This is a genomic window from Collinsella sp. HCP28S3_G2, from assembly GCF_052065125.1.
Taxonomy (GTDB): Bacteria; Actinomycetota; Coriobacteriia; order Coriobacteriales; family Coriobacteriaceae; genus Collinsella.
On sequence record NZ_JBQHUO010000001.1, the window covers coordinates 1 to 55,460 of the forward strand.

General features: G+C 58.9%; 58 protein-coding genes (1 of these 58 running past the window's edge). 39 read left to right on the forward strand and 19 right to left on the reverse strand.

The window, feature by feature from the left end:
* Positions 1–388 precede the first annotated feature (388 nt).
* The 4 genes from nrdG (at position 389) to folB (ending at position 2,708) form a co-directional block, all read left to right on the forward strand.
* Positions 389–970, forward strand: a complete 582-nt coding sequence (gene nrdG, locus ACTNB2_RS00005; protein WP_427727760.1) for an anaerobic ribonucleoside-triphosphate reductase activating protein — start codon at positions 389–391, stop codon at positions 968–970.
* Positions 971–1,037: 67 nt separating this feature from the next.
* Positions 1,038–1,595: a GTP cyclohydrolase I FolE gene (gene folE / locus ACTNB2_RS00010; RefSeq protein ID WP_427718613.1), complete on the forward strand. Its 558-nt coding sequence runs from the start codon at positions 1,038–1,040 to the stop codon at positions 1,593–1,595.
* 2 nt (positions 1,596–1,597) lie between these two features.
* The gene (locus ACTNB2_RS00015) at positions 1,598–2,179 is read left to right on the forward strand and encodes an HD domain-containing protein (protein ID WP_195838586.1); all 582 of its coding nucleotides are present in this window, start codon (positions 1,598–1,600) and stop codon (positions 2,177–2,179) included.
* Positions 2,180–2,222: 43 nt separating this feature from the next.
* Positions 2,223–2,708, forward strand: a complete 486-nt coding sequence (gene folB, locus ACTNB2_RS00020) for a dihydroneopterin aldolase (protein WP_441044771.1) — start codon at positions 2,223–2,225, stop codon at positions 2,706–2,708.
* A 6-nt stretch (positions 2,709–2,714) separates the two neighbouring features.
* On the opposite strand, the gene ACTNB2_RS00025 is transcribed toward folB, so the two are convergent.
* Together ACTNB2_RS00025 and ACTNB2_RS00030 are read right to left on the reverse strand one after the other, a co-directional pair.
* Entirely contained in the window at positions 2,715–3,449 is a 735-nt protein-coding gene (locus ACTNB2_RS00025; protein WP_154517555.1) for a M48 family metallopeptidase, read from the reverse strand.
* A gap of 116 nt (positions 3,450–3,565) precedes the next feature.
* Complete coding sequence (locus tag ACTNB2_RS00030) at positions 3,566–4,579, reverse strand: dipeptidase (RefSeq protein ID WP_427727766.1); 1,014 nt, start codon at positions 4,577–4,579, stop codon at positions 3,566–3,568.
* Positions 4,580–4,699: 120 nt separating this feature from the next.
* Between ACTNB2_RS00030 and ACTNB2_RS00035 the strand changes: the two genes are divergently transcribed.
* The 3 genes from ACTNB2_RS00035 to ACTNB2_RS00045 all read left to right on the forward strand — a co-directional run bounded on the left by ACTNB2_RS00035 (position 4,700) and on the right by ACTNB2_RS00045 (position 6,591).
* Positions 4,700–5,128 carry an FKBP-type peptidyl-prolyl cis-trans isomerase gene (locus ACTNB2_RS00035; protein ID WP_117640821.1) on the forward strand — a complete coding sequence of 143 codons (429 nt, stop codon included), beginning with the start codon at positions 4,700–4,702 and terminating at the stop codon, positions 5,126–5,128.
* Between the two features lie 3 nt (positions 5,129–5,131).
* Positions 5,132–5,710: an urease accessory protein UreE gene (locus tag ACTNB2_RS00040; RefSeq protein WP_441041021.1), complete on the forward strand. Its 579-nt coding sequence runs from the start codon at positions 5,132–5,134 to the stop codon at positions 5,708–5,710.
* 83 nt (positions 5,711–5,793) lie between these two features.
* On the forward strand, positions 5,794–6,591 hold the full coding sequence (locus ACTNB2_RS00045; RefSeq protein ID WP_441041019.1) for an HAD-IIB family hydrolase: 798 nt from the start codon (positions 5,794–5,796) through the stop codon (positions 6,589–6,591).
* Between the two features lie 75 nt (positions 6,592–6,666).
* Here ACTNB2_RS00045 and ACTNB2_RS00050 read toward each other — a convergent pair whose 3' ends face one another.
* From ACTNB2_RS00050 to ACTNB2_RS00070, 5 genes are all read right to left on the reverse strand, one after another.
* The gene (locus ACTNB2_RS00050) at positions 6,667–7,047 is read right to left on the reverse strand and encodes a Fur family transcriptional regulator (RefSeq protein WP_154517406.1); all 381 of its coding nucleotides are present in this window, start codon (positions 7,045–7,047) and stop codon (positions 6,667–6,669) included.
* A 61-nt stretch (positions 7,048–7,108) separates the two neighbouring features.
* Positions 7,109–7,519: an acylphosphatase gene (locus ACTNB2_RS00055; protein ID WP_427718594.1), complete on the reverse strand. Its 411-nt coding sequence runs from the start codon at positions 7,517–7,519 to the stop codon at positions 7,109–7,111.
* Between the two features lie 2 nt (positions 7,520–7,521).
* A complete protein-coding gene (locus ACTNB2_RS00060) occupies positions 7,522–8,628 on the reverse strand; it encodes a Gfo/Idh/MocA family protein (RefSeq protein ID WP_441041018.1) in 1,107 nt (368 codons plus the stop codon).
* Between the two features lie 74 nt (positions 8,629–8,702).
* Positions 8,703–9,188 carry a ribonuclease HI gene (rnhA, locus tag ACTNB2_RS00065; RefSeq protein ID WP_441041016.1) on the reverse strand — a complete coding sequence of 162 codons (486 nt, stop codon included), beginning with the start codon at positions 9,186–9,188 and terminating at the stop codon, positions 8,703–8,705.
* A gap of 141 nt (positions 9,189–9,329) precedes the next feature.
* On the reverse strand, positions 9,330–10,277 hold the full coding sequence (locus tag ACTNB2_RS00070) for a LysR family transcriptional regulator (protein ID WP_441041014.1): 948 nt from the start codon (positions 10,275–10,277) through the stop codon (positions 9,330–9,332).
* 274 nt (positions 10,278–10,551) lie between these two features.
* Between ACTNB2_RS00070 and ACTNB2_RS00075 the strand changes: the two genes are divergently transcribed.
* From ACTNB2_RS00075 to ACTNB2_RS00085, 3 genes are all read left to right on the forward strand, one after another.
* Positions 10,552–11,862 carry an O-acetylhomoserine aminocarboxypropyltransferase/cysteine synthase family protein gene (locus ACTNB2_RS00075; protein WP_441041012.1) on the forward strand — a complete coding sequence of 437 codons (1,311 nt, stop codon included), beginning with the start codon at positions 10,552–10,554 and terminating at the stop codon, positions 11,860–11,862.
* Positions 11,863–12,174: 312 nt separating this feature from the next.
* Positions 12,175–12,951 (forward strand): hypothetical protein, encoded by a 777-nt coding sequence (locus ACTNB2_RS00080; RefSeq protein WP_441041010.1) that lies wholly within the window; start codon positions 12,175–12,177, stop codon positions 12,949–12,951.
* A gap of 185 nt (positions 12,952–13,136) precedes the next feature.
* The gene (locus ACTNB2_RS00085; protein WP_154517389.1) at positions 13,137–13,355 is read left to right on the forward strand and encodes a hypothetical protein; all 219 of its coding nucleotides are present in this window, start codon (positions 13,137–13,139) and stop codon (positions 13,353–13,355) included.
* A 91-nt stretch (positions 13,356–13,446) separates the two neighbouring features.
* Here the strand turns inward: ACTNB2_RS00085 and ACTNB2_RS00090 are convergent, their stop codons facing one another.
* Both ACTNB2_RS00090 and ACTNB2_RS00095 read right to left on the reverse strand, forming a co-directional pair.
* Positions 13,447–14,361 carry a ketopantoate reductase family protein gene (locus ACTNB2_RS00090; RefSeq protein ID WP_441031659.1) on the reverse strand — a complete coding sequence of 305 codons (915 nt, stop codon included), beginning with the start codon at positions 14,359–14,361 and terminating at the stop codon, positions 13,447–13,449.
* Between the two features lie 117 nt (positions 14,362–14,478).
* Positions 14,479–15,249, reverse strand: a complete 771-nt coding sequence (locus tag ACTNB2_RS00095) for a cyclase family protein (protein ID WP_441031657.1) — start codon at positions 15,247–15,249, stop codon at positions 14,479–14,481.
* Positions 15,250–15,295: 46 nt separating this feature from the next.
* Here ACTNB2_RS00095 and ACTNB2_RS00100 point away from each other — a divergent pair, with 46 nt between their 5' ends.
* The 5 genes from ACTNB2_RS00100 (at position 15,296) to ACTNB2_RS00120 (ending at position 20,816) form a co-directional block, all read left to right on the forward strand.
* A complete protein-coding gene (locus tag ACTNB2_RS00100) occupies positions 15,296–16,603 on the forward strand; it encodes an aldo/keto reductase (protein ID WP_441044769.1) in 1,308 nt (435 codons plus the stop codon).
* A gap of 95 nt (positions 16,604–16,698) precedes the next feature.
* Positions 16,699–17,565: a deoxyribonuclease IV gene (locus tag ACTNB2_RS00105; RefSeq protein WP_441041008.1), complete on the forward strand. Its 867-nt coding sequence runs from the start codon at positions 16,699–16,701 to the stop codon at positions 17,563–17,565.
* 147 nt (positions 17,566–17,712) lie between these two features.
* Positions 17,713–18,573: an ABC transporter substrate-binding protein gene (locus tag ACTNB2_RS00110; protein ID WP_441041007.1), complete on the forward strand. Its 861-nt coding sequence runs from the start codon at positions 17,713–17,715 to the stop codon at positions 18,571–18,573.
* 167 nt (positions 18,574–18,740) lie between these two features.
* Complete coding sequence (locus ACTNB2_RS00115) at positions 18,741–20,051, forward strand: ABC transporter permease subunit (RefSeq protein WP_441044768.1); 1,311 nt, start codon at positions 18,741–18,743, stop codon at positions 20,049–20,051.
* Between the two features lie 12 nt (positions 20,052–20,063).
* On the forward strand, positions 20,064–20,816 hold the full coding sequence (locus ACTNB2_RS00120; protein WP_441041004.1) for an amino acid ABC transporter ATP-binding protein: 753 nt from the start codon (positions 20,064–20,066) through the stop codon (positions 20,814–20,816).
* 116 nt (positions 20,817–20,932) lie between these two features.
* Here the strand turns inward: ACTNB2_RS00120 and ACTNB2_RS00125 are convergent, their stop codons facing one another.
* On the reverse strand, positions 20,933–21,178 hold the full coding sequence (locus ACTNB2_RS00125) for a hypothetical protein (protein WP_441041003.1): 246 nt from the start codon (positions 21,176–21,178) through the stop codon (positions 20,933–20,935).
* A 147-nt stretch (positions 21,179–21,325) separates the two neighbouring features.
* Here ACTNB2_RS00125 and ACTNB2_RS00130 point away from each other — a divergent pair, with 147 nt between their 5' ends.
* Positions 21,326–21,544, forward strand: coding sequence for a heavy-metal-associated domain-containing protein (locus ACTNB2_RS00130; RefSeq protein WP_441041001.1), 219 nt, complete (start codon positions 21,326–21,328; stop codon positions 21,542–21,544).
* A gap of 20 nt (positions 21,545–21,564) precedes the next feature.
* On the opposite strand, the gene ACTNB2_RS00135 is transcribed toward ACTNB2_RS00130, so the two are convergent.
* Both ACTNB2_RS00135 and ACTNB2_RS00140 read right to left on the reverse strand, forming a co-directional pair.
* Complete coding sequence (locus tag ACTNB2_RS00135) at positions 21,565–21,990, reverse strand: hypothetical protein (protein ID WP_441041000.1); 426 nt, start codon at positions 21,988–21,990, stop codon at positions 21,565–21,567.
* Positions 21,983–23,500, reverse strand: coding sequence for a Y-family DNA polymerase (locus tag ACTNB2_RS00140; protein WP_441040998.1), 1,518 nt, complete (start codon positions 23,498–23,500; stop codon positions 21,983–21,985). The genes ACTNB2_RS00135 and ACTNB2_RS00140 overlap by 8 nt, the downstream gene beginning before the upstream one ends.
* Positions 23,501–23,789: 289 nt before the next feature.
* On the opposite strand from ACTNB2_RS00140, the gene ACTNB2_RS00145 reads away from it, so the two are divergent.
* From ACTNB2_RS00145 to ACTNB2_RS00220, 16 genes are all read left to right on the forward strand, one after another.
* Positions 23,790–24,293 (forward strand): iron-containing alcohol dehydrogenase, encoded by a 504-nt coding sequence (locus ACTNB2_RS00145; RefSeq protein WP_427718555.1) that lies wholly within the window; start codon positions 23,790–23,792, stop codon positions 24,291–24,293.
* Positions 24,294–24,492: 199 nt separating this feature from the next.
* Positions 24,493–26,187: a glucose-6-phosphate isomerase gene (pgi, locus tag ACTNB2_RS00150; RefSeq protein WP_441040996.1), complete on the forward strand. Its 1,695-nt coding sequence runs from the start codon at positions 24,493–24,495 to the stop codon at positions 26,185–26,187.
* Positions 26,188–26,467: 280 nt separating this feature from the next.
* On the forward strand, positions 26,468–27,142 hold the full coding sequence (gene deoC / locus ACTNB2_RS00155; protein ID WP_441015806.1) for a deoxyribose-phosphate aldolase: 675 nt from the start codon (positions 26,468–26,470) through the stop codon (positions 27,140–27,142).
* A 149-nt stretch (positions 27,143–27,291) separates the two neighbouring features.
* Complete coding sequence (locus ACTNB2_RS00160) at positions 27,292–28,134, forward strand: Cof-type HAD-IIB family hydrolase (protein ID WP_427747959.1); 843 nt, start codon at positions 27,292–27,294, stop codon at positions 28,132–28,134.
* Between the two features lie 64 nt (positions 28,135–28,198).
* Positions 28,199–28,858, forward strand: coding sequence for an HAD family hydrolase (locus tag ACTNB2_RS00165; RefSeq protein ID WP_328291069.1), 660 nt, complete (start codon positions 28,199–28,201; stop codon positions 28,856–28,858).
* 150 nt (positions 28,859–29,008) lie between these two features.
* Positions 29,009–29,752 carry a GntR family transcriptional regulator gene (locus ACTNB2_RS00170; protein ID WP_441040994.1) on the forward strand — a complete coding sequence of 248 codons (744 nt, stop codon included), beginning with the start codon at positions 29,009–29,011 and terminating at the stop codon, positions 29,750–29,752.
* Positions 29,753–29,970: 218 nt separating this feature from the next.
* Positions 29,971–31,434, forward strand: coding sequence for a YfcC family protein (locus tag ACTNB2_RS00175; protein WP_271729363.1), 1,464 nt, complete (start codon positions 29,971–29,973; stop codon positions 31,432–31,434).
* 9 nt (positions 31,435–31,443) lie between these two features.
* Positions 31,444–33,027 carry an amidohydrolase gene (locus ACTNB2_RS00180; protein ID WP_441040991.1) on the forward strand — a complete coding sequence of 528 codons (1,584 nt, stop codon included), beginning with the start codon at positions 31,444–31,446 and terminating at the stop codon, positions 33,025–33,027.
* Between the two features lies 1 nt (position 33,028).
* A complete protein-coding gene (locus ACTNB2_RS00185; protein ID WP_427718532.1) occupies positions 33,029–33,880 on the forward strand; it encodes a sugar phosphate isomerase/epimerase family protein in 852 nt (283 codons plus the stop codon).
* Positions 33,881–33,942: 62 nt separating this feature from the next.
* Positions 33,943–34,911, forward strand: a complete 969-nt coding sequence (locus ACTNB2_RS00190; protein ID WP_427718530.1) for an SIS domain-containing protein — start codon at positions 33,943–33,945, stop codon at positions 34,909–34,911.
* Positions 34,912–34,925: 14 nt separating this feature from the next.
* A complete protein-coding gene (locus ACTNB2_RS00195) occupies positions 34,926–35,789 on the forward strand; it encodes a PfkB family carbohydrate kinase (protein ID WP_035138847.1) in 864 nt (287 codons plus the stop codon).
* Positions 35,790–35,910: 121 nt separating this feature from the next.
* The gene (gene frlD, locus ACTNB2_RS00200) at positions 35,911–36,711 is read left to right on the forward strand and encodes a fructoselysine 6-kinase (protein WP_441040989.1); all 801 of its coding nucleotides are present in this window, start codon (positions 35,911–35,913) and stop codon (positions 36,709–36,711) included.
* Positions 36,712–36,717: 6 nt separating this feature from the next.
* Positions 36,718–37,599, forward strand: a complete 882-nt coding sequence (locus ACTNB2_RS00205; protein ID WP_441045685.1) for an amidohydrolase family protein — start codon at positions 36,718–36,720, stop codon at positions 37,597–37,599.
* A gap of 2 nt (positions 37,600–37,601) precedes the next feature.
* Positions 37,602–38,030, forward strand: a complete 429-nt coding sequence (locus tag ACTNB2_RS00210; RefSeq protein WP_117735290.1) for a secondary thiamine-phosphate synthase enzyme YjbQ — start codon at positions 37,602–37,604, stop codon at positions 38,028–38,030.
* Positions 38,031–38,063: 33 nt separating this feature from the next.
* A complete protein-coding gene (locus tag ACTNB2_RS00215; RefSeq protein WP_441040987.1) occupies positions 38,064–38,873 on the forward strand; it encodes a BtpA/SgcQ family protein in 810 nt (269 codons plus the stop codon).
* A gap of 6 nt (positions 38,874–38,879) precedes the next feature.
* Positions 38,880–40,397: an FGGY-family carbohydrate kinase gene (locus ACTNB2_RS00220; protein WP_441040985.1), complete on the forward strand. Its 1,518-nt coding sequence runs from the start codon at positions 38,880–38,882 to the stop codon at positions 40,395–40,397.
* Between the two features lie 81 nt (positions 40,398–40,478).
* Here ACTNB2_RS00220 and ACTNB2_RS00225 read toward each other — a convergent pair whose 3' ends face one another.
* Both ACTNB2_RS00225 and ACTNB2_RS00230 read right to left on the reverse strand, forming a co-directional pair.
* Positions 40,479–41,261, reverse strand: coding sequence for a TatD family hydrolase (locus ACTNB2_RS00225; protein ID WP_441040983.1), 783 nt, complete (start codon positions 41,259–41,261; stop codon positions 40,479–40,481).
* A 14-nt stretch (positions 41,262–41,275) separates the two neighbouring features.
* Positions 41,276–42,073, reverse strand: coding sequence for a tRNA threonylcarbamoyladenosine dehydratase (locus tag ACTNB2_RS00230; RefSeq protein ID WP_441040981.1), 798 nt, complete (start codon positions 42,071–42,073; stop codon positions 41,276–41,278).
* Between the two features lie 461 nt (positions 42,074–42,534).
* On the opposite strand from ACTNB2_RS00230, the gene ACTNB2_RS00235 reads away from it, so the two are divergent.
* The 3 genes from ACTNB2_RS00235 to ettA all read left to right on the forward strand — a co-directional run bounded on the left by ACTNB2_RS00235 (position 42,535) and on the right by ettA (position 45,370).
* Complete coding sequence (locus ACTNB2_RS00235; RefSeq protein WP_427727824.1) at positions 42,535–42,813, forward strand: autorepressor SdpR family transcription factor; 279 nt, start codon at positions 42,535–42,537, stop codon at positions 42,811–42,813.
* Positions 42,814–42,918: 105 nt separating this feature from the next.
* On the forward strand, positions 42,919–43,506 hold the full coding sequence (locus ACTNB2_RS00240; RefSeq protein WP_441045687.1) for an SdpI family protein: 588 nt from the start codon (positions 42,919–42,921) through the stop codon (positions 43,504–43,506).
* Positions 43,507–43,690: 184 nt separating this feature from the next.
* The gene (ettA, locus tag ACTNB2_RS00245; protein ID WP_441040978.1) at positions 43,691–45,370 is read left to right on the forward strand and encodes an energy-dependent translational throttle protein EttA; all 1,680 of its coding nucleotides are present in this window, start codon (positions 43,691–43,693) and stop codon (positions 45,368–45,370) included.
* A 59-nt stretch (positions 45,371–45,429) separates the two neighbouring features.
* On the opposite strand, the gene ACTNB2_RS00250 is transcribed toward ettA, so the two are convergent.
* Positions 45,430–46,737, reverse strand: coding sequence for a hypothetical protein (locus ACTNB2_RS00250; protein ID WP_441040976.1), 1,308 nt, complete (start codon positions 46,735–46,737; stop codon positions 45,430–45,432).
* Positions 46,738–46,875: 138 nt separating this feature from the next.
* The gene (locus tag ACTNB2_RS00255) at positions 46,876–47,838 is read right to left on the reverse strand and encodes a hypothetical protein (protein ID WP_441040975.1); all 963 of its coding nucleotides are present in this window, start codon (positions 47,836–47,838) and stop codon (positions 46,876–46,878) included.
* Between the two features lie 203 nt (positions 47,839–48,041).
* On the opposite strand from ACTNB2_RS00255, the gene ACTNB2_RS00260 reads away from it, so the two are divergent.
* The 4 genes from ACTNB2_RS00260 to ACTNB2_RS00275 all read left to right on the forward strand — a co-directional run bounded on the left by ACTNB2_RS00260 (position 48,042) and on the right by ACTNB2_RS00275 (position 53,632).
* Positions 48,042–50,021 carry an NAD(+) synthase gene (locus tag ACTNB2_RS00260; protein ID WP_441040973.1) on the forward strand — a complete coding sequence of 660 codons (1,980 nt, stop codon included), beginning with the start codon at positions 48,042–48,044 and terminating at the stop codon, positions 50,019–50,021.
* A gap of 118 nt (positions 50,022–50,139) precedes the next feature.
* On the forward strand, positions 50,140–51,303 hold the full coding sequence (locus tag ACTNB2_RS00265) for a pyridoxal phosphate-dependent aminotransferase (RefSeq protein ID WP_441040971.1): 1,164 nt from the start codon (positions 50,140–50,142) through the stop codon (positions 51,301–51,303).
* Positions 51,304–51,504: 201 nt separating this feature from the next.
* The gene (locus tag ACTNB2_RS00270) at positions 51,505–52,455 is read left to right on the forward strand and encodes an L-lactate dehydrogenase (protein ID WP_089573042.1); all 951 of its coding nucleotides are present in this window, start codon (positions 51,505–51,507) and stop codon (positions 52,453–52,455) included.
* Between the two features lie 172 nt (positions 52,456–52,627).
* Positions 52,628–53,632 carry a nucleoid-associated protein gene (locus tag ACTNB2_RS00275; RefSeq protein ID WP_441040969.1) on the forward strand — a complete coding sequence of 335 codons (1,005 nt, stop codon included), beginning with the start codon at positions 52,628–52,630 and terminating at the stop codon, positions 53,630–53,632.
* 247 nt (positions 53,633–53,879) lie between these two features.
* Here ACTNB2_RS00275 and dapD read toward each other — a convergent pair whose 3' ends face one another.
* The 3 genes in view from dapD to dapA are tightly spaced (at most 39 nt apart) and all read right to left on the reverse strand, a layout consistent with a single transcriptional unit that may run on beyond the window.
* Positions 53,880–54,599 carry a 2,3,4,5-tetrahydropyridine-2,6-dicarboxylate N-acetyltransferase gene (gene dapD / locus ACTNB2_RS00280; RefSeq protein ID WP_441040967.1) on the reverse strand — a complete coding sequence of 240 codons (720 nt, stop codon included), beginning with the start codon at positions 54,597–54,599 and terminating at the stop codon, positions 53,880–53,882.
* Positions 54,600–54,638: 39 nt separating this feature from the next.
* Positions 54,639–55,379 carry a 4-hydroxy-tetrahydrodipicolinate reductase gene (gene dapB, locus ACTNB2_RS00285; RefSeq protein WP_441040966.1) on the reverse strand — a complete coding sequence of 247 codons (741 nt, stop codon included), beginning with the start codon at positions 55,377–55,379 and terminating at the stop codon, positions 54,639–54,641.
* On the reverse strand, positions 55,372–55,460 hold the end of the coding sequence (dapA, locus tag ACTNB2_RS00290; RefSeq protein ID WP_441040964.1) for a 4-hydroxy-tetrahydrodipicolinate synthase. Its footprint extends 2,221 nt past the window's final position; only the last 89 of its 2,310 coding nucleotides appear in the window; its start codon lies off the right edge, out of view — the gene reads right to left on this strand; it ends in the stop codon at positions 55,372–55,374. The genes dapB and dapA overlap by 8 nt, the downstream gene beginning before the upstream one ends.

The window sequence follows — 55,460 nt, forward strand, 5'->3', positions numbered from 1 at the left end:
TTTGCTCGATATGAGCTCCGCACGAACAGGAGGCGCCAGTGGCGCCTCCGTCGTGAGCCAGGACTGTCCGAAATAGCGATTAAAGGTCCGGGGCCTCGCTACGGGGCAGCCAAGTTGATGTAGCTGAGATGCAGCATGCGGTCTGCCCACTCCTCGAAGTTCTTGGCGGAAATAATTCGAGCTGCAGCTGCGATTTACTTGCGATGGCGGTTGAGCCGCAACCCAGTTTTTATTGGACCTCGAACCCCATACTCGATGTTCGCTTTGTTCACCGAGTGTCGCTCGCGAGGGATCTGGAGCATATCGTCCCGCCCGCAGTTTCGCAGGCCGAAGGCCGAGAATGTTTGAGGACGGGATGATATGCTCCAGACCCCCAGGAAGGTTACCTATGAACTACGCGAACATTAAGTATTTCGACATTGCTGATGGAGAAGGCGTTCGTACTTCTCTGTTTGTGAGTGGGTGCCGTCGTGGGTGCAAGAATTGTTTTAACTCCGTCGCGTGGGACTTTGCCGCGGGTGAACCGTTCGATCGTGCCGTCGAGGACAAAATCATCGAGAGTCTTGATCATCCCTTTATTGATGGCCTGACGATTCTGGGCGGGGAGCCTATGGAACCCGAGAACCAGGCGGGGCTCGTTGATTTTATCGAACGCGTGCGTGCGACCTATCCTGTGGAGTCTGGGAAGACCATTTGGTGCTTTACCGGTGATGTGCTCGAGGAACTAATGCCGGGCGGCCGTCACCATACCGACGTGACGGACCGTATCCTTGCTTGCCTCGACATGCTGGTAGACGGTCCGTTCGTTCAAGATCTGTACGATATCTCGTTGCGCTTTAGGGGTTCGAGCAATCAGCGCGTGATCGACATGAACGCCACGCGCGCTCGTGCTGCGCGCGAGGGCGTTGCGCTTTGCGACGCTGTGGAGCTTTGGCGGGACGATCCGGTCTATTCGACCCATACTATGTAGCTGGAAGAGGTTGCGTGCCAGCGTGGTACCATAGCGCGAACGCGAAATCGAAAAAAGTGAGGCCCAGATGGTCGATCAGGAAAAAGTCGAGACTGCTATTAAGCTGCTGCTTGAAGGTATAGGCGAGGACCCAACTCGTGAGGGCCTGCTGGAGACCCCGGCACGCGTCGCCCGTATGTATGGCGAGATAGCCGGCGGTATGGGCCGGAGTGCCGAGGAGCACCTGTCCAAAACCTTTGCCGTCGCTTCGAACGATTTGGTTATCGAGCGCGATATTACGTTTTACTCGCTGTGCGAGCACCATCTGCTGCCGTTTTATGGCAAGGCTGCGATCGGCTATATCCCTAACGGTCGCGTGGCGGGTCTGTCTAAGCTTGCTCGCACGGTTGAGGTCTATGCCCGTCGTCTGCAGCTGCAGGAGCAGCTGTGCGCGCAGGTTGCCGATGCCCTCATGGAATATCTTGCTCCCCAAGGGGCGATCGTGCTGATGGAAGCCGAGCATATGTGCATGACCATGCGCGGCGTGCAAAAGCCCGGTACCAAGACCGTAACGCTTGCTCGTCGCGGTGTCTTTGAGACCGATCCCGCGCTCGAGGAGCGATTCTTTAGGATGCTGGGCCGCTAACCATGAGAGTCGTCAACGACTTTACATCGAAGACCGATGAGGGGACGCCGCGTCGCGGCTTTATGGCTTCGGGCCTGACTCCCTTTGGCGCCATGCCTCGCATTGATTACATTTGTGCCAACGGGCTGTTCCGGCGGCACCTGGGCAACATTGCACAGCTGGAATCGGGGCGCATCTTCTGCCGCCACGGTATTGACCATCTGCTGGATGTCGCGCGCATTATGTGGATTAAGAATCTTGAGGAACAGCTCGAATTTGACCGCGAGGTCATCTACGCCACGGCACTTCTTCACGATATCGGCAAAGATGAACAGTATGAATCGGGTATATCCCATGATGTTGCAAGCGAGCGCGTCGCTGATGCGATTCTTGGCGGCATGCCCGATGACGTGGCATTTGATCCGGCCGATGCCGCAGCCATTAAGACGGCCATTTTAGGCCATAGAAAGCTGCGCGTGAACAGCCAACCGCTTGAGCGTCTGCTCTATGCAGCCGACAAAGCGTCGCGCGCCTGCTTTGCATGCCCCGCGCGCAATGCCTGCAACTGGAGCGATGATAAAAAGAACCTGTCGATTCGCGTGTAGTTGGTTTGCGCGGTCGGGGTTCTAAACGAAGGAGACGATCGCGATGACCAACAAGAAACTGCCCGAGAATGCAACCAAGACTGAAGGCGCCGAGCTCGCCCGCCGTGGAAGGGGCGAAATATCCACCGCAACGGCGGTGCCCCACGTGAGCTATGACGATCTGTGCCATGCCGATCGCATCACCGTTGAAGGTCTTGAGGTCTTTGCCAACCACGGCGTGTATCCCGAGGAGAACGCCCTGGGTCAGAAGTTCATCGTGTCCTTGGTGCTCTATGCCGACCTGCGTGCAGCAGGGGAGCACGATAACCTGGATGCCTCGATTGACTACGGCTCGGTGTGCCACGATGTCGATGGCTATCTGCGCGAGCATACGTTTAAGCTCATCGAGGCCGCAGCCGAGGGCGTGGCCCAGATGCTGCTACGTCGTTATCCCCTGCTGCTCGGCGTTCGTGTTAAGCTCGATAAGCCTTGGGCGCCCGTCGGTCTTCCCCTGGCAAGCTGCGGTGTCGAGATCGAGCGCGTGCGCTAACCGGTTCTAATACGTCTCTATGGGTGGCTGCTTGAGCCGCTGCGACAGAGCTCTATTGTTGGGGCAGTACGTGTCGAGCAGGGCGTGAAACCGCTGATTGTGGCTTGGCTCGAGCAAGTGGACGAGCTCGTGGGCGACAACCATGTCAAGGCACTCGACGGGGTAGGCGGCAAGCTCGCGTGCGATGCGAATGGCACCGGTTTTGGGCGTACACGAGCCCCAGCGCGTTTTCATGCTGCGCACGGAAACGCGGGAAGCGGCGACACCCATTGCGATTTCGTATGTGCGCACCATATCGCGCAGCGCCGTGGTGACCTCGGATGTATAGAGCTGGTCGATGCGGGCTTGGAGCTCATCGGGCGTTAGGCCGTCGAGGATTGCGTGCCGCTTGGCCTGTGGGTGTTCGTCTGGCTCGTCGGTACCCATAAAACTTGCGAAGGTGGCCTGTTTGGGTCGCGGTGCGGGTGATGCAAAGTTGTGATCGAGCGCATCTTGTACCGTGATGGGCTTGCCCCAAAGCGCAATGATGGACGAGGGGCTGAGCGGCTCTCGCTCCGTCGCCTGACGTTGCTCGCGCTGGGCAAGTCGGCTGATAATCCAGGCGCTGTTGCGCTTCACAAATGCTTCGATACGCTCGCGGGTGGCACCGAGCGGTGCGCTTGCGTGGACCTCACCGCTCGATGTGACGCGTAGGTTGAAGTTCTTGACACGCTTTTTGGTAACGACGACGGGGATGGGCATCCCATCCGGTCGGGATACGGAAATCGTAAACTGCTGCGTCAAAAGCGGTCCTTCAGATTGGGGACGGGCCGGCATGTCGACCGTTCGGCATGCCGGCCCGCTCAAGGGATGTGAAATTAATAACGCTCAAAGAAGGCAAGCGCGTTGTCGCTGCAGAGCTTTTGCATCACGGTCTTGCCAAAATGCTTGGAGAGCATGTTCTGGAACTCGGGCATCTTGCTGGCATCGGAGAGGAAAGCGGGCACCGTGGCGCCGTCCCAGTCGCCGCCGAGCGCGATGACGTCCTCGCCGCCCAGGTCGAGCCAGTGCTCGATATGTGCCGCCAGCTGATCGAAGGTGACGTCTGCGGCGGTCTTGTCGGTTGCGTCGTTGGAAAGGAACTCGCTGCAGTAGTTGAGGCCGACGATGCCACCCATGTCGCGAATGGTGCGGAACTGGTCGTCGGTAAGATTGCGTTTGGCGCCGCAAACCGCACGGGAGTTGGAGTGGCTGGCGACGAAGGGACGCGTGGCGCGGACGGCGACCTCGTCAAAGCACTCATCGTTGAGATGTGAGACGTCAAGCACCATGCCGGCGTGCTCCATCTGCGTAAGTGCCTCGATGCCGGCGGCGGTGAGGCCGGCGTGGGTATCGTGTCCGCTCGCGAGTGGCCCCTGCGCGTTCCAGCTGAGTGACGACATGAGTACGCCCAAGCTCTTGAGCACCTCGATCAGCGCGGGGTCCTCGGCAAAGAACGTGGCGTTTTCGATGGTGTGGATGCAGGCGACCTTGCCGTCCTTGAGCGCGGGGCGAATGTCCGCGGCGCTGCGCACGTTGACCATGCGGTCGTGGTTGAGCATTGCCTGGCCGCTCATATGCGCCATGATCTGCGCCTGGAAGCGCGCGGCGTGGGCGGAGGGAATCTCGTCGGGGACAAACGTGGCGAAGCACTGTGCCCACGGTGTGTTGCCGATCTTTGCGAGCGAGATGGCGCAGGCGTTGCCCTCGATGAGGTCGAAATCTTGCGGATGCGTCTCGTCGCCGGGGAAATAACCGTCGGTGCCGGCGGTAAAGCGCAGGTCGAGATCGAGCGTGGCCCAGCCGATGCGGTCGGCGGTGTCACAGTGTAGGTCAAATACGGGATATGCCATGGTTCCTCCGGTTGCAGCGTTTCTTTGCAAACTGTCTTCGAATTGTATGACTAGGGTATAGTTAGCGCCATACGTTCATGGCGGCCCGCGTTGTGTGCCGCCCTTATCACGGAGGTTTCCATGTCCAACCAGGGCAAGAAGGTCAAGACCCATTATCGCGGCACGCTCGACGACGGCACGCAGTTCGATAGCTCCTACGATCGCGGCGAGCCGCTGGAGTTCACCTGCGGTGCCGGTCAGATGATCAAGGGCTTCGATGCCGCCGTTGTCGACATGCAGGTGGGTGAGAAGAAGACCGTGCACATTCCTGCTGCCGATGCCTACGGCGAGCACAATCCCGAGATGGTTATCACCTTCCCGGCCGAGCAGGTTCCCAACATCGAGCAGATCGAGAAGGGCATGAAGCTCTTCCTGTCCACGCCGAGCGGCATGCCTGTCCCTGCCGTTGTCATCGATGTGACGCCCGAGGCCGTGACGCTCGATGCTAACCACGAGCTGGCCGGCAAGGATCTCAACTTTGATATCGAGCTCGTCGAGGTCGAGGATTAGGGTATGTCTGAACGCTTGGTTTCGACGACATGCTTGGGAAATCTCAACGATCCGTCCTATGAACTCCTGCTTCGTCGGGAGCTGGGTGGCATCTTTGAAGTTGACGAGCTGCTGCTCGATTGGGACCAGGCTGATGTTTGCGCGTTTGCGGGCGTGACGGAGCTGGGGCGCACGGTCGATGTCCGGCTAGATGCTGCCGACGGTAGTCGTCTTGCCGACGGCGACGTGCTCGCCATCGACCGTTCGGGCATGGTGCCCATGGCGGTTGTCGTGCGCCTGCGCAGCGCCGAGGTCTATTTGGTCGAAGTCGACCGCATGGATCCGATTGCGCTCGCGCATGCGTGCTGGGAGATCGGCAATATGCACGCGCCGCTTTTCCGAGGCGATTCGGACGAGCATACCGTGCGCATGTATACGCCGGTGCAGCCTGTTTTGGGCCGCATGCTCCGGGGCGTCGAGGGTGTTCGGCTCTCGGTGGTTACCCGTGAACTCGATACGGACCGGCGCTTTGCGTCGAGTGCGGCGGAGGTCGTCGTGAGTATGGCTCCCGACTTTACGATCGTAAAAAAGGCGCGCGGTTAACGTGCGTATAAGCAAGACGGACTTTGAGAGACAGCTATTCAAAGTCCGTCTTGCTGTTGATGAGGTGCTGTGGGGGAAAGCATATGGGTCTTGAGGGAATCAAGCTGATTGCATGCGATTTGGACGGCACGTTGCTGCATCCGGGGGAGTGCGAGCCGCGTTCCGAGGCCTTTGAGCTTATCGATGAGCTGCATCGTCGTGGCATCGTGTTTATGCCGGCGAGCGGCCGTCAATATGCGAGCTTGCGCTATCTGTTTGCCCCGGTGGCCGATGAGCTCGCCTATGTATGCGAAAACGGAGCCCTCGTGATGAGCGAGGGGCGTGCCGTTGTCAAGCGTTCCATGGAGCGTAACCTTGCTATGGATATCGCGAATGCCGTGGTTGCGTATCCCCATGCCGACGTGACCCTTTCCTGCGAGGGGCACCTCTACACCATAAGCGGCAACGATGCATTCGTCGACCATTTGCGCTACGAGGTCCATTGCGATGTGGCGGTGGTCGAACGTCCCGAGGACATCGACGAGGACGTCATTAAGATCGCGTTTCAAACGCCCGAGACAGAGCAGCCGGCGGCGCTGGAGTATTTCGTCCGTCGCTTTGGCGACCGGGTCGATGTGATGACGTCGGGAACCGAATGGACCGACTTTATCGGCTTTGATTCGGGCAAGGGGTCCGCGCTTGCCGATTATGGTCGTGCGCTGGGGATCTCACCTAACGAAATGATGGCGTTTGGCGATAATGAAAACGACCGCGACATGCTCAACGTGGTGGGCCATCCCTATCTGATGGAGAGCTGCAATCCCAGTATGCGCGGTATCAACGACCGCGTCCGTTACGTGCGCACGGTCGAAGAAGAGCTGTGTCGCCTACTTGCTGAGTAGACATTTGGGACATGCCTGGAAATCTTTCTTTTGCCGCAATCGGTGAAAAGTTGATTTTAAGGCATGCCCCAAAATCTACCTACAGTTGGGGCAGAGGCCCTCGAAGATGGTGTAGTGCGAGCTGACGCTCCATCCGATTTGTTCGGATGCCCTGGCGTCGAGCTGGGTATTGAAGGGGAGCGGCACATCGATGACGCGGCCACACGAGGTGCAGATGATATGCGCATGCGGTTCGATGGCACGATCGAAGCGGCTGCCGCCCGGCGTTTTAATCGAGAGAATCTCCCCGGCATCGGCCAAGAGATTGAGGTTGCGGTAGACCGTACCGCGGCTGATTTTGTCATCCTGCGCGCGCACAGCGTTGTAGATCTCTTCGGCGGTGGGATGGTTGTAGCTTTGGCGCACGGCATCAAGAACTAGCTTTCGCTGCCTGGTATTCCTTCTTTGCACCGCCATGCGCCTCGCCTCTTTTCTATTAACGGTCGTAGGTAAATGATACCGTATTTAGCACACAATACTAATAATGAGGAGTGAAACCGTCTTCATTGGCAAGTGGGGCTCGAACCTGGGCGTCTACGAGGCGAAAACGCGTTCCCATGCGCTCGTAGGAGGCATGAAGCGCCTCGAGATGAGATAGGATGTTTGCCGGAGCTCCCTGTATCTCCATCTCGACTGAGCCGTCTTCCATGTTACGCACCCAGCCGGTGAGTGCGCGTGCCTGCGTGAGGTTGGTGTTGGTAAAGCGAAAACCAACGCCTTGGACTTGCCCCTCCCAGCGCAGGAAATAGCGCAGGGGAGTGTCTTGAGTGGCCTCGTCGCTTGCGAGCACGGTAAGCCTGCGGCGCAGCTCGAGCTCGACGTTTGATGGTTTTTGAGGCTCTCGACTGCCGCCGGTGACGCTGGAGAAGAACGTATCGAAGAAGCCCATCGCTAGGCCTGCTTGACAGAATCGGCGGGGAAGGTAATGCCGGCCTGTTGGCGCACGGCATCCATGATGCGCAGCGAGACAAGCGTGACATCGCGATAGTGGCCAAGCTCGTGACGTCCCGCCGGGGTCTCCCAAATCTCTTCCTTGACGTTATCGATGCCGCCGATGGCGGTGATAAAGTCTGCGAGTTCGTATTCCATGGTGTTGCTCGATTTGGGCAGGTCGAGCACGCGGCCGTTGTCGCTCTGTTCGCGCGGCGCCTCGGTCGCCGAGCCGCGTACGACATCGCCGCGATAGTCGATGCGGACGTTGCGGGGCGTGGACAGATGGTCAATCTGGATAGTGCCACGCTCGCCTTCGATCTGCGAGGGCAGTAGGTCATTCGTAATTTTGGAGTGCGCGAGCTCGACGGAGATACGGCCACCGCCGTAGCTGGCGAGGATGGAACCGCAGCCATCGATGGGGCCATGGGTGAGCTCTTGCGTGGTGGGGTCGAGCAGAGTAGCCATGCTCGTAAGGCCGGAGGGCATGCCGAAGATCTCGACCATGGGCTCGACGGTGTAGACGCCAATATCCATGAGGGAGCCCGATGCCATATTGCAGTCGAAGATATTGGTGGCGCGCCCCGCGAGAACTTCGTTGTAGCGCGAAGAATACTTGCCAAAGCGCAATGAGGCGCGGCGGATGGGGGCGATCTCGCCCAGGGCGTCCTCGATGGCGTGGAAGGCGGGATCGTGGAGGGGACGCATGGCCTCGAGGGCCACGACACCTGCTGTCTCGGCGGCGCGGAAGACTTCCAGTGCCTGTGCTTCGGTGGCGCAGAAGGGCTTCTCGACGATGACGTGCTTGCCGCTGGCGATGCAGGCAAGGGCCTGCTCGTAGTGAAGTGCGTTTGGGCTGCCGATATAGACGGCGTCGACGTCGGCGGCTGCTGCAAGCTCATCAAGTGAAGTAAAGTTTCGCTCGCCGCCGTGCTCGGCAGTAAAGGCGGCTCCGCGCTCGGCGTTGCGCGAGAGCGTGCCTACGAATACAGCCTGGTCGTTGGCATTGACGACCTGGATAAAGTCGTCGGTGATCATGGATGTGCCGATGGTCGCGATGCGCAGCATACGTCCCCCTTGCGTTGTTTTGGTCTACAGGATGAGTGTAGCGCGTGGGGATATAAAGCTGCGCGAAAACGCTATTACAGGTCGCTCTCGTTAAAGCCGGTGTCGATATCGAGGTTGGCTCCATCGGCCGCGGTGGTGGCGAGCTCGTCGCAGCGCTCGTTGAGCTCGTGGCCGGCATGCCCCTTAACCCAGATGAACTCCACCTTATGCTTGCTCTTTGCGGCAAGCAGGCGCTCCCACAGATCGCGGTTCTTAACGGGCTGCTTGTTGGCGGTTTTCCACCCGCGCTTTTTCCAGCCGTCGATCCAGTGCTTGTTAAAGGCGTTGACGACGTACTGCGAGTCGGAGTGGACCTCGACCTCGCAGGGACGGTTGAGCGCCTCGAGCGCCACGATGACCGCCATGAGCTCCATGCGGTTGTTGGTGGTCTTGGCGTAGCCACGCGAAAGCTCGGAGGTGAAGGTCTTGCCGGCGGGGTTGGTGTATTTGAGCACGGCGCCGTAGCCACCGCGTCCCGGATTGGATCGAGCCGAGCCGTCGGTATAGATGATGACCTTCACAGACTTCCTTTCGTCGAGTTCCTCTCTTGCGGCTGTCTATTGTAGCGCCCGGTCCATCCTGTTTTATGCGAGGCGCGCCGCTCCACAAGGATGGTGGAGACGTTGTCGCCAAGAAAGATGGGCGACCTGAATTGTCAAGAGCTAGAGGGCTTTTAAATCTGCCATTTCTATCCCGTCCCCAAATGGTTGGTTTTCGTGGATGATGCGTTCGAGTTCGTCGAGGTATTGCCGCAGCAGGGGAGAGGGCTTGCGCTCATCGTGCATGATGTAGCCCACGCGCATCGTTGGGGCGTCTGCCAACGGGATCGATGCCATGCCCCATTGCATTTCATTGGAGAGGACACCGGTCGACAAAGTGTAACCGTTCGACGTGATGAGCAGATTGGTGAGCGTGCCACGGTCGGAAACGCGGATGTTGCGGTCGCAGGGGATATAGCTAAACGGCTCCTCGGCGTAATAGAAGGAGTTCGAGGTCCCCTGCTCAAAGCTGTAGCGCGTATAGGGCGTAAGGTCGGCAAGCGATAGCTGGGGGCGGCGTGCGAGCGGATGGCGCTCGCTAACGAAGACGTGGACCGTTGCATCGAAGAGGGGATGGAAGCTTGCGCGGGCGTCGGCGAAGGCCTTCTGCAGGACGCGGGCGTTAAAGTCATCCAGATACAGAATGCCGATATCGCTGCGAAATGCGCGGACGTCGTCGATGATCTGTGACGTGGTGGTCTCGCGCATGATGAACTCGAACTTACTGTCGCGGCAGCGCTCGACGACGTTGACAAAGGCCTCGACCGAAAAAGCGTAGTGCTGGGCCGAGACGGCAAGGCGTGCCTGGGGTGTGCCGCCGTCCTCGTAGCGGGCCTCGAGCATATCGGCCTGCTCTACGACCTGGCGCGCATAGCCTAAAAGCTCGGTGCCGTCGTTGGTGAGTGTGACGCCGCGGCTGGAGCGCGTAAAGATTTCCAGACGGAGCTCCTGCTCTAGGCTTTTGATGGCGTTGGAGATATTGGATTGCGCGGTATAGAGGCGCTGAGCTGCGGCGTTAATTGAGCCGGATTCTGCCACGGCGATAAGAAAACGAAGCTGCTGGAGGGTCATCGGCACCTGTCCTTTCGATAGCTATCTAAAAAACCGATAACAAGTTAGCGCTTTTAAGTGATTGACCGCGCGAAACAATACACGTACTATTCAAAACACACAAAGGAGGTAGGTAATTAAGCCGACCACGAGAACGGGTTGTCAAAAGGAGGACCGCATATGAACTGCTTACTAAGACGAATGCCGGGCTCCTGCTTGCGCCCGTCGGCGTGATCAGGAGACAGCGGCTTACTTCTCTTACTCTTATTACTTTTGTTTGATCAAGGAGATCATCATGAGCCAGTTTATCAACAACCCCGAGCACACCTTTGGTTTCGACACCCTGCAGCTGCACGTTGGCCAGGAGAGCGCCGACCCCGCATCTGATTCCCGCGCCGTGCCTATCTACCAGACCACGAGCTATGTGTTCCGCAACTCCCAGCACGCTGCTGACCGCTTTGGCCTCGCCGACGCCGGTAACATCTACGGTCGTCTGACCAACTCCACCCAGGGCGTCTTTGAGGACCGCATTGCCGCGCTCGAGGGCGGCGTTGCCGGTCTTGCCGTCGCCTCTGGCGCCGCCGCCATCACCTATACCCTGCAGGCCCTCGCTCAGGCCGGCAACCATGTGGTGGCCCAAAAGACCATCTACGGTGGTTCCTACAACCTGCTGGAGCACACGCTCTCCCAGTTTGGTGTCGAGACCACCTTCGTCGATGCCCACAACCTGGACGAGGTCGAGGGTGCCATCAGGGACAACACCACGGTCATTTACCTCGAGACGCTCGGTAACCCCAACTCCGATATCCCCAACATCGACGCTATCTCCGAGGTCGCTAAGAAGCATGGTCTTCCGGTTGTTGTCGATAACACCTTCGGCACCCCGTATCTGTTCCGTCCGCTGGAGCACGGCGCCAACATCGTCGTTCACTCTGCAACTAAGTTTATTGGCGGCCACGGCACCTCGTTGGGTGGCGTGATTATCGATGGCGGCAACTTTGACTGGAAGGCGAGCGGCAAGTATGCGCAGATCGCCGAGCCCAATCCCTCCTACCATGGCGTCTCGTTTACCGAGGCCGCCGGCCCCGCTGCCTTCGCGACCTATGTCCGTGCTATCTTGCTGCGTGACGAGGGCGCCTGCATTAGCCCGTTTAACGCCTGGGTCCTGCTCCAGGGCACCGAGACCCTGTCGCTGCGCGTTGACCGCCATGTCGAGAACACCAAGAAGGTTGTTGAGTTCCTGATCGGTGACGGCCATGTTGCCAAGGTGAACCACCCGAGCCTGCCCGAGCACCCCGACCATGAGCTGTACCAGAAGTATTTCCCCCGTGGCGGCGCCTCGATCTTCACCTTCGAGATCAAGGGCGGCCAGGAGGCTGCTTGGAAGTTCATCGACCACCTGCAGGTCTTTTCGCTTCTTGCCAACGTAGCCGACGTCAAGTCGCTCGTCGTGCACCCGGCTACCACCACGCACTCCCAGCTCTCTGCCGAGGAGCTTGCCGAGCAGAACATTACGCCCTCTACAATCCGTCTTTCCATTGGTACCGAGAACGCCGAGGACATCATTTGGGATCTGAAGCAGGCCTTTGCCGCGCTGGACGAGTAAGGCGACTTGTGCAAGGGCCCCTTGCGACTCGATAGGTATAACTGCATAAAATGCCTGCTCAAGGCGCCTGCGCGAACAATGGTTGCGCAGGCGCCTTTTTTGCATAGGAAGGGCGCTATTACAGGGTTTTTGGCATGCTTTATGCATGCGAGTTGTGGAAAACTCCTGTTGAGAGGATGTGAGTTTTACGCAAATGACGTGCACCTTTTGAGAAAAACCGCAGGTCGCGATTTACTCGGGGTACTATGCAGCGCGATCGAATCACACGCAGCTTAAACGCAGCAAAAACTCACTACGGAGGTTTCCAGCTACATGAGGATCGATTCACGAAAACCGAAGGCCGCCGCCCTTTCTGCCACGCTTGCCGTGGCGCTTTTAGTGGGTGCCGGCGTAACCGATGCCCACGCGGCAACACTGTCCGACGCGGTCGGATCAACGCCGTCCGAGGCGACCCTGATGCAGCCCGTCGACTATCGTAGCGACGGCTTTGGCTCCATGCAGGAGTGGAACGCCTCGATGGGGGCCAAGCGCGATTCCCTAGAGGTCCGCGCGCAGATCATCATGAACATGTACGGTGACTATGCCACCGATGACGAGCGCGCTGTACTGCAGGGTTGTATCGACGGTGCGGGCAGTCTTTTGACGATGGAGGAGGTCGACGCGAAGTCGGCCGAGCTCGACGAGCTTCGCTCCACGCTCGAGGATGCTAAGCGCGAGGCGCTCGAGGCTGCGGCCGTCGAGGCAGAAGCTGCCGAGGCCGTTCGGGCTTCGTATTACAACGCCGGCTCCGGCTCGTCTTACGCGTCTGCTGCGTATTACGCGAACGGCTCGGGCCTGACGCGCTCGAGCGGCGTCAATAACTACAACGGTCGTCGCGAGACCTATTACAGCAGCAACGTGTTGTATCACCACCGCACGGGTGAGTGGACGCTGGATTCCGAGGGCTTTTGGCGTGATTCCGACGGCTACTACGTGGTGGCTGCGAGCGATAAGTCCCAGGGCTCGACCTTTACGGGCTCTAAGGGCGAGTGCAAGGTCTACGATTCGGGTTGCGCAGCCGGAACTACCGATTACTACACCGGTTGGTAATCTGTCGGCATCGATTGCACATGATGGACGGGCGTCTTTACTGAGCTTTCGGGCAATGTAAAGTCGCCCGTTTTTATATGCATTTGGGTTAACAGAGCCCTTACCGTGGCACTACGTTGGGCATATGGGCGCGGGGCACACTAAGTCATGAGAAACAAGGTCTTTCTCGTGGAGGAAGTGATCCCATGAACGCTCGAGATGTCGCTATTGCCGTCGTTGCCCTTTTGATCGGATGTCTTGGTCCGACGGCGGCGTTAGTTGCCGGCTTGCAGTCCACTACGGGTGCTGCTCCTGTGGTTGTGAGCGCCTTGATTGCAGCGGCGCTGCTGGGAAGCGCCGGCGTGGTGCTTTGCCGCGATGACGAGGACGAGGTCCCGGAGTCGCAAAACGAGCCTCAGTTTTAGCCTCGGCCTAAATGCGACAGGCCTTCGCGAGCGATGGGATCCTCGCGAAGGCCTGTCTGCTTACATTGCGCGCGTCGCCGTGCGGGTGAGGCTACCAGCTGCTTTCTATTTCGCGAATCCTCTGGTAGAGCCAATCGTTTTGCGGCACTTGGATATCGTGTTTGGCGGCCAGGCGGCAGATGGTGCCCGCGAACTCCTCGACTTCGGTTTTACGTTGTGCGATGCGGTCCTGCGCCATCGAGGGCATGCCGGCGGGATCGATTCCCTCGATGAGGTGCACCATCTGCGTCAGGTCTGCCTCGGTCAGCTCAACGCCCTCGGCGTTGGCGACCGCAAGTGTCTCGCGCATGGCGGAAACAAAGCAGCGACGCTGCTCGGAGTCCTGTTCCGTGGCGCTCCCGTACGTGCCGCCGTAGGCCATGCAGGTCTGGTTGATGCCATCGTTGAGCATGAGTTTGGCCCACATGCGGTGCGCAATGTCGCTCTCGACGGTATGGGCGATGCCGCAGCGCGTGTAGAGCTCATCGATGGCGGTGACGGTTGCGGGCTCGGTGCCTGCTGCCGCGCCAAAGCGAATCTCGCCCGCATTGGTAAAGGTGAGCGCGCCGTTAAGGAATACGGCGTCCATGCCCTGGCAGATGCCCAGGACGGTGTGCTTCCAGCCAAAGCGCTCGGCTATTTTTTGCTCGCTCGTAATGCCGTTGCACAGCGAGGCGATGAGCGTGTTGGGTCCCACGACGCGCTCCATAGTCTTGAGTGCTTGGTTGAGCCCCGTCGTCTTGACCGTGAGAATGACCAGATCGGCGGGCGTTGCCTCGCTGGCGCGGACGGACTTGAGCGTGCAGGGCTTTCCGTTGACGGTGAGCGCATCGCCCACGTGGCGCTCGAAACGCGCGTCATCCATGACGTATTCGACGGCATCGTTGCCGAGGGTCTTGGCAATCATGCTGCCGTAGAGCAGGCCGACGCCGCCCTTGCCGATAAAGGCGACCTTGTTGATCTGCATGTGAATCATCTCCCCATATAAAAGGCGCCCGCATATGGGGCGCCTGATGGATTGTATGCCGCTGGGGCGTGTGGCGTACACCGGAGGCTGAATTTAGAAGAACAAATGCATGGGAACTTATGCCGCGGGGCAGATGGCAAAAACGCGCGCGGGATATCCAACGCCATCGCGCACCTTGGGGAAGGTGCAGAAGATGACGGCGCCTGTGGCAGGAAGCTCGTCCAGATGGTCCATGACCTCGATCTGGTAACGGTCGACCGAGAGGATGTACTGCTCGCCGGGGTAGGGGTAGGCGTCCTCGCGTGTGGTCACGGATGCGGGGTCGGTGTCTGCCGGCTCGTGGCCGATAGCGCCGATGTTGCGCTCTTCTACAAGCCATTTGATGGCGTCGAGGTCCCAGCCAGGGTAGTGGGGCTGGCCGTCCTCGTCCTTGTTTTCGAGGTCGGCGAGCTTGGACCAGTCGGAGCGGAAGGCGACGAATGCGTCCTCGGGAATGCGACCGTGCTCGTCCTCCCAAGCTTTGAGATCATCGATAGTCAGGATAAAGTCGGGGTTTGCGGCGCACTCCTCGTGCTTATCGATCACGCAGAGCGGATGCATAAACTCGACGGGCTCGATCTCGCCGAGGGAGCGGCCGTCAACATGAAAGTGGCGCGGCGCATCGACGTGGGTGCCGTACTGCGAGGCGACCGAATACTGGAAGCAACGCATGGGCGCGAGCATATCCTCGGGCGTGCCGGGCAGGTAGTCGAAGAGCTTGGTGGACTCAAATGGCTTAAAGCCAAACCAGTGCGGGGTGTCGCACGAGAGCGTGTGGGTGAGGTCGATCCAGCGGTAATCGGTGCTTTTGAGCTGGGTGGCGAGGTTCCAAAGGTCGAGCGTGGGCATGGCTGGCTCCTTTCATCGGACTTTTTGCTGATGTTAAAGCGCTGCCATGACGACTCGATTTCTGTTGGGTTACGATACGTTCTCGATTGCGATTCCACGATGTTTCGGCCGCGTGACCATTGTGTTTCGCCTTGCCGGGGCGCTGATGGCGAAGGGAGGGGCCGTGCAATACCGCGTTGACCCCAAAAGTGGTAACCGAATATCCGCTCTGGGTCTGGGCTGCATGAGATTTCCTGGTGCGCCGGGACGTCCGGATGCGAAGACAGCCGATACTATCATTTCCCGTGCGGTGGAGCAGGGGATTAATTATCTGGATACCGCGTATCTCTATCCCGGTAACGAGGCGTGCGTGGGCGCCTCGCTTGAGCGCTTGGGGCTGCGTGACCGGGTGTTGCTGGCGACGAAGTTGCCGCACACTTCGTGCAAGTGCGCGGATGATTTCGACCGCATCTTCGACGAGCAACTGCACCGTTTGCGGACTGACCATATCGACTACTACCTTATACACAACATCACCTCGCCCGCCCAGTGGGAACGTGTGGTGGCGTTGGGCATCGAGGACTGGATCGCGCGTCAAAAGGCGGCGGGGCGCATTCGCCAGATTGGTTTTTCGTATCACGGCAGCGCGGCGGATTTCCTGACGATGCTTGACGCATATGACTGGGATTTTTGCCAGATACAGTACAACTATGCCGGCGAGCGTTACCAAGCGGGAACGGCGGGGCTCATGGCCGCCGCCGAGCGAGGCCTCGCGGTGTTTGTGATGGAGCCGCTTTTGGGCGGACGCCTGGCGGGCAAGCTGCCGCCGCGGGCCCGCGCTGTGCTCGATAGCGCCCGTGACCCGCATTTGTGCACTCCTGCCGCTTGGGGGCTTTCGTGGGTGTGGAATCATCCTCAGGTGACGATGCTGCTTTCGGGTATGACCGATACCGCGCAGGTGGATGAGAACGCGGCGTTGGCCGATCGGGCCCTGCCGGATTCGATGACAGCTACTCAGCTCGATGCCATCGCGCACGTGCTGACGGAGTTTGAAAAATCGAATCGCGTGCCCTGCACGGGATGCGGTTACTGCATGCCGTGTCCTAAAGGCATCAATATTCCTGGATGTTTTGCCGCCTACAACGCAAGCTATGCGCACAGCTGGTTTACGGGTCTATCGCAGTACTTTACGGCGAGTGCGGTGCGCACAAGCGAGCCCAAGTTGGTGAGCAATTGCGTCAAGTGCGGCAAATGCGCACGCCACTGCCCGCAGCACATCGATATTCCCGAGCGTCTCGACGATGTGCGCCGACGTTTCCAGCCTGGCCCCGTGACGGCGGCGCTTAAGGCCTTCGGCAAAACGCGCTCCTCATGACCCTTTTATAACTTGCGGTGGAATAGTTCCTGTTTGCGGCAGAATAAGGCATCAACAGGAACTATTTTACCGTAACTGATGAGGGGGAGCTGGGGATGCTGACGATTGGGTGTCACCTATCCACGACGAAGGGCTATCGGGCGATGGGGGAGACGGCGCTATCCATTGGCGCCAATACCTTTGCATTCTTTACGCGCAACCCGCGCGGCGGCAAGGCGAAAGACCTTGACATGGATGACGTGGCGGCCCTGCGCGAGCTTATGGAACAAAACGATTTTGGTCCCCTCGTGGCCCATGCTCCGTATACCTATAACCCCTGCTCGGCCAAAGAGCGGGCGCGTGAGTTTGCCCTGGAGGCCATGGCTGAGGACCTGCAGCGTATGGAAGCGCTGCCCGGTAACTACTACAATTTCCATCCCGGTGCGCATGTGGGACAGGGCTCCGACGCCGGCATTCAGATGATCGTCGACACCCTGTGCCAGGTGATGTTTGAGGGCCAGCAGACGACGGTGCTGCTCGAGACCATGGCCGGCAAGGGCACCGAGGTGGGCCGCAGCTTTGAGGAACTGGCGATCATCATCGAGGGCGTTGCTGACAGGCGCCCCGAGCTGTCGGCCAAGCTGGGCGTTTGCCTGGACACCTGCCATGTAAATGACGCCGGCTATGATATCGTCCAAGATCTTGACGGTGTGCTCGACGAGTTCGATCGTGTGGTGGGTATCGAGCGCTTGCGCGCTGTGCATATCAATGATTCCAAGAATCCCCGCGGTGCCCATAAGGACCGGCATGAATGCATCGGCAAGGGTTACCTCGGCAGCGAGGAACTTGGCGGTGGAATGCAGGTTATGCAGAATATTGTATCGAATAGCTGCCTGCGATCACTGCCATTCATTTTGGAAACGCCGAACGAACTTGCAGGTTATGCGGCTGAAATTAAACTATTAAGGTCATTGCAGCAGTAATGACTGTCATAAAGTGGAGTGTTCCATTCACGTTATGGGTTTGTTTCAATCAGTTTTCTAATTGCAGATTCTCTCACGCGGGTGCATAATAGCCCTCAGTTTTTGCAGGCCCCTGAATCACATGGGGCCATTGGAAGGAGACTGATTATGAAGCTGAAGAAGCTTGGCGCATTTGCCGCCACGGGCGCCATGGCGCTCGCCCTCGCACTGACGGGCTGCGGCTCGTCCAACGCCACCTCTGGTTCTGATGCCGGTTCCAGCAGCTCTGACGACGCTAAGGTCGAGAAGGTCGACGGCTCCAAGGAGTACGCGCTCGTCAAGGACGGTACGCTGACCGTCGGCACCTCTGCCGAGTACGCTCCGTTTGAGTACAAGGATGACAACGGCGATTATCAGGGCTTTGACCTTGAGCTCATCAAGGCTATCGGCGACAAGCTGGGCCTGGATGTCGAGTACGTCAACAACGACTTCGACACGCTCGTCCCCGGCGTCGCTTCGGGCACCAAGTATGACGTCTCCATTGCGGCTATCACCGACACGCCCGAGCGTGAGAAGGAAGTCGCTTTCTCCGATTCCTACTACATGGACGATCAGGCTATCGTGACCAAGGTCGATAACACCGACATCACGGCCGACAATTACAGCGAGAAGCTCAACAACGCCGACGCTACCATTATCGTCCAGTCTGGCTCGACCGCCGAGGCCTTTGCTCAGGAGAACTTCCCCAAGGCCAAGATCATCCCCTACAAGGACGCTACCGAGTGCTTCAGCGCCCTGCAGTCCGACAAGGGCGATGCCGTAGTCACCAACCGCTCCGTTGCCAGCCAGCTGACCGCCGAGCAGTTCAACACCTGCCACACGGTTAAGCAGATCAGCACCGGCGAGGAGTACGCCATTGCCATCAACCAGGGCAATACCAAGCTCAAGGACGACATCAACCAGGCCATCAAGGACCTGACCGACGACGGTACCGTTGACGCCCTCATGGCTAAGTACAACATCAAGTAAACAGATACTTGATTGCGTGTGGGCCCTTTCCGTTTAGCGGAGAGGGCCTTTGCGCTTCTCTCGACGGAGAGTGTTTCCGTCTCTATTTGCCGGCAACTTCTACGATAGGAGCCACCTTGTCTCGACTGAACAAAGGGGCCGCTGGGCAGCGTTCTTCACTACCCGCCTTGCTCCAAAAGCTAGCCTGCGTCATGGCCGTGGCGCTCGCGCTGGTGTGCGTGGGGGCATCTGCGCCCTCGACTGCCCAAGCGCTTGAGACCGCAAAGATTACCGCCCGACCCAACACCGGTTCGGGCAGCGATGTGGTCGGCGGCACCGAGACACGTATTACCTGGGAAGTTCAGGCCGACGCCGACGAGGAGCTGAGCGGTCTTTCGCTGACGTTTGTCGACGGCACGACGTTTGGTACCGATGACACGCGATTGACGATGCTCTCGGGCGAGGACCTCATGGATCGCACACCCATGAAGCCCACGTGCACGGCTGATGGCCAGACGCTCAAGATCGACTTTGGCGAGACGGCGCCTGCCGGCGGCTTTTTCCGTGTCGAGGTGTACGGCGTGACCTTCCCCGTCGAAGGCGGCGACGAGGCCTTTAGCGGCACCTATACGCTCGCCGACGGTTCGACCAAGAAGATTTCCAAGATTCCTTCCGTCGAGATTACGGGCGTGACGGCCTTCGATAACTTCCAGGCCGATCTTAAGGAACAGCCGTGGGTCGAGGCTTGGAATTCCAATATGTTCCTGCGCCTGTTCTTGAACCCGGTCATTTTGGTCCAGAGCCTGCCGGTCGTATTTAAGGGCTTCCTTATGTCGCTCTCGATCGTGCTTGTGGCGTTTCCGCTGGCAATCCCCTTTGGCTTTGCCTTGTCGCTCATGCGCATCTCCAAGTCGCGCATCCTGCGCTGTCTTGCCGGCATCTACGTGAATATCATCCGCGGTACGCCGGCGTTCCTGCAGATCTATATCGCGTTCTTTGGCCTGCCACTTGCCGGCGTCAAGGTGGACGACTACGTCTTGGGCGTTATCGTCATGGCCATGAACTCGTCTGCGTACCTGTGCGAGATCTTCCGTGCCGGTATTCAGTCGATCCCCAAGGGCCAAAACGAGGCTGCCCGCTCGCTGGGCATGAATGCCTTCCAGACGTTGCTCTACGTTATGATTCCGCAGACGTTCCGCAATGTCCTGCCCACGCTGACCAGCGAGTTTATCCTGCTTTACAAGGATACATCGCTGCTCGCCGCCGTGGGCGTGGTCGAGATCGTCATGAACGCCCGCACCATCGTGGCGACGACGGGCTCCATCACGCCGTATGTGGTTGCCGCCCTGTTCTATCTGGTCATTACCCTGCCGCTTGCGCGCTTGGTGAGCGGTCTTGAGGCGAGACTTCTGGGGACGGCCGAAACCAAAAAGAAGCGTCCCACCAAGAGCGCCGGACAGGTTGTCGCGACACCCGCCGATCATATTGCAGGTCTGTAAGGAGGTTCTATTATGAGCGAAACCAATAACTCGAACGAGGTCGTCGTCAGCATCAAGAATCTCCAGAAGGCCTTTGGCGATAACGTGGTCCTGCGCGACATCGATCTGGATGTGCACAAGGGTGAGGTCGTCGTGGTCCTGGGCCCCTCGGGCTCGGGCAAGTCGACGATGCTTCGCTGCATTAACCGTCTTGAGGAGCCTACGAGCGGCTCGATTGTCGTCGAGGGCGTGGATGTGTGCGCCAAGGGCGTCGACCTCAATAGGGTGCGTACGCACTTGGGCATGGTGTTTCAGCAGTTCAATCTGTTCCCGCACCTGTCGGTCAAAAAGAACGTCATGCTTGCGCAACAAAAGGTGCTCAAGCGCAGCAAGGAAGAGGCCGAGAAGATTGCCGTCGAGGAGCTGACTAAGGTCGGTCTGGCCGAGCGCATCGATTTTATGCCGAGCCAGCTTTCGGGCGGCCAGCAGCAGCGCGTGGCCATCGCCCGCGCCCTGTCGATGAACCCGCACGTGATGCTCTTTGATGAGGCCACGTCGGCGCTTGACCCCGAGCTCGTCCGCGACGTTCTGGGTGTCATGCGCGATCTTGCGCGTGACGGCATGACGATGATCGTGGTGACGCACGAGATGGGCTTTGCCCGCGACGTCGCCGACCGCGTCGTCTTTATGGACGGCGGCGTTATCGTGGAGGAGGGCACGCCGAGCGAGGTCTTCGACCATCCCAAGAGTGAGCGCACCAAGGCGTTCTTGGGCAACATCTCGTAGCTGCTTTATGTGACTGTCATAGCAGAAAACGGGGCTGGATCTGGATCCAGCCCCGTTTTTGTTGGGATGCGAATGTGTTTTGGTGCAGAGCCGCGTATGGGCGGAGCTTATCGCCGTTAGGCGAGCTCGGCTCCAAGGGCGCGACAGGCGGCCTCTGCCTCATCGTCGGGGGCGTCGTAACAGATGACGGAATCGACGACGTGGACGCCGGCCTCGTCGGCGTCCGCCTTCCAGTTGTCCATCCATTCGCCCTCGGCCCAAGAATAGGAGCCAAAGAGGACGACCTTCTTGTCGCCGAGGGTCTCCTTGACTTCGTCCCACATCGGCTGAAACTCATCGTACTCGAGCTCCTCGGAGCCCATGGCGGGGCAGCCGAAAGCGAGGGCGTCATAGCCGCCGGCTTATTTTTTGGATTCCGGCGTATTGTCGCATCGACGCATGGCAAATGCTGTTGCGGCGATGGGGCGGGCAGAAAGAAGATCAAGAGGGTCGCGGTCGCGGACACCGATGTGTCTCACTATCCCTATAGCGATGAACTGCTTATTGGCGGTATGAGCTGCGGCGGCTGCGCGCAAAATGTGACGAACGCCCTCAACGCTCTCGATGGCATTTGGGCCACGGTGACGTATACAGACCACACGGCGTGCATCCGTTCTAAAAACCCGATCGATCGTGAGGTGCTTGAGGCTGCCGTGAGGGATGCGGGCTATTACGACATGAAGCCGTAGGGCCGGGCGTACGCTTGCGCTTAGGCTCGGCCGCGCAGCTCGATGTCTTGGATATCGTCGAAGCCGATGGCGATGTCTCGGAGTTTGAGCAGCTTGAACGCGGGGAGCACTTCGTCGAGAATGCCGGTGCGGCTGCGATAGCCGTATGTATCGTAATAAGTAACGCGTACCAAGTCGCCGCGTTTGAGGCCCTCGAGCTTTTTTGAAAGCTCGAGGGCTTTTTCTTCCGTGAGTTCGCATTTGGGCTCAACAGAGATCTCTTGTTTGCGCACGAGCTCATAGTATCCCGTGAGGGCGGCAAAGGGCATAAACTGCGCGGCGCGGTTGGCGCGAACGGCACCGTTGGCGGTGAGCCTGGGGTCGGCGGCGCGATGTCTTCCCTCGGGGTCCGCCAGGCGTTCAAAAGGTGTCGGCGGCCGCATCGGCTGTTGTTGGGCCTTAGGCACGGTGTCCTCCTACCTGATCGTTGCGTTCGCGTGCGGTGGCGCCGGCGGTAAAGCTTAATCCCTTGACCAGGGCGTTCTTGCCGTACCTGCCTTTCACGGCCAGAACGGCGCGGGCCAGGTCACGCTCGCGTTCATCGGCCTTAACATCGCTAAACAGATCGATGGTGGCAAATTCCTCGGGCATGAGGTTGCCAAAGCCCAAATTGATGCGCTTGACCGGCCGTTTGGGATCGACGGTCTGCGCCCAGAGCTCATCGAAATAGCCCATGATCTTCTTAAACGAATTGGTGCGCTCGGGCAGCTTTCGCGAAGCGTTAGAGTGCGCAAAGAGCGCGGCATAGCCGCCACGCGGTTTGCCGCCATGCTCTCCCACAAAGATGCCGTCGATTGCCTGTGCCTCGCGCACCAGACGGCGTCGTTCGTCATCGCGCTGGACGGGCTTGGGTGCACGGGGTGCGAGCTCGGGGCCTGCGGTTGCGGCGGGTTCGATGCTCGACGTGCTCGAACGCAAATGTCCGCATCCGTCTACATATTGCGCTGTGCCGCTGGCGTCGAGGCGGCGTATGTCGGCGCGCTCGCTCGCGTAGCCCACAAAGAGCGAGATGCTGTCGCAGACCACGTGCTTATCGACCAAGTCCAGTACGGCGGCATCGACCATCTCGCGCAAGACGGTGTAGGCCTGCTCGTAGGCATAACCCTTCGAGAGCACTTGTCCTGTGGTGGTTGAAGTTGCCTGCGGGCAATAGGCCTGAATATCGGCGATAGTTGTCGGCTCGCGCCCAAAGGCGTGGTCGATGAGATACTCGGCATTGACGCCGAGTTCGTCGTAAAGCAGGTTTTCGTCGAGCGCGGCGACACCCATCAGATCGTATACCCCGTACTTTTCGAGGCGAGCTGCCACGCCGGGGCCGATGCCCCAGATATCGGTGATGGGGCGATGGGGCCAGATCTCCTTGCGAAAGGTCTCGTCGTCGAGTATACCGATGCGGCTGGGTACGTGCTTAGCGGTAATGTCGAGCGCCACCTTGGCCTGGAATAGGTTGGGGCCGATGCCGACTGTCGCCGTGATGCCGGTGCGCGCGAGGACCTCATCGCGCAGCATGCAGGCAAAGCTTTTGGCATTGGTATGGTAGAGCTCTAGATAGGGTGTCACGTCGATAAAGCACTCGTCAATTGAGTAGACGTGAACGTCTTGCGGACTGACGTATTCCAGGTAGATACCGTAGATCTGCGCCGACACCTCCATGTAGTGCTGCATGCGCGGTACGGCCTTGATGTAGTCGATGCCGTCGGGAATCTCAAACAGACGGCAGCGGTTGTGTATCCCGAGGTCTTTCATGGCCTGGGTAATGGCGAGGCAGATGGTCGTACGCCCGCGTGATTCGTCGGCAACGACCAGGTGGGTGGTGAGCGGATCGAGCCCGCGGTCGACGCACTCGACGCTGGCGTAAAACGTCTTGAGGTCGATGCAGATATAGGTGTGACGCCCGTGCCCCACGCGTTCTCCCATCAAACACATATTCTTATCGAATACATGTTCGATAATACCCGCTCGTCCGGACATCGTCAAAACCTGCCAAAAAGGGACAGGTTTATTTTGGTAGGTAAAACGCTTGACCGACCAAAACAAACCTGTCCCTTTTTGGCAGGTATGGTCGGGCGGTTGCATCGGGTTTTAACGCAGCTCTAAAGAGCGCGAAACAGCTCGGAAAACCTCGCTTCGTAGCATGAGCCTAGCGATCGATACCACCATAAAGCACGGAAGGGTTGTGGGGATAATGGTCAACTATGGGTTTGGTATGCCGACGCGCCTTGTTGCGGATGGAGACGTGGCTCGCTGGTGTGGACGATTGGTCGCTCACTACGGCGGCACCAAGGCGCTGGTGGTGCTGGGTGGCGACAAACATACGCGCGATGAGCTTGTCTCGGCGGCGCTCGGCTCGCTTGACCGAGCTCTGCTCGAGCGCGTGCTTTTTCGTTGCGGCTCGGTTGAGGGCGACGGGGGAGACGAGCTGATCGACGAAGCTGTGGCCCTGGCGACCGACGAAGGCGTGGACTTTGTCCTGGCGATCGGCGATGCCGATACTGCTGGCTTTGCGCGCGAACTCGCGCGTCGCATGGCGGCGCTCGATGCCGGCGAAGACGGTTTTGTCCCTTATGGATGTATCGTCTCGGAGGGCAAAGTGCCTGCCGTCGTGGGGGCCGGCGAGGTTCCCGTTTTTGCCATCATCGCGCCCGAACTGCTTGAGGGCATTGGGTCTCCTCTGCGTGAGTTGCTCGGCAGCGTGTGCGCCGCGGCGTAATGTCTGCCATAAAGAGATGGGCTATTTTTGGTAGGTAAAGCGTTTGACCTGCCAAAATAAACCTGTCCCTTTTTGGTCGGTCGCCGTTTGGGGGCGGATTGGCAACGCTCGCTGATTACGGTCTTGACCTGCGCTAGAATAGGGGCATCTGATTATCCGGGCGCATGGAGGTTTGCGCCTGTATGTTGAGGAGGACTTTATGGCAACTGTTGCCGCACCTATCGACGCTACGTCGACCGCCGCTTGGAAGGCGCTCGAGGCTCATCAGGAGAAGCTCGAGGCCGAAGGTATCGACCTCAAGGCCTGGTTCGCTGCCGATGCAGAGCGCGTGAACAAGCTGAGCTTTGACGCCGGTGACCTGCACTTCGACCTGTCCAAGAACCTGGTGACCGATGAGACCGTCAAGCTGCTGTGCGATCTTGCCCGCGAGGTGAAGCTCGAGGAGCGCCGCGACGCCATGTTCTCCGGCGAGCACATCAACACCACCGAGGACCGCGCCGTCCTGCACACCGCGCTTCGCCGTCCGGCAAGCGAGAAGGGCCAGCTCATCGTCGACGGCCAGGACGTCGTCGCCGACGTGCACGAGGTCCTCGACCGCATGTACGCCTTTGCCGAGCGCGTGCGCTCCGGTGAGTGGAAGGGCGTTACCGGCAAGAAGATCGAGCATCTGGTGTCCATCGGCATCGGCGGCTCCGACCTGGGCCCGGTCATGGCTTACGAGGCTCTGCGCCCCTATGCCGACGCCGGTATCGACTGCCGCTATATCTCCAACATCGACCCCAACGATCAGGCCGAGAAGCTCAAGGGCCTGGATCCCGAGACCACGCTCGTGATTATCGTCTCCAAGACCTTCACCACGCTCGAGACCCTCACCAACGCTCGCGAGGTCAAGACCTGGATGCTCGAGCAGCTCAAGGCTCAGGGTGCCATCGACGGCTCCGAGGAGCAGAACGCCGAGGCCGTGGCAAAGCACTTCGTCGCCGTTTCCACCGCACTCGACAAGGTCGAGGCCTTCGGCATCGACCCCGCCAACGCCTTCGGCTTCTGGAACTGGGTCGGCGGCCGCTACTCCGTCGACTCCGCCGTGGGCCTGTCGCTGATCGTCGTGCTCGGTCCCGAGCGCTTCCAGCAGTTCCTCGAGGGTTTCCACGCCATCGACGAGTACTTCTGCAATACCCCGCTCGAGAACAACGCTGTCGCGCTAATGGGCCTGCTCAACGTCTGGTACGTCAACTTCTTCGGCTCTAAGAGCCACGCCGTGCTTCCGTACTGCCAGTATCTGCACCGCTTCCCGGCCTACCTGCAGCAGCTCACCATGGAGTCCAACGGCAAGCACGTCCGCTGGGACGGCAGCGCTGTGACCTCCGACACCGGTGAGATTTTCTGGGGCGAGCCCGGCACCAACGGTCAGCACGCCTTCTACCAGCTGCTGCACCAGGGCACCGTGGTGGTCCCGGCCGACTTTATCGCTTTCGCCAACACTGCCAACCCCGCAACCGACAGCGGCCAGGATGTTCACGAGCTGTTCCTGGGCAACTTCCTGGCCCAGACCAAGGCACTCGCCTTTGGTAAGACGGCCGATGAGGTGCGCGCCGAGGGCACGCCCGAGCAGATCGTCCCGGCCCGCTGCTTTGAGGGCAACCGTCCGACGACCTCGATCTTCGGCGATACGTTGACCCCGTTCGCACTCGGCGAGCTCATCGCCCTGTACGAGCACATCACGTTTGTCGAGGGCACGGTCTGGGGCATCGACTCCTACGACCAGTGGGGCGTCGAGCTGGGCAAGCAGCTTGCCAAGCAGATTACCCCGGCCTTCCACGACGACGCCGCCAAGGCCGAGCAGGACGCTTCGACCCAGGCGCTCATCGAGTTCTACCGCGCTCACCGTAAGTAGTCTTTACGGCCGAGTTGGCTTATGAATGAAAGGGGCCCGTATCCGTTGGGATGCGGGCCCCTTTGCTATATGAGTGGGCATGAGGGCGTATTGAGGGGGGATGTCTTGCAGTCGGCATCCGCGTGCGGTGCCATTCGCTGTCCGTAAATATACTTCTACAGCTAATTTCATACCACTTGCCGGAATGCGGACGCTGTCCTTGCATGTCGGGCGTAGATTGAACGTGGTTTTTCGCGTGAAACCACGAATCGGTTGTCAGCCCTGAACAAGGAGGCCCAGCATGACGCTTGCCAAACCCATCAATAAATACATCGACTATATCGATGCCCCCGAGGACACGTTTGAGCAGTATGTCGAGAAGGCGCTAAAGTACAACTTTCGCTGCGTATTTGCGAACCTGCAGGAGTACGAGACGGGCCGCGCCATGCTCGAGGGCTCTGACATCATCCTTGCCGGCGCTATCGACTTTCCCCAGGGCACTATGACGCTTGAGGAGAAGCTTGCGAGGTTTGAGGAATACGCTGCGTGTGGCTTTACCGAGATTGACTACGTTTTGAATCAGGGGTCGATCGAGAACCGCGATTTTGATGCCATCGAGCGCGAGATGACTGCCGTTGCTGATTTTTGTCGCGCGCATGGCATCACTGACAAGGTAATCGTTGAGATGTGCAAGCTGGACGGCGACGACGCCGCCAAGCGCCGTGTATGCGAGATCGCGCTGGAGGCCAAGCCGGGATTCCTTAAGACATCGACCGGCAGAAGCTTTGGCGGTGCTAAGCTCGAGGACGTGCGGCTGATGCACGAGGTGCTCGGCGATGCCGTGGCAATCAAGGCGGCGGGCGGTATCCATAATTACGAAGAGGCTTGCGCATTCATCGAGGCCGGCGCCAGCGCGTTAGGTGCATCGGCGGGCATCGCGATCGTCGAGGGCGCACCGACGGATGAGCGTCGCTAGCAGACGTATTTGACCTGAGCGATAAAGCTTCACGACCACACGCTGTTCATGTTCGGGACAATATGACTTTTTACCCGTTGCAGACAGAGCCGCAGTAGGTGTTCTGTATGATGACTCAGGCAAGGTTGTTCAATGACAGGGAGGCTTATATGGCAATCAAAGCCATCGCAATGGATATCGACGGTACGCTCACCAACGACCAAAAGGTCATCAGCCCGCGTACGCGCGAGAAGCTGCTCGCGGCGCAGGAGTCGGGCATTAAGCTCATTTTGGCTTCGGGCCGTCCCGCATGGGGGCTGCACGCCTTGGCGCAGGAGCTCGACCTTCATAACCATGACGGTCTGCTGGTGGCCTTTAATGGCGCTCACGTCGTCGATGCCCAGACCGACGAGGTGCTGTTCGATCAGGCTATGCCTGCCGATGAATTGCATCGCCTGATTGATCATCTGCGCAATTTCGACGTGATCCCTATGATTTCGCTCGGTCGCGATCTGCATGTCGAGGATTCGTACCGCTGCATGATTACGCTGCCGGATGGCTCGCAGAAAAACATCGTCAAGTATGAACGCGACGCGTGCGATCTTAAGATTCGCGAGGTGGAGAGCCTGCATGAGGTCGTGGACACTTATCCCGTGGACAAGCTGCTCACTGCGGGCGACCCGGCCTATCTGCAAGCGCATCACGAGGAGATGTATGCGCCCTTTACTCAGACGCTTTCGGGTATGTTTACGGCCGACTGGTACTTTGAGTTTACGGCGTCCGGCATCGACAAGGCCCGCGCGCTTGAGGGTGCCCTGCCCAAGCTCGGCATCGATGCCAGCGAGGTCGTCTCTTTTGGCGACGGCCAGAACGACAAGTCCATGATTGAGTGGGCCGGCACCGGTGTTGCTATGGGCAACGCGGTTGACGAGGTTAAGGCCGTGGCCCAGATGGTGACTGCCAATAACAACGAAGACGGCATTGCGGTGGCGCTGGATAAGCTGCTGGGTTAGAATCGCCGATTAATGCATGGTTCGGGCGCCTGCTTACAGGCGCCCTTTTGTTAGGGAGGGTGCCGTGTCCGCATTTCCGTTCGACGCCGTTATCTTTGACATGGACGGCGTCATTGTCGATACCGAGTATTACTACCTGGGCGAGACTGCCGCGTTTGCCAAGGAGCTTGGGCTTAACCTGACTCAAGAGGAGTTGAACGGGCAGGTCGGTACCTCACATCAGTTCTTCCTGCATATGCTGGTCGATTGGTTTGAGCGCGCCGGTAAGGGGCATTTCACTGGCGAGGAAGCGTTGGCCCGTTGGGACGAGTGGGCGCATAAGCGTCCGCGCGACTATCAGGCTTTGATTAACCCAGGCGCCGTGGATACGATTCGAGAGCTGCCGCGCCGCGGCGTTCGCGTGGCGCTTGCCAGCTCGTCTCCCATGGATAGCATCGAGGAAGTGCTCAATGCGTGCGGGCTGTCGGATGCCTTTGAGTATGTGGTGAGCGGCGAGCAGTTTAAGGAGAGCAAGCCCGAGCCCGACATCTACCTGCATGCGCTGGACCTGCTGGGACTGCCCGCGAATCGCTGCTGCTGCGTTGAGGATTCGGTGCCTGGTATCACTGCCGGCAAGCGAGCCGGCCTGACGGTCATTGCCAAGCGCGAGGAACGCTTCGGCTTTAGCCAAGATGCCGCGGACAAGATTATCGACCAGCTGCCGGAGCTGCTCACGCTTTCTTAGGAGCGCGGTAGTTGCGCGTTTTTCGGGTCAGATGAGTAAAAACCCGACATTTTGGTGCGGCAGCAAGCATACTTAATGCTAATGCGGGCTTAAGGACTTGCTGAATGCCCTTGGGCCCGCTTTAGACTTAATTGTGCTGGGAGAAGGTATATGCCACTGACTGAAGGGCTAACTGACGGTAAAGCAGCGATACCGCTGTACCAACAGGTTATCGATATCATTAAAAACGAAATTAACTCCGGTGCCTACAAGGCGGGCGCGCGGATACCCAACGAATTCGAATTGGCTGAGAATTATAAAGTTGGCCGCGTTACCGTGCGACGCGCTATTGAGGAGCTCGTCCAGCAGGGCTATCTAACGAAGCGACAGGGGAAAGGCACGTTTGTCAATGCCCCCAAGCTTAAGCGCAAGATTCGCCAGAAGGATGACGTCCAGAGTTTTTCGGACGCATGCCGCGTTAACGGAATGGAGGCGGGGGCGCGCGTCATTTCGAGAAAGATACTGCCGGCGGATTCCACCGAAGCGCAGTTCTTTGGTGTTCCCGTTGGAACTGATTTGATTTGCGTTGAGCGTGTGCGTACTGCCGATGGGGTCCCCGTCATGCTCGAGAACAACATATACGTTTACGAGGACAACGCTTATCTATCAACGGCACCTCTATCTAACCAATCCATTTTTGAGCTCGTGCGCAACCGGACGGGCCGCACGCCCGCGTTTACCGACCCGTGCACGCTCGAGATCGCGTGCGCATCGCCCGAGGTCGCTCGGCTGTTGGCAGTTCCCGTTGGCGAACCCTTGTTTTATATGGAAGCCTTCTTTTTCGATGAGCAGCGGCGGCCGTTTATCATCGGTCGTCAGCGGATCGTTGGGTCTCGCTACGTTTTTGACATCTAGGATATTGCGAATGGAGACGCCCGGTGGATCATCTCACCGGGCGTCTCCATACCGTTCACGGCGCGAACGCAACCATTCAACCGTGTCGCGACAATCAGTTTGAAATTATCTTGATGACGAGAAAAGCTGCTGGTAATCTATAGAACGTCATAGAACGTTTGCTTTGTGCAAGCGTTGAGGCGAGATGCGATGCATTCTCGAGTTCTTTGGAGGTATCTATGTCAGATACGAAGGCGAAGAAGACAAACAGACGTTTTAAGTTCAAATTACCGCATGTCTATACGATCATGTTCTTGCTGATCGTTGTCTTTGCGGTCCTGACTTGGATCGTTCCCTCTGGTCAGTATCAGCGCAAGACGATTTCGACAGCGGCGGGCGAGCGTGAAGTCGCCGTTGCTGGAACCTATGAACAGGTCGATAAGAACTACACCGATTCCGAGACCGGCGAGACCATCAATCTGGGCCAGGATATCTTCGCGGTCCTGCAAGCGCCCACTAAGGGCATCCAGGAGGCTGCCGACGTCGTTGCGTTCGTCTTATTGATTGGTGGATCGTTCGCAATCATCACCAAGACCAACGCTTTGAATGCCGGCATGAGCCGTGTGATTAAAAAGCTCAAGAACAAGGACATCCTCATCATTCCCATCACGATGACGTTGCTGTCCATTTGCGGCACTACGTTTGGTATGTCTGAGGAAGCCCTGCCGTTCTATGCCATCTTCATTCCCATCATGATGGGTATCGGTTATGACTCGATGACGGCATTCATCATCTGCTTCCTTGGTCCTAACCTGGGATATTGTGCCTCGACCATCGACCCGTTTAATGTTTTGATCGCCCAAGGCATCATTGGTATCGAGGGCAATCCGCAACTGTGGCTGCGCGCCGTTTCTTGGGCCATCTTCACTGCCGTCGGTATCGCATGGGCCATGCGCTACGCCATGCGCGTCAAGAAAAACCCCGAGTCGTCCATTACGTACGAGGACGATAAGCTCAAGCGTATCGAGTTTTCCGTGACCGATGCCTCCATCGAGGAAGAGTTCACTATCCGTCAGAAGCTCGTGCTTATCGATTTTGCTTGCGGTATGGGCATTATCGTCTGGGGTCTTGTTACCCAGGGTTGGTACATGAATGAGATTTCCGCCGTGTTCCTTGGCATGGGCTTGCTTGCCGGTATCCTGGGCGGTCTTGACCAGCAGACGATTGCTGAGGAGTTCGTTAAAGGTCTCGCCGACTTTGCGTACGCTGCCATCGTTATCGGTATCGCTCGCGGTATTCTGGTCATCGCCGAGGGCGGCATGATCATCGACACCATTCTCCAGGCGCTCGCTACTGCGCTCGCCGGTGCACCCGCCGCCGTCTACACCACGTTTATGTATATCGTCCTTGGCCTGCTCTCTTTGCTGGTTCCCTCGAGTTCTGGCCTGGCGGCGCTTACCATGCCCGTTATGGGCCCTCTGACCGAACTCATGGGCCTCAATCCCGAGGCGGCCGTCACCGCGCTCCAGTTTGCCAACCAGACCATCAACACCATTAGCCCCGTGGCGGGCATGACGGTCGCCGGCCTTGCCGTGGCTAAGATTTCGTTTGGCCAATGGTGGAAGACCATTTGGAAGTTCTTCATTTTCATGGTCGTCTTTGGTCTGATCGTAACGGCAATCTCTGGCATGCTTCCGGTGTAGGTGGTTGTGATGTCTGATCGTTTGACGGTCCTGATGTCTGAGAGCGTCTTTACCGGTACGGGGGACCTGCCGTTTGAAGGTTTCGTAGCGGTCCGTGGCAATCGAATTGAGGCCGTTGGCACCAAGTGTGAGGTATCTTCGTATTTGACCCAGGCGGACGAGGTAGTTGACCTTGGCGACCGCACCGTCATGCCTGGCCTGATCGATGTGCATACCTTCTATACAGGCTGGGCGCTGCGGACGTTGGGGCCTGATCTGTCCGGCATCGCTGATGCCAAAGAGGCCGTGTCGCTCTTGCGTGCATGGAAAGAAGGTCATCCGGATTGCGTGGCGGCTTTTGGCCACAACCTACCCGAAACGTTGGCATCGGATGCCGAGAACGCAAATACGGCAGCTGTGTTTGACGATTGTTTTGGCGATATCCCCGTCGTCTGCTTTACACCGGGCGCGGAGACCTGTGTTCTCAATGCTGCCGCCAGCGCGCGATACGGCTTCACACCCCAGGCGTGCTATGCCGAGAAGATCTGGCGCATGATGAGCGATTTCCTCGCGCTGCCCGAGGTACGTGCGGGGTATTCGGACTACATGAGCATGCTTAACGAGCGCGGCGTTACCGCCATCAAGGAGATGGCGTTTGATGACTACTACGGCTTTGCCGACGAAATGGCTCGCCGTGAGGAATCTGGTGAGCTGACGGTTCGCGTCTCTATGATGTCGCAGCCGGTGGGTGCCGGTGCAAATCTGGCATATGCCCGCGAGGCGCGAGAGCGCTTCCGGGGACCGTTCGTTCGCTTTTCCGGCTTCAACCGTATGACCGATCGCGGCGTATGGGCGGGGCTTGCCGAGATGATTGACCCCTATGAGGACACGGCCGATGCGGGCGCTGCAGGCAAGACGGTCGTCGAGGAGCCAGAGTGGGAGCTGATTGAGAACGAGCTGCGTGCAATTGATGCTGACGGCTTCCGATATTCCTTGCATTGCCAGGGCGATGGCGCCGTTCGTCGCACCGTGGCGCTCTATGCCTCGCTGCCTCGAGACGAGCATGGACGGATGCTTCGCCGCCATGCGATTACCGATCTCGAGAACTCTGATCCGACCGATCTTGTCGAGTTTGGCAAGTTAGGTGGAATTTGCGAGGTCTATCCGCAGATTCTGACGCTGGACCGGCGCGAGGATTGCCTGTCGATGATGCGTCGACAAATTGGCGAGACGCGACTTTTGCACAGCTGGAATCGCCGCGGTATGGAAGATTCCGGATGCACAGTGTGCTGCGGCACGGATTTGCCGCTGTTGATTCCGAGCTTGGGCGAGTCAATCTACAGTGCGTGCGGCGGATACTTCGACGACGGACTGCCCGTGAATGAGGTCAACGCGCTGACGCTTGTCGAGCTCTTGCGCGCTTGGACTGCCGGGGGCGCGTACGACCTGATGCGCGAAGACGAGCTGGGTACGCTCGAGGTTGGCAAGCTTGCCGATATCTGCGTGCTCGATCGGGATGTGTTCGACCTTGATTATCGCGACGCACGCGATCTTGCGGTTGATATGACGATGTCGGACGGACGAATCGTGTTCGATCGAAATAAGGAGGCATAAGATGTCTGAATCCAAACCGACGCTGCGCCGCGAACAGATTGCGGGCATGAATATCCACTACATCATGTGGTCGCTCGATTACTTCCTTGATGTGCAGCAGCGCTTGGGCTTTGAGTCCATTGAGCTGTGGTGTGCAGAGCCGCATGTGACGCTCGACCACACGGGCTACTTTGAGGCTGAGGTCCTGGCGAAAAAGGCTGCAGACCGCGGGCTTAGGTATCGTACTCTGTGCCCCGAGAATGTTATCTATCCTTGGCAGTACTGCGCACGCAAACCGCTGCACGAACAGCGCAGCCTGGCGTACTTTAAGCACGGCATTGAGCTTGCCGAGGTACTTGGGTGCGACCGTATGTCCGTCAACTCGGGCTGGGGCGACTGGGACGAGGACCGCGAGGAAGCCTGGAAGCGCAGTCGCGAGCACTTGTCCATTCTAGCGGAGTATGCCGGCGAGCACGGTCTGGTGCTTACGATGGAAAGCCTGCGTCCCGAGGAGAGTAACCTTGTGACGACGGTTTCCGATGCGAAGCGCATGATTGATGAGGTCGCGAGCCCGTACTTACAGCCCATGGTTGATACAACTGCGATGGGCGTTGCAGGCGAGACGCTCGAGGACTGGTTTGCCGCCTTTGGTGATGGTGTAATTCACGAGATGCACTTTATCGACGGTGACCCGTATGGCCATCTGGTGTGGGGCGATGGCAAGCACGATATGGACGCCTTCGTCGCCACGCTCAATGCCCATGGTTTCGACGGCATGCTGGGCCAGGAAATCACGGACGGTCGTTACTACGATGACCCGGCGGCGGCAGATGCCAAGAACATGGCCGCATTCGAGAAATATCTGATTGACTAAAACAACTATCGGCCACGCAACCAACGTCATTGGTTGCGGGCCAAACAAGAAAGGAACTGGATATGAACGCACACGATCTGATTAAAGAGGCAATTGCCGAGAAGGGCAAGTTCGACAGCGTCTACTGGATTGCTTGCGGTGGCTCCATGATCGATTTGATCCCGGCTCATGAGCTTCTGCAACGCGAGGCAACCGCCTTCACTTCGTATATCTATACGGCTCGCGAGTTCGATATCATGCGTCCGCGTCGTCTGGGCGAGAAGTCCCTGGTCATCGCTTGTAGCCACAGTGGCAACACCCCGGAGGTCGTCGAGGGCTGCGAGATTGCCCTTGCTGCTGGCGCTACGGTGATCGCCCAGACTGACAACGCTGGGTCTAAGATCGACACCGGTAAATGGACCACGTGGGTCTACCCGTGGGGCGAGGGCGTGCCGCAGGCCGAGGTTCCCGCTGGCATTTCGCTGTCGCTTGCGGCAGAGCTGCTCGATCAGCAGGAGGGCTACGCCGATCTTGCCGATATGTATGCCGGTATTGCCGAGATGGATAAGATCCTTCCCCCGGCACGCGAGAAGGTAAATGCCGAGCTGGGTGATCGCTTTGCCAAGCTTTGCCAGGAGCACGAATTCTTCTATATTCTGGGCAGCGGTCCCAACTTTAGCCAGACCTACGGTTTCGCTATCTGCTCTCTTATGGAGATGCAGTGGCAGCACTGCAGCTACATCCACTCTGCCGAGTACTTCCATGGCCCCTTCGAGGCTACTCAGGATGGCGTTTTTTACTTCCTGCAGATGGGCTCCAGCGAGTGCCGTGCTATGGACGAGCGCGCCCTGGCGTTCCTTAAGACGCATACCGATACGCTGATGGTGCTCGATGCCAAGGAGTACGGTATGGAAGCCGTACCGGCGAGCGTTCGTGCCTATCTGGACCCGGTGCTGTTCTACGCCATGAACTGTGAGCTGCGTGCCGCACGCGGCAAGGTGTTTGACCATGATCCCGATTTCCGTCGCTACATGGGCGTTGTCGAGTACTAGAAGGGACAAAGGCCATGGCATTTAACGTTAACGCGCTCGGATTTGGCGATAACGTCGTCGATCGCTACGAGCATATCCACACCATGTATCCTGGCGGCAATGCGGTGAACTTCGCCGTTTATGCCAAGAAATGCGGTGCCGCACGCTCCGCATACATGGGCATTTTTGGCAATGATGCCGCTGCCGAGCATGTCATTGCAAGCCTCGAGGATGAGGGTATCGAGCTTGACAAGTGCGAGCAGATGATTGGCGAGAACGGAGCGGCTCGTGTGACCGTCGTCGACGGTGACCGTGTCTTCCTCGGCTCCAACGAGGGCGGTATCCGTGGCGATGCGCGCTATGTCCTCGATCGCTTTGACCTTTCGTACATGAAGCAGTTCGATGTGGTTCATTCGGGCAACTATTGCTTTACCGAGCGCGAGCTGCCCAAGCTGAAGGCTGCGGGCGTCACGGTCTCTTTTGACTTTTCGGACGACTCTACCGACGAGTACTACGAGCAGATTGCGCCCTACGTTGATTTTGCTTTCTTTAGTGCGGCGGATGCTGCGAGTGAGGACGAGATTCGCGAGCGTTTGGCATGGGTGAAGGGCCTGGGTCCGCGTTTTGTGTCGGCTACGGCGGGCGCCGAGGGCTGCATTGCTTACGACGGCGAGCGTTATTACCGCCAGCTGGCTAAACCGGTAACGGACATGAAGGACACCATGGGGGCGGGCGACTCGTTCCTCACCTCGTTTTTGATGTGCTATCTCGATTCCGCCAAGCGTGGTGAGGATGGCGCCGAGGCCATCGAGCGCGCGCTCGACTTTGCTGCCGGGTTTGCCTCGACCGTGTGCGGCATGGAAGGTTCTTGGGGCCACGGAGCACCAATCGTCGAATAGCTTAAGAAAGCGTACGACGGTCTGGCTATGAGGCCTTGGACAGCCGACGCAAAACAATAAGCGAAACGCGAAAAGGGGGCTTGCCATGTGGTGGGCCCCCTTTTGAACATTGGAGAAGACCATGGATATTAAAGCGTGCGCAGCTGGTTTTTGCTGTGCGGACGTCTATCAAAACATCGGCGTATTCTATCCGACTGGTAATGGCATTGACTGGGGTATCCATCTTGCACGAATGGGCGTTTCGGTATCCGCCGTGTCGGTTGTCGGCAAGGACGAGTACGGAGACAAGATGAGAGAGGCGCTGGCCGCTGAGGGGTTCGATATCTCACATCTGCGGGTGGAGGATGGCGACACCTCGGTGATGCTCATGGCGCTGAAAGACGGCGTCGATCGCGTACATCTCGAGGCAATCGATGGCGTAATGGAGACATATCGACCGAATGAAGACGACCGGGCGTTTATTCTAGAGCATGACATCATTCATACTGACCTGTTTGGCAATTGTTTGGACCTCTTGCCCGAATGGCATGATGCGGGCAAGACGGTGGTAATGGACTTCTCGGTGTTCAGCCAGGATTCCGAATATGCCTGCGAGAATCATTTCCCCTACGTTGACTACGCATTTATGTCGTTTGAAGAGGACACTCCGGAGCTGCGAGACTGGGTACGCCACGTGCAGGAATTGGGACCGCGCGTTGCGGTTGCCACGCTTGGCGAGAAGGGAAGCATTGCCTATGACGGTGAGCGCTTCTATGAGTGCGGGATCGTACCGGCGGAGAAGGTCGTTAACACCGTGGGCGCCGGCGACTCGTATATTGCCGGGTTTACCAAGGGCGTGATCGATGGCCTTGATATTCCGGCGTGTATGAAGGCGGGCGCCGAGCTGTCGTCCCGAGTGATTGGTTCGTTTGAGCCGTACTAGGGTCAAATGCCTGGAAAGGAGTACGAAGTGGTTATCGACATGTTGGTTCAGCCCATGCTCTACGGCGAGATCTGTACGCCGGGTGATGAGCCTGATGGATTCGGTTTTTGGTCACGAGAATTTGGTATGGGGCATATGGGTCCCATGGATTGGGACGAGCTTCAAGTTGAGATGGATGTCTGCGATGTGCAGAAGAGCTTGCTCATGCCGCTCGATGTTACCACGGCATGCGGAGGGCACTTTGGCACCAATGACCAGATTGCCATGCTGGTTGCCGCACATCCCGATCGTCTGTGGGGATTTGCGAGCGTAGATCCGCGGGTGAGCAGTGCCGCAGGCGAATTGGAGCGCGCCTTTACCGAGCTGGGGGCAAAGGGGCTTTGCCTGCATCCGGCAAAGCAAGGTTTTGACCCCGATGATGCTGTGGCTGAGCCGCTTTACGAGCTGTGCGGGCGCTATAACAAGCCGGTGGTTTTCCATGCCGGTATGTCTTGGGAGCCGGGCGCAGAGCTCTCGCGCAGTAACCCGCTTGCATTTGAGCACACAATCGCAACGCATCCAAATGTGCGTTTTAGTTTGACCCACTTTGGCTGGCCCTGGGTGCGCGAGACCGTGGCGATGCTGCTCAAGTATCCCAACTGCTACACGGACACCTCTATCACTTACATCGATTCGCCCGAGGAGATGATGCAGCGTCTTTTCACGGTCGATATGGGGCCGCTGTGGTATGAGCGCGCGCTATCGCATCAAGTGATGTTCGCCAGCAATACGCCGCGTTTCCGTGCGTTCAAACTCAAGCGGGCGCTCGATACTGTGTCCATGCGCGATGATGCGCGAGAAAGGCTCTACTGGGGTAATGCCCTGCGTTTTCTTGAAGGGGATGAGTGAACATGGTGACGCTCGAGACATTGAGCTATCTATCGACTGCTCCGGACCAGTTCATCGATATTACCGAGGACGTGCACGCTGCCATCGAACGCAGCTCGGTGACGAATGGCTTGGCAGCAATTATTTTGTCGCATACGACCTGTGGAATCGTGGTAAACGAGGGACTGCCCTGCGTGGAGACGGATCTTATGGAGACGCTTGATCGCATCGCCCCGCTCGATGCCCCCTATGCGCATGCACACTTCCTGCCGAGCTATGGAGCCACCGGCAACAACTCCTGCGGGCATATCAAGAGCATGATTTGTGGAAACAGTTGCTTCTTTCCCGTCCAAGATGGCCACATCGTGTGTGGAGGTGCCCAGAACATCTATCTTGCGGAGTTTGACGGTCCGCAGAAGCGAAAGGTGTACGTCGAGGTGCTGGGGGAGTAACGTTCCTGCAATAACCCTATGAAGGAGCATGTTATGTCGTTTCTAACCTCGATGTTCAAGACCGAAAAGCCGGTTATCGGAATGCTGCACCTGCGTCCTCTGCCGGGCGATCCACTGTATTACCCGGGCGGAAGCGTGTCGCAGGTCGTGGAAGCCGCCAAGCGCGATCTCGAGGCGTTGCAGCAGGGCGGTGTCGATGGCATTTTGATTACCAATGAGCTCTCGATGCCCTACGAGCAGCACGTTTCTCCCTCAACCCTTGCATCGATGGGCTATATAATCGGGGCTCTATCCCATGATCTGTCGACTCCTTGGGGAGCTGAGGCTATTTACGATGGTGATGCCACAATCGAGCTGTGCGCTGCCGTAGATGCGCAGTTCACGCGCTGCAATTTTTGCGGTGCCTGGGCCGGTGATCTCGGGCTGATAAACCGAGATTTCGCTCACACCATGCGTCGCAAGGCGGCATTGCGCTTGGACGACCTCAAGCTTTTTCACTTCATTACGAGCGAGGGGGAGGTTTATCTCAACGACCGCACGACTTCGGACATTGCCGATTCACTTCTCTTTAATTGCCTACCGGATGCGATGGTCATCGGCGGCTCGGCTGCCGGTCGTGGCGCTTCGGGCGAGCTTGCCGATGAGGTCCGCGAGCGTGTTGGCCGAGTACCTGTGGTATGTGGCACCGGTTGTCGCGAAAATACCGTGACTGACGTATTTGCTCACTACGATGGTGCGTTTGTCGGCACGTGCTTAAAGCGCGATGGAAAGCTGGATGCCCCGGTTGATGTTGAGCGGGTGGTTCGTTTTATGGCTGCCGCTCGTACGGCGCGAGGGGAGTAGGCGCTCATGGCGTTCTATCTGGGTATTGATATTGGGACAAGCGCCTCTAAAGGCGTTTTAATCGATGATCGATGCAACATCGTTTGCCAAGCCTCTTGTGGACACGAGACGGACAACCCGCGTGACGGATGGTACCAGCATGATGCGGAGGCAGTTTGGTGGGGTGATTTTTGTCGCTTGTCGCGCGAGCTGGTGGTGCGATCGGGGGTTAACGCGGCGCAGATCGGATGCGTGGGCCTTTCCGCATTGGGTTGCGACTGCGTGCCGGTCGATACCGAGTGCAACGCGCTGGCGCCCGCGATTTTGTATGGAGTCGATGCACGTTCGAAGCCGCAGATTGACGAAATTCTTTCCGAATATGGGTCAGACCGCGCACGCGAGCTTTTCGGGCACGATCCCTGTTCGTCAGATATTGCTCCCAAGATCTTGTGGTTTAAGGAGAATATGCCCGAGATGCATGAACGTGCCGCGAAGTTCCTGACGGCGTCATCGTTTCTGTGCGCGAAGTTGACGGGGCGTTTTACGGTGGACCGTTATTTGGCGGAGGATTTTCTTCCCCTATACGACCGCTACACTTGGAAGGTTGATGCTCGGGAATGTGCTCGTTTCTGCCGGCCTGACCAGATGGCGGAGGTAATGTCGGCTACCGATATTGCCGGGGTGATTACGCAGCGCGCGGCTGAGGCGACGGGGCTCGCGGCAGGGACACCTGTCTTAGTGGGAACGGGCGACTCTGGTGCCGAGGCCATTTCGACGGGTGTATTCCGTCCTGGCGATATGATGGTTCAGTTGGGGAGCACGGCGTATTTCATCTACCTAGCTGATCATATGGTCGATGATGCCCGCCTGTGGCCAGGGACGTTTATCATTCCCGGAACTTACGGGATCTGCGCGGGGACCAATACGGCGGGTGCACTCACATCGTGGTTGCGCCAAGAGCTGTATCGCGACGCCGTAGAGGCCGAGGGCCACGGTGGCCCCGATGCATATTCGGTTATGGCGCATGATGCCGCCGGTGTGGCGCCGGGTGCCGATGGGCTCCTGTGTCTGCCGTACTTTGCGGGGGAGCGTACTCCGCTCAACGATCCCGAGGCGCGTGGCGTCTTCTTTGGCCTGACCGGAAGGCATACGCGAGCCCATATGGTTCGTGCCGCCTTGGAAGGCGTCGCGTATACCGTTGCATCCCATGTCGACATTATCGAGCGAGAGCATGGACTGCCAATTGGGCGCATTATGCTTGTCGGAGGTGGAACCAAGAATCCAGTTTGGATGCAAGCTATCGCCGACGTATGCGGACGCGAGGTCTCGGTTGCCAAGGTTACGGTGGGTGCATGCTTCGGTGATGCCATCATGGCAGCTCTCGCAGGTGGCGCCTATGCATCATGGGATGAGCTCGCCCGAGTCCTTGGCGTTGCGCAAACAATCGTGCCCGATATGACTGCCCACGAGTTATATGCGTCGCGCCGTCATATCTTTGATGAATTGTATGCACGCAACCGTGATCTCATGCACGAATTGGTGTAATGCTGCCGAATTGTACTGCCTTCCAAAATAGGGACTGCGTTGTGCGATGCGCATGTCCCTTGGCATTTTTGCCCACAGGGGTTAGCGAAGGCCAAAAATAGAGTGCGCATTTGCTAAAACTGCCGACTCAATGTGCTTTGCGCTGCAGTTTTTGAGTGAGGCGATGCGCATCGAGGTCCTTGTGAGCGATCTGATGAGCGACTGCGCGCTTGTTTCTGTGTTTGCCTCCGCTGGTGCATCGGTCTCGAGCAGTAAACGATTGAGCGGAATCTGTCGTGCGTATTCGCGACCGCGCTTGGTGGCGAGCATACGATCGTTCACGGAAAAATAGCAGCCCACATTACGCGCGCGGACGAGTTCGTCCGAAGTGCCGCTAAACCAGTGGAAGATGATAGCGGGGGAGTCGGGGCTTGGGATGAGTAGACCATGCGATTCGAGGACGTCCAGTACGGCTCCTGCCGAACGAACGGCGTGAATCGATATTACGCGCCCGGCAAGAGGACACTGCACGAGCGCATCGCAGAGCCGGTCAAGTGCCTGCATTTGAAGCGGTTCGCTTCCGGCAAAGCGCGCGGAAAAGTCGAGTCCGACTTCGCCGATATAGCGCTCTTGGGCAGCAACTTTGCAAAGCAGATTGACTTCGGCAGGACCGCAGCGGCCGTCGGCGAGCCACCAGGGATGGAGGCCAACGCCCGCGATAATGATTGGGTAACGGCTGGCCCGCTTTTTTGCTGCCGCGAAGTCGCTCGGGTCGACCCCGCAATCAAAGACCCCCAGCCCTATAGCTGCAGTTTCGTCGGCAACAGCATTCGGGTAAGCCATCAAATCAAGATGGCAGTGTGCATCAATTAACCGGGGCTCCATCTCGGCGCGCTCCGCTAGTCCAGGCGCTGGCCATCGGCGCGCACGCGCTCGGTGCCGCGGCCACTGATCTGGCGGATAACCTCGCCGGCAATCATCTGACCCATGATGGGCGGCATAAAGCTGGCGGTTCCGAGCTCGGTACGCTCGTGGATGTTGGAAGGGTCGCGGGGCTGTGTCTTAACCGATTCCTCGCAGCTAAACAATACATGTAGGCTCTTGATTCCGCGCTTCTTACATTCTTTGCGCATAATGCGGCTCATGGGGTCACGTACCGTATCGAAGATGTCGGCAAAGCGGAGGCACTCGGGATGGAGCTTGTTGGCCCCGCCCATGGAGCTAACCAAACGAATGTCGTGGTCCTGAGCATATTTGGCAATGGTGAGCTTGGCCGAGATGGTGTCGATGGCGTCGACGACGTAGTCGAGCTTGCCGCCCGTTTGCTCAAAAACGCTCGCAAAGAACTCGTCGATGTTGTCGCTCAACAGGTATTCGGTGCGCTTGATAACGGCGGCGGCGGGATTGATATCGCGAATCATGGCTTCCATCACGTCTACCTTGCGCTTGCCGACGGTGCTGTGGAAGGCGATGGCCTGGCGATTGATATTGCTGGGTGCGATGATGTCCTTGTCCAGAATGACGAAATGACCGATGCCGCCGCGGGCGAGTGCCTCGCAGCAATTGGAGCCCACACCTCCGCAGCCGAGCACCAGCACCGTAGCATCGGCGAGCTTATCGAGTGCCTCGCGGCCCATGATGATCTCGAGCTTGGTGTCGCGTGTCTCGATGGCGGCTGCGGCAGCGGTTTCGGTCATAAATATCCTCCGATGGGGAAGCGAATCGTGTTTTAGCTATCGCCATTATAGGTATTATTTCGATTCCATTTGAGCCCTTGGGGCTTGTTGAAATGGGATCGGGATTCGCATAAGATTGAAGCAGATGGCGCCCGTTGCCGCGGGTTAGCCAACTCCGAAACACGTTTATGGCGTGAGAAGTGGCCGTCTTCGCATTACGCGGGGGCGGCTATTTCATCCGACCTCCAATGTGGATGCCGAGCTCCACAGCCGCGATTACAAGCAATAACAACGTCAGGACATCGTCAATACTCATAGTCCATCTCCTTCTCGGATAGAGGGAGCTGGCCCATCTGCTTTAACTTCCATTGTAGCTAAATACGAACAAATGTTCTATAGATGTTCCTATATTAGATAGTTAGACAAACATCTAAATATCGAGTATAGTGTGCGCGTCGAACGAAATACTGAGAGGAGGTCCTATGCCGGGAGAGGGTTTTAAAGCGCTGGCCGATCCTACACGGCGTCACATTTTGGAACTGTTGCGCAAGGGCAATTGTACGGCCGGGGAGCTTGCCGAGCATTTCGATATCAGCAAGCCGTCGTTGAGCCATCATTTGGCGACGCTCAAAAACGCCGGGTTGGTGACCGATGAACGTCATGGCCAAAACATCGTTTACAGCTTAAACACCACCGTCATGCAGGACTTGATCGGTTGGTTTATGGGCTTTACAAACACTGAAGGTGATAAGGATGAATAACGAAAACAAGGGCATTCACGCCACGGGGGTATCGCCACGCGTGTGGATCGCGCTGGTCCTCTATGCGTCGCCAATATCGTAGCGCACCTTATGGTGATGCCGAGCTTGCCTGCGCAGATTCCCACGCACTGGGGCGCGAACGGCGTTGACGGTTGGGGTCCCAGCTGGAAGGCCTCCGCGCTCGGCGTGCTGCCCCTGGTGCTTCTCGCAATGTTCTGCGTGGTGCCGCGCATCGATCCCAAAGGTGAGGCATATCGAACCTCGGGCAAGTTCTATCAGGGCTTCGTAATCGCCTTCACCTTGTTCATGTGCGCCATAAGCTGGCTGGGAGAGCTTACGGTCTGGGGCGTGGTGCCGGCGGTCGGTTCGGTCAACGCGCTGATTTCTGGTGCTGTCGGTTTGCTGTTCATTGGCGTAGGCAACTACTTGCCGCGTGTGAAGCAGAACTATACGCTCGGTATCAAGACGCCCTGGGCGCTTGCCGATCCCGAGAACTGGCGCCGTACGCAGCGTTTTGGCGGTACCTGCTTTATGGTGCTGGGTGTTGGTCTGATTGTGATGGGCGTTGCGGGTAGCGTGCTTTCGAGTGAAGTTGTCGCCGCGGTGATTGCGGTTCTGGCGTTTGGTTCTGTCGGAGTCGTCTACGTCTACTCGTATCTGCTGTGGCGCAAATCGCAGCGAGCCGCTCGTTAAGGTTGCGGAAAACTAGCGTACGCAGTTCATAGTATGTTCCGGGGGACTTTTCCCAGGTAGTATTAGGGGGTATGGGCAACCGTGCCCCTTTTTCGTTACGTTTTAGAGCTGGTTTTCTCATCTCGTTTCCACTAAAGCGAAACAAGAATAGGGAAACAGCAGGTAGAAAGGATAAAACAGGCAAATGGCGGAGTTTATCTACCAGATGTATCAGGCTCGCAAGGCCCATGGCGACAAGGTGATCCTTGACGATGTGACCCTGAGCTTCTATCCCGGTGCCAAGATCGGCGTCGTGGGCCCTAACGGTATGGGCAAGTCGACCCTGCTCAAGATTATGGCCGGCATCGAGGAAGTCTCCAACGGCGATGCCAGACTTACCCCCGGCTACACCGTGGGTATCCTGCAGCAGGAGCCGCCGCTCGACGACGACAAGACCGTCATCGAGAACGTGCGCATGGCATTTGGCGACATGATTGCCAAGGTCGATCGCTTCAATAAGATCGGCGAGGAGATGTGCGACCCGGACTGTGGCATGGATGCCCTCATGGCCGAGATGGGCAAGCTCCAGGACGAGATCGATGCCGCCGACGGCTGGGATATCGATTCCAAGCTCGGCCAGGCTATGGATGCCCTGCAGCTGCCCGATTCCGACATGCCGGTCAATGTGCTTTCCGGCGGCGAGCGCCGTCGCGTGGCCCTGTGCAAGCTGCTGCTCGAAGCTCCCGACCTGCTGCTGCTCGATGAGCCCACCAACCACCTGGACGCCGAGTCGATCCTGTGGCTCGAGCACTTCCTGCACAACTACCAGGGCGCGGTGCTTGCCGTCACACACGATCGCTACTTCCTGGATAACGTTGCCGAGTGGATCTGCGAGGTCGACCGTGGTCACCTCTATCCCTACAAAGGCAACTACTCCACGTATCTGGAGACCAAAGCCGCCCGTATCGAGGCTCAGGGTAACCGCGACGCCAAACTCGCCAAGCGCATGGAGGCCGAGCTCGAGTGGGTGCGCTCCAGCCCCAAGGCCCGTCAGGCCAAGAACAAGGCCCGTCTGGCTCGCTACGAGGAGATGGAGGCCGAGGCCCGCGCAAGCCAGAAGCTCGACTGGACCGACATCCGCATCCCTGTGGGCCCGCGTTTGGGCAACAAGGTGCTCGAGGCCCATCACCTGCACAAGGAGTTCGACGGTCGCGTGCTCATCGACGACCTATCGTTCACCCTGCCGCGCAACGGCATCGTGGGCGTCATCGGCCCCAACGGTGTGGGCAAGACCACGCTGTTCAAGACCATCGTGGGCCTGGAGCCGCTGACTTCGGGCGAGCTCGAGGTGGGCGAGACCGTCAAGATCTCCTATGTCGATCAGAACCGCTCCGGCATCGACCCCGATAAGAACCTGTGGGAGGTCGTCTCGGACGGCCTGGACCACATGATGGTCGGCGAGACCGAGGTCCCCAGCCGCGCGTACGTGGCGAGCTTTGGCTTTAAGGGCCAGGACCAGCAGAAGCGCGCTGGCGTACTTTCCGGTGGCGAGCGCAACCGTCTGAACCTGGCGCTCACGCTCAAGCAGGGCGGCAACCTGCTGCTCCTCGACGAGCCCACGAACGACCTCGACGTCGAGACGCTGTCCTCGCTCGAAGCGGCGCTGCTCGAGTTCCCGGGCTGCTCGGTGGTCATTAGCCACGACCGTATGTTTCTGGACCGCGTCGCCACGCACATTCTGGCGTGGGAGGGCACCGACGAGAATCCGGGCAACTGGTATTGGTTCGAGGGCAACTTCGAGGCCTATCAGGCCAACCGCATCGAGCGCCTGGGCGAGGACGCAGCCCAGCCGCATCGTATTCACCGCAAGCTGACGCGTGATTAGTCGAGCTCAGGTGATCTAACGAGAAAGGGACGATAACCTTGAGGGTTATCGTCCCTTTTTTACTTGGTAGAAGGCTCGACTTTATCGATGGTCCAGGTGGCTCCGAGACCGCCGGTGGTGTTGCGGCGGATGCGCACGGTGACTTCGTGGCGCTCGCCGGCCTGCGTGTAGCGCAGGGGGAAGCTTGCGCGGTTTCGCGCGGCCTCGATGGTACCGCGCTCGCGGGCGATCCAGTAGTACTCGCCGACAATGCCGAGCGTGTCGGCGCCATAGGGGAGATAGGTCGTCAGCTGGTGCAGCAACGGACCGGGGCAGAAGACCTCGGTTGTGAAATCGACGGGGAAGTCCTCGGGGATGGTCGGTGCTGCGGGTGCGGGGGTTGGGACCGCCGCGGGTGCCGAAGCCGGTGCCGGTGCGGGAATTTGGCCGCAAGCAGCGGCGGGCACGGACTCGATGACGTGTGCGGGCTTTGGCGTCGCTTCCGGCTTGATCGTAGAATCTGCGGGCTCCACGGTGACGGGCGCGTCTGCGGCTGCGGTTTCAACCTCAACCTGCGTCGCGTTCTCGTTCTCGACGCTCGACTTTGCCTCGGCTGGCGTGGAGGCCATGGTGGTGATGCCGGCGTTTGCGTTCTCGGGGTCATAGACGACCGTGAGCGAGATGGCGGGCTGCGGCGTCTCGGGCTCTGGCGTCGACTCGGTAGCGTCTTGATCGTCGGGCTCGTCGGACTGATCGTCCTCGGCCTCGTCGCCAAAGACATCGCTGTTTTGGAACGCAGACGTCTCGGGTTGGTTGGCGGCTTCTTCGGTTGTCGACTTGGGAGCCTCGTCGAGCTCCGCAGTGGCTTCCTGCTCTGATATGACCTCGGGATCGGTCGTGGCGGCGATTTCGGTTTCGGCTCCTGCCGTTACCTCAATAGCGACTTCGATCTCTGTCTCGGGCTCGGGTTCCGGTACGGCTTCAACCATGGCTTCTGGCTCGGGACGCTTAACGTGCTTGGGGCGCACGGCCTTCAGGTCCTTCTCGCCGCGCTTTTTCTTTTTGTAGGACTGCTTGGCGCCCTTGGCAGCCTTGGGCTTGTCCTCGCCTTTGGCAAGGGCGGCATCCCAGGCTTCGTTGGCGATGACGGTGGCATACATACGGCCGCCCTTAAAGACGGTCAGCTTAATGCAGTCGTCGAGCTCCTCGAGCAGCTCGCGCGTGGACTCGAAGCCCAGGTCATAAGCGGTCATGTCACCAGCGGCGAGCGCCTCCTCGACCTGCGTCATAAACGTTTGCTTGCCGCACCCAATCGCATCGCGCAGCAGGCGATACAGATAGATGTGGTTGCCCAGCGATAGTGTGGGCTTAACTATTGTCTTGCTCATGGCAAATCTCCTCTATACACACCAAAGCATCTTACCATCGCATGGGGCTTGCCATCTCGTCGCCCAAGGCAAACGGGCACGACCGTTGCCGGTTCGCGCCCGTTATGCAGGTCGGTTATCTGTGAGAGGCAAACGTGCTTAGTTGCCCGATGCCGTGCCTTGGCTCGAGCTGTCAGATGGCGTGCCGGACGCGGATCCGCTCGAACTGTTCGAACTGTTCGAGCTGTTGGTGTTGCTGTTGTCGGTGGAGCTTGTGCCCGATGTATTGCCGTTTGCCTGGTCGCTCGTGCTCGGTTGAGAGCCGTCGGTCGTTTGGCTTGAGTCAGTCGTGCCGGATTGCGTACCGCTGTTGTTCACAGAGGAATCGGCGCCCTGCGACTGATCGAGGGTGTTCGAGGACGAATCGGTGGATGCGGAGGCGTCCTGCGAGTCGTCCTGCTGGCTTTGCGATTGATCTGAGCCATCCGCATCGTGCTCGGTTGTGCGCGACGAAAGGATTGACTCGGGACGCTCGCCCAGACCTTCACCGGCGGTGGTGATAAGGATGGCGCCAGCGCAGGCGATGACCGCGACGATGGCGATGGCGATCGAGAAGACGATGACCTTCTTTTGCGTCTGGCTGCGCTCTGCCGCCGCCTTGGCACGCAGACTGTTGGGGGCGACGCGCGCCGTGGTCGCGCGCCCCGCAACCTGGCACATCTCCTGCGTAGTCGCGGCGCCCCCCAGGTGCTCCTCGGCATTAAACTCAACGGGCTCATAGGCGCCGGCAGGGTAGTCGACGGCGGCGTGCGTACCTTTGAGGGCGTTGGCGCTGGCAGAGATAAAGTGGCGGTAGACCTGCGAGGACACAACGGTGATGACCGAGCTCACGGCGGCACCGATCACCGATCCGGCGATGCCGATCTTGGAAGCAAGTGCGACGCTCGTGGCGGCAGCTGCGGCGCCGGCGATGATTTGGGGAATGGAAATGTCGTCGAACAGGCCCTTTTTGGGCGCGATGGCCATGGTCTGTCCGATGGAATGGTTTTCATGAACGCCGTTGTTGAGTGCGGCCGGTGTCATGACGCGCGTGCGCGGCGCGTCGGTGTACTTGGTTGTCATACGGGGCCCTCCCGGTGTAAATCTGCTTCGTTTCGTGTAGCCATCAGGGTACCCACCAGATGTGAATCGTACGTGACATTTAACAGATACCATCAACTCATCAATAGCTCACCAAATTGGTGGGATGCGGTTACACCCGGCGGTTGAACTACAATAGGGCTTGCTAATTGTTGTGAATGGCGTCTACGCACGGGAGCATTCTTATGAATCTTCACCTTTCTCAGTCTGATGGCTTTTTGCGTGTGGCGGCGGCCTCGCCGCGGATTCGCGTGGCCGATGTCGAGGGCAATGCCGAGGTTGCGCTGGCGGCTGTTCGCGAGGCGGTCGAGCGCGGTGTCCGTGCTCTGGTGCTGCCCGAGCTTAATCTGTGCGGCTATACCGCGGCTGATCTGTTCCATAACCGCACATTACTGCATACCTGCGAGACCGCACTGGCACATATTCTCGATGAAACCCGCGAGCTGCCGATTGTCTTTACCATCGGTCTTCCCGTTGCGGTGGCCGAGAATATCTACAACTGTGCCGCCGTGTGCTGTGCGGGCGAGCTTTTGGGCCTCACGGCCAAGAAGTATCTGCCCAACTATGGCGAGTTCTATGAGCGCCGTTGGTTTGCTCCGGCGCCCGCCGATCCCGTGTGGGTTGAGTTTGCCGGTCAGGGTCCGGTTCCGCTGGGTTCGGGGCTTGTCTACCGCTGCTGTGATGAGGGCGCCGAGGATTTGGTACTCGGTATTGAGGTCTGCGAGGACCTGTGGGTGCCGGCGCCCCCTTCGACCGAGATGGCGCTTGCCGGTGCGACGGTGATCCTCAATCTGTCGGCCTCGGACGAGATTATCGGTAAGGCAGACTATCGCCGCAGCCTCATCTCCAATCAGAGTGCGCGCCTGTACTGTGCCTATGCCTATGCAGACGCGAGCGAGGGCGAGTCCACGACCGACATGGTCTTTGCAGGCGAGAACCTCGTCTACGAAAACGGTTCGAAGCTCGCCGCCACGAAGCTCCTCACCTGCGATATGGCGGTGGCCGACGTTGACCTCGACCGTCTGGTTGCCGAGCGCCGTCGTTCGACCACGTGGACGCGCGCGGACGATGCGCCGGAGGCCACGACCGTTGAGTTTTCGTTTGAGGGCGTGCTGGCCGAAGAACCTGTCCTGCGCGATGCGCTCGACATCGACCGTGTCTTCCCCCGCGCGCCCTTTGTGCCGGCCGACCATGGTGACCTGGCCGGGCGCTGCGAGACGATCCTCGATCTGCAGACTGCCGGCCTCAAGACCCGCCTTGCCCACACGGGTACCAAGGCTGCGGTCATCGGCCTTTCGGGCGGCCTGGACTCCACGCTGGCACTGCTTGTGACCGTGCGTGCCTTCGATGCATTGGGGCTGCCGCGCACGGGTATCACGGCGGTTTCCATGCCCGGCTTTGGCACGACACATCGCACCAAGTCCAATGCCGAGTCGCTTGCCCGCGACCTGGGTGTGAGCTTCCGCGAGGTTTCGATCCACGCGGCTGTGGAGCAGCACTTCAAGGACATTGAGCACGACCCGGCCGTCCAAGACGTGACCTACGAGAACAGCCAGGCCCGCGAGCGTACGCAGATTCTGATGGATCTGGCCAACCAGGCTGGCGGTTTTGTTATCGGCACGGGCGACCTGTCAGAGCTGGCGCTCGGCTGGGCTACCTATAACGGCGACCACATGAGCATGTACGCCGTCAACGCGAGCGTGCCCAAGACGCTTGTGCGCCATCTGGTGCGTTATGCCGCTGATGTCTTTGGTGGGCGTATTGCCGAGGTCTTGCTCGATATCCTCGATACGCCGGTGTCCCCCGAGCTTCTGCCGCCGACGGGCGACGGTGAGATTGCGCAGAAGACCGAGGATTTGGTGGGCCCGTACGAGCTGCACGATTACTTCCTCTATTACCTGCTGCGTTTTGGCTTTGAGCCGGGCAAGATCTACCGTATGGCGCTCAAGAGCTTTGAGGGTGTCTATGACGCCAAGACCGTCCACACGTGGTTGCGTACGTTCTATCGTCGCTTCTTTGCCCAGCAGTTTAAGCGCAGCTGTCTGCCCGATGGTCCCAAGGTGGGCTCGGTGACGCTCAGCCCGCGCGGCGATTGGCGTATGCCGAGTGACGCCAGCTCGCGTCTGTGGCTTGCGCGGATCGACGCGCTCAATCCGATTGACTAAGGTTGGCTAAATTGAACCAATACGGGGGTTGCAAGCGTTACACTTTTGCAATCTGATGGCCCGTATCGCGCGGCACTCTTGTCGGAGCGCCGCATTTTTTATATCGAAAGGTGGCACCATGCAGGCATCGCAGCGTCTCGACCGCTTTGGCGCGGAGGTCTTCGCCTCGCTCAACAACAAACTTCTTGCGCTGAAGGCTCAGGGCAAGACCATTTACAACATGAGCGTGGGCACGCCCGACTTTAAGCCGTACGACCACGTGGTCGAGGCGCTCACGCAGGCTGCCCAAAATCCCGAGATGTGGAAGTATTCCCTGCGCGACCTGCCCGAGCTTAAGCAGGCCGTGTGCGATTACTATGAGCGTCGCTTTGGCGTTTCGGGCATTACGCCGTCCATGGTGCAGTCGTGCAACGGCACGCAGGAGGGCGTGGGTCATTTGGGCCTGGCCCTGCTCGATCCGGGTGACACCATTCTGGTTCCCGATCCGTGCTATCCGGTCTTTGAGGCGGGCGCCAAGATCGCCGATGCCAAGCTCGAGTACTATCCGCTGGTGGCGGAGCACAATTACCTGCCCTATGTGGCGGGCATCGATCCCGAGGTGGCCGATCGTGCCAAGTACATGATCGTGTCGTTGCCCGCCAACCCGGTGGGCTCGGTGGGCACGCCCGAGGTCTACGAGGAGATCATCGCCTTCGCCCGCGAGCACGACCTGCTGATCGTCCATGACAACGCGTACTCCGACATCGTGTTTGACGGCGAGCCCGGCGGCAGCTTCCTGCAGTATCCCGGCGCGCTCGAGGTGGGCGTGGAATTCTTCTCGCTTTCCAAGTCGTTTAACGTCACCGGTGCGCGCATCGGCTTTTTGGTCGGTCGCGAGGATGTGGTCTCTGCCTTTGCCAAGCTGCGCAGCCAGATCGACTTTGGCATGTTCTTCCCGATTCAGAAGGCCGCCATCGCCTGCCTCAATGGTCCGCGCGATGAGGTCGAGGCGCAACGTCTGAAGTACCAGGAGCGCCGCGATGCCCTGTGCGACGGTCTTGAGGACCTGGGCTGGGAGCGTCCCAACGCGCATGGCTCTATGTTTGTGTGGGCCAAGCTTCCCGGTGGTCGCACCGATTCCATGGCGTTTTGCGAGGAGCTTATGGAGAAGGCCGGCGTTGTGGTGACGCCGGGCGCGAGCTTTGGCCCTTCGGGCGAGGGGCACGTGCGCATGGCGCTGGTCCTGCCGTCCGATCAGATCGCTTTGGCTGTCGAGGCCATCCGCGAGGCGGGCCTGTATTAGAAGGCTATTTGGGCTCGTCAATAGATCGAAACCGATTTCGTGCCGTTATTTTACGAATCCTTCAAACAATTTCGGTAAACGGTCGATTTTTGGCTGCGTATAGGAGCATAATCAAAGTCCCGATTGGATGTATTGGGATCACGGCAAGCCGCTCGGGTCGTTCCCGGGCGGCTTGTTTGTGGAGAGAGATGGGAGTTTCTAATGGTTAACGAGAAGAAGGTCGCTATTGTCGGCTGCGGTTTCGTCGGTTCGTCTTCGGCGTTCGCGCTGATGCAGAGTGGTCTGTTCTCCGAGATGGTTCTCATCGACGTGGACAAGAACCGCGCCGAGGGCGAGGCCCTGGATATTGCGCACGGCATGACGTTTGCCGAGCCGATGAAGATCTACGCCGGCGATTATTCTGATGTCGCCGACGCCGCCATGATCGTCGTCACCGCTGGCGCTGCTCAGAAGCCCGGTGAGACCCGCCTGGACCTGGTCAACAAGAACGTCAGCATCTTTAAGTCCATTATTCCCGAGATTAAGAAGTCTGGCTTCGACGGCATTCTGCTCATCGTCTCCAACCCGGTCGACGTTCTGACCTACGCTGCCATCAAGATGTCCGGTCTGCCCGAGGGCCATGTCATCGGCTCCGGCACCGTGCTCGACACCGGCCGTCTGCAGCAGATGCTCGGCGCTCACGTCGAGGTTGACCCGCGCGACGTTCAGGCCTACGTCATGGGCGAGCATGGTGACTCCGAGTTTGTCGCCTGGTCCAGCGCTCAGGTTGCCGGCGTGCCGCTGAACACTTTCTGCGAGCTTCACGGCCACCTGGAGCATGAGGCTGCCGAGAAGCGCATTGCCGAGGACGTCAAGAACTCCGCCTACACCATCATCGAGAAGAAGCACGCCACCTACTATGGTGTCGCTATGGCAGTAAAGCGCATCTGCACTGCCGTTATGCGTGACGAGCAGACTGTTCTGCCCGTCTCCTCGCTCATGGTGGGCGAGTACGGCCTGTCCGATCTGGCCATCTCCATGCCGACGGTCGTTGGTCGCGACGGTGTCGTCTGCCGCGTTCCCGTGCCGCTGAACGATGACGAGCAGCATGAGCTCACCGCCTCCGCAAAGGCCCTCAAGGACATTATCGACAGCGTCGACTTTTCCTGCTAAATCAAGCTCGCTAGAGCGAAAAGCTACAATGAAGGCGTCCGGGCCCACACGGCCCGGGCGCTTTTTTCTGCATTGGGGACAGGCTTGTTTGCACCAATCTTCGATGCGCCTGGGTCGGACTCGACCGCTATACTGGTTCGTGCCAAAAGCGATCTAGAACGGAATGCCGTATATGAAAATCAATCACGCGATTCTGCATATCTTGGACTTTGACTCTGCCGTCAACGTCATGAGCCAGCGCGAGCTGGATATCGAAAGCCGTACCGTGCGCAGCTTTGTGACCACGCATCTGCGCCGCGCACGTACCTCGGCCGACAATAAGCGCGCCACGTTTGCGGAGAACTCTGCGTTTGGCGGCGAGCTCAAGGGCTATTTCTTTGGTGAGCGTGAGTTCGTGGACTTGTCTCAGCAGATTGCGGAGTTCATCTCTTCCGAACTCACCAAGGCCGAGAAAGCCGAGTCCACCGACGTGCTTGTGGCGGACTTTGACGATGATGAAGATGCCCGCTGGTTTGCCGTGATGCTGCTGGGCTCCAAGCAGGCATTCATGCACGAGGTGGGTCGCGAAGAGGGCGAGGTTCGTAACGACATCGCGCGCCACTACGCCATTTTGCCAAACCCCTCGCAAAAGGTGCCGAGCTATGCCATCGTGCGTGCAAGCACCATGGAGATCGGCTACGTGGATAAGAAGCGCAAGATTGCCGGCGAGGAGCGCATGCTCATTCCCGACGGCTTGCTGCAGTGCGACACGGGGGTTTCGGGTAAGGAGGTCATCGACACGGTGACGCGCGTGGTCGAGGAGGTCGCCGAGGAGCACGGCGCCAACACGGCCGTAGCGCTCGCCAAGGTCAAAGCCGCCGTTGCCGAGAAGGTTGAAGACGACGAGGAGCTGCCGCCTTGGGATATCGTCGATGAGGTCTTTGAGGACGAGCCGGTCATCAAGGAGAGCGTGCGTGCGGCGCTGACCGAGGAGAAGGTGCCCGAGCGCGTGCCCGTGGAGCGCAAGCAAGTCGAGCGCGCGGCCGTACGCAATCACAAGATTCGTACCGACACGGGTATCGAGATCAGCTTCCCGGCCGAGATGGGTTCGAATTCCGAGTACATCGAGTTCGTCAACGAGCCCAACGGCCTCATCTCCATCGAGCTCAAAAACATCGGCAGCATCGAGAACCGATAAGTTGCGTTGCGCCTACAGCGGGAAAGCAAAGGCCGAAGCCCTGGATGGGGTTTCGGCCTTTTTACTTGGGGCTTAATCACGTTGCAGGTTGAGCATACGTCAGCGAAAACGACCCAGAGCGAGCAAGGTGACGTGAAAGAGGAGGGCATTGACCTTCTGGTCATGCCCGACGATTGAACGTCAGATTGCCGCTCTGGGTCGTTTGGAGCGTCGACAAGTTACGCGGTTTGGTAAAACCGCGTAACTATTAGAGCTGGCGCAGGCCCTCTTCGAGACCGGTCTTGCTGTCGGTCTTCTCGTCGCGCATCTTGATAACGCGGGCAGGGACACCGGCCACGACGGCGCCGGCGGGGACGTCCTCGACGCACACGGCGCCGGCGGCAACGACAGCACCCTTGCCCACGCGCACGCCTTCCAGGACCACAGCATTGGCGCCGATCATAACGTCGTCCTCGATGATGACGGGCGTGGCGCTGGCGGGCTCCACGACGCCTGCCAGCACGGTGCCGGCGCCAATGTGGCAGTTCTTGCCCACGGTGGCGCGACCGCCCAGCACGGCGCCCATATCGATCATGGAGCCTTCGCCAATGACGGCGCCGATGTTGATGATGGCGCCCATCATGATGACGGCACGGTCGCCGATCTCGACGCGGTCGCGGATGATCGCACCCGGCTCGATGCGGGCGTTGATGCCCTTGAGGTCGAGCATGGGCACGGCGGAGTTGCGGCAGTCGTTCTCCACATCGTAGTAGTCGATGGAATCGACGTTGGCGTCGAGGATTGCCTTGAGCTCATCCCAGTCGCCAAATACAGTCTTGCCACGGCGGCCGCCATAGACATGCGCACTGCCCCACTGGACCTTCATGCCCGGCTTTTCGCGCACGTACAGCTTGACGGGCGTCTTCTTGGGCGCGGTGGCGATATAGTTGATAATCTCCTGTGCATCCATTTCGGCTGCGTTGCTCATTTGCGGTCTCTCCTTTGGGTGGATCCGGTTGATACCTGGTTAGGCAAACATGACCTGGTCGAACGTATAGAAGCCGGGTTCGCGGGTGACGAGCTTCTGCGCGGCTGCCAAGGCGCCGTTGACAAAGATCTGACGACTCGTGGCGCGATGCGCGAGCGTGACCTCCTCGTCCTGGCCAAAGAAACTCACTTCGTGCACGCCGGCGACAGTGCCACCGCGCAGCGAGTGCACGCCGATCTCCTTGGGGTCGCGCGCTCCGCACATGCCCTCGCGGCCATAGACGGGGTGGTAGCCTGCCTCGGGCTCGGCTTCGACGACGGCGTCGAGCAGCAATTTGGCAGTGCCGCTGGGGGCGTCGACCTTTTGGTTGTGGTGCGTCTCGACGATTTCGCAGTCAAAGCCGGGCAGCTCTCGCGTGGCCTGTGCCACCAGATGACGCAGGGCTGCGATACCGATGGAGTAATTGCCGGAGTGCATGACGCGGGTGCACTGACCCAGCTCGCGCAGGCGATCCATCTGCTCGGGCGTATAGCCTGTGGTGCCCGAGACCAACGCCGCGCCCGTGCGCTCGACATAGGCGACGACGGCGTCGAAGGTCGCAACGTTCGAGAAGTCGATGATGACGTCGGCCGCCGGGGCGCTCTCGAGCTCGGACAAGTCGAAGCCGATCTGGGCGACGATGTCAAAAACGGGCTCTCCGGTAGCGTCGACAATACCCTCGGCGGTAGTGCGGATGAGCGAGCCCATGCGGCCCGTTCCCATAATGACGGTCTTAATCAAGCAGACCAGCTCCCTTCAGAGCATCGGTAAGTGCGGATCGCGTGTCGTCTGCCATGGGGCACAGCGGCATGCGGTAGTTTG

Bases quoted from the DNA above. Each gene is read 5' to 3' on its own strand.
- nrdG (WP_427727760.1), top strand. From the start codon at position 389: ATGAACTACGCGAACATTAAGTATTTCGACATTGCTGATGGAGAAGGC.
- folE (WP_427718613.1), top strand. From the start codon at position 1,038: ATGGTCGATCAGGAAAAAGTCGAGACTGCTATTAAGCTGCTGCTTGAA.
- ACTNB2_RS00015 (WP_195838586.1), top strand. From the start codon at position 1,598: ATGAGAGTCGTCAACGACTTTACATCGAAGACCGATGAGGGGACGCCG.
- folB (WP_441044771.1), top strand. From the start codon at position 2,223: ATGACCAACAAGAAACTGCCCGAGAATGCAACCAAGACTGAAGGCGCC.
- ACTNB2_RS00025 (WP_154517555.1), bottom strand. From the start codon at position 3,449: ATGCCCATCCCCGTCGTCGTTACCAAAAAGCGTGTCAAGAACTTCAAC.
- ACTNB2_RS00030 (WP_427727766.1), bottom strand. From the start codon at position 4,579: ATGGCATATCCCGTATTTGACCTACACTGTGACACCGCCGACCGCATC.
- ACTNB2_RS00035 (WP_117640821.1), top strand. From the start codon at position 4,700: ATGTCCAACCAGGGCAAGAAGGTCAAGACCCATTATCGCGGCACGCTC.
- ACTNB2_RS00040 (WP_441041021.1), top strand. From the start codon at position 5,132: ATGTCTGAACGCTTGGTTTCGACGACATGCTTGGGAAATCTCAACGAT.
- ACTNB2_RS00045 (WP_441041019.1), top strand. From the start codon at position 5,794: ATGGGTCTTGAGGGAATCAAGCTGATTGCATGCGATTTGGACGGCACG.
- ACTNB2_RS00050 (WP_154517406.1), bottom strand. From the start codon at position 7,047: ATGGCGGTGCAAAGAAGGAATACCAGGCAGCGAAAGCTAGTTCTTGAT.
- ACTNB2_RS00055 (WP_427718594.1), bottom strand. From the start codon at position 7,519: ATGGGCTTCTTCGATACGTTCTTCTCCAGCGTCACCGGCGGCAGTCGA.
- ACTNB2_RS00060 (WP_441041018.1), bottom strand. From the start codon at position 8,628: ATGCTGCGCATCGCGACCATCGGCACATCCATGATCACCGACGACTTT.
- ACTNB2_RS00070 (WP_441041014.1), bottom strand. From the start codon at position 10,277: ATGACCCTCCAGCAGCTTCGTTTTCTTATCGCCGTGGCAGAATCCGGC.
- ACTNB2_RS00075 (WP_441041012.1), top strand. From the start codon at position 10,552: ATGAGCCAGTTTATCAACAACCCCGAGCACACCTTTGGTTTCGACACC.
- ACTNB2_RS00080 (WP_441041010.1), top strand. From the start codon at position 12,175: ATGAGGATCGATTCACGAAAACCGAAGGCCGCCGCCCTTTCTGCCACG.
- ACTNB2_RS00085 (WP_154517389.1), top strand. From the start codon at position 13,137: ATGAACGCTCGAGATGTCGCTATTGCCGTCGTTGCCCTTTTGATCGGA.
- ACTNB2_RS00090 (WP_441031659.1), bottom strand. From the start codon at position 14,361: ATGCAGATCAACAAGGTCGCCTTTATCGGCAAGGGCGGCGTCGGCCTG.
- ACTNB2_RS00095 (WP_441031657.1), bottom strand. From the start codon at position 15,249: ATGCCCACGCTCGACCTTTGGAACCTCGCCACCCAGCTCAAAAGCACC.
- ACTNB2_RS00100 (WP_441044769.1), top strand. From the start codon at position 15,296: ATGACGACTCGATTTCTGTTGGGTTACGATACGTTCTCGATTGCGATT.
- ACTNB2_RS00105 (WP_441041008.1), top strand. From the start codon at position 16,699: ATGCTGACGATTGGGTGTCACCTATCCACGACGAAGGGCTATCGGGCG.
- ACTNB2_RS00110 (WP_441041007.1), top strand. From the start codon at position 17,713: ATGAAGCTGAAGAAGCTTGGCGCATTTGCCGCCACGGGCGCCATGGCG.
- ACTNB2_RS00120 (WP_441041004.1), top strand. From the start codon at position 20,064: ATGAGCGAAACCAATAACTCGAACGAGGTCGTCGTCAGCATCAAGAAT.
- ACTNB2_RS00125 (WP_441041003.1), bottom strand. From the start codon at position 21,178: ATGGGCTCCGAGGAGCTCGAGTACGATGAGTTTCAGCCGATGTGGGAC.
- ACTNB2_RS00140 (WP_441040998.1), bottom strand. From the start codon at position 23,500: ATGGGAGAACGCGTGGGGCACGGGCGTCACACCTATATCTGCATCGAC.
- ACTNB2_RS00145 (WP_427718555.1), top strand. From the start codon at position 23,790: ATGCCGACGCGCCTTGTTGCGGATGGAGACGTGGCTCGCTGGTGTGGA.
- pgi (WP_441040996.1), top strand. From the start codon at position 24,493: ATGGCAACTGTTGCCGCACCTATCGACGCTACGTCGACCGCCGCTTGG.
- deoC (WP_441015806.1), top strand. From the start codon at position 26,468: ATGACGCTTGCCAAACCCATCAATAAATACATCGACTATATCGATGCC.
- ACTNB2_RS00160 (WP_427747959.1), top strand. From the start codon at position 27,292: ATGGCAATCAAAGCCATCGCAATGGATATCGACGGTACGCTCACCAAC.
- ACTNB2_RS00170 (WP_441040994.1), top strand. From the start codon at position 29,009: ATGCCACTGACTGAAGGGCTAACTGACGGTAAAGCAGCGATACCGCTG.
- ACTNB2_RS00175 (WP_271729363.1), top strand. From the start codon at position 29,971: ATGTCAGATACGAAGGCGAAGAAGACAAACAGACGTTTTAAGTTCAAA.
- ACTNB2_RS00180 (WP_441040991.1), top strand. From the start codon at position 31,444: ATGTCTGATCGTTTGACGGTCCTGATGTCTGAGAGCGTCTTTACCGGT.
- ACTNB2_RS00185 (WP_427718532.1), top strand. From the start codon at position 33,029: ATGTCTGAATCCAAACCGACGCTGCGCCGCGAACAGATTGCGGGCATG.
- ACTNB2_RS00190 (WP_427718530.1), top strand. From the start codon at position 33,943: ATGAACGCACACGATCTGATTAAAGAGGCAATTGCCGAGAAGGGCAAG.
- ACTNB2_RS00195 (WP_035138847.1), top strand. From the start codon at position 34,926: ATGGCATTTAACGTTAACGCGCTCGGATTTGGCGATAACGTCGTCGAT.
- frlD (WP_441040989.1), top strand. From the start codon at position 35,911: ATGGATATTAAAGCGTGCGCAGCTGGTTTTTGCTGTGCGGACGTCTAT.
- ACTNB2_RS00205 (WP_441045685.1), top strand. From the start codon at position 36,718: ATGCCTGGAAAGGAGTACGAAGTGGTTATCGACATGTTGGTTCAGCCC.
- ACTNB2_RS00210 (WP_117735290.1), top strand. From the start codon at position 37,602: ATGGTGACGCTCGAGACATTGAGCTATCTATCGACTGCTCCGGACCAG.
- ACTNB2_RS00215 (WP_441040987.1), top strand. From the start codon at position 38,064: ATGTCGTTTCTAACCTCGATGTTCAAGACCGAAAAGCCGGTTATCGGA.
- ACTNB2_RS00220 (WP_441040985.1), top strand. From the start codon at position 38,880: ATGGCGTTCTATCTGGGTATTGATATTGGGACAAGCGCCTCTAAAGGC.
- ACTNB2_RS00225 (WP_441040983.1), bottom strand. From the start codon at position 41,261: ATGGAGCCCCGGTTAATTGATGCACACTGCCATCTTGATTTGATGGCT.
- ACTNB2_RS00230 (WP_441040981.1), bottom strand. From the start codon at position 42,073: ATGACCGAAACCGCTGCCGCAGCCGCCATCGAGACACGCGACACCAAG.
- ACTNB2_RS00235 (WP_427727824.1), top strand. From the start codon at position 42,535: ATGCCGGGAGAGGGTTTTAAAGCGCTGGCCGATCCTACACGGCGTCAC.
- ettA (WP_441040978.1), top strand. From the start codon at position 43,691: ATGGCGGAGTTTATCTACCAGATGTATCAGGCTCGCAAGGCCCATGGC.
- ACTNB2_RS00250 (WP_441040976.1), bottom strand. From the start codon at position 46,737: ATGAGCAAGACAATAGTTAAGCCCACACTATCGCTGGGCAACCACATC.
- ACTNB2_RS00255 (WP_441040975.1), bottom strand. From the start codon at position 47,838: ATGACAACCAAGTACACCGACGCGCCGCGCACGCGCGTCATGACACCG.
- ACTNB2_RS00260 (WP_441040973.1), top strand. From the start codon at position 48,042: ATGAATCTTCACCTTTCTCAGTCTGATGGCTTTTTGCGTGTGGCGGCG.
- ACTNB2_RS00265 (WP_441040971.1), top strand. From the start codon at position 50,140: ATGCAGGCATCGCAGCGTCTCGACCGCTTTGGCGCGGAGGTCTTCGCC.
- ACTNB2_RS00270 (WP_089573042.1), top strand. From the start codon at position 51,505: ATGGTTAACGAGAAGAAGGTCGCTATTGTCGGCTGCGGTTTCGTCGGT.
- ACTNB2_RS00275 (WP_441040969.1), top strand. From the start codon at position 52,628: ATGAAAATCAATCACGCGATTCTGCATATCTTGGACTTTGACTCTGCC.
- dapD (WP_441040967.1), bottom strand. From the start codon at position 54,599: ATGAGCAACGCAGCCGAAATGGATGCACAGGAGATTATCAACTATATC.